The 41,060-nt window shown below is 70.5% G+C and carries 39 protein-coding genes; 17 read left to right on the top strand and 22 right to left on the bottom strand.

Going from position 1 to position 41,060, the window contains the following annotated elements; genetic code table 11:
- Positions 1-148 precede the first annotated feature (148 nt).
- The 5 genes from AB0395_RS38580 to AB0395_RS38560 all read right to left on the bottom strand — a co-directional run bounded on the left by AB0395_RS38580 (position 149) and on the right by AB0395_RS38560 (position 5,810).
- On the bottom strand, positions 149-886 hold the full coding sequence (locus AB0395_RS38580; RefSeq protein WP_366290061.1) for an ABC transporter ATP-binding protein: 738 nt from the start codon (positions 884-886) through the stop codon (positions 149-151).
- Positions 883-2,595, bottom strand: coding sequence for an ATP-binding cassette domain-containing protein (locus tag AB0395_RS38575; protein ID WP_366290059.1), 1,713 nt, complete (start codon positions 2,593-2,595; stop codon positions 883-885). The genes AB0395_RS38580 and AB0395_RS38575 overlap by 4 nt, the downstream gene beginning before the upstream one ends.
- Entirely contained in the window at positions 2,582-3,439 is an 858-nt protein-coding gene (locus AB0395_RS38570) for a branched-chain amino acid ABC transporter permease (protein ID WP_366290057.1), read from the bottom strand. Before AB0395_RS38570 ends, AB0395_RS38575 begins: the two co-directional genes overlap by 14 nt.
- Positions 3,432-4,637, bottom strand: coding sequence for an ABC transporter substrate-binding protein (locus tag AB0395_RS38565; RefSeq protein ID WP_366290055.1), 1,206 nt, complete (start codon positions 4,635-4,637; stop codon positions 3,432-3,434). Before AB0395_RS38565 ends, AB0395_RS38570 begins: the two co-directional genes overlap by 8 nt.
- Positions 4,638-5,207: 570 nt before the next feature.
- Positions 5,208-5,810 (bottom strand): DUF4396 domain-containing protein, encoded by a 603-nt coding sequence (locus tag AB0395_RS38560; RefSeq protein ID WP_366290052.1) that lies wholly within the window; start codon positions 5,808-5,810, stop codon positions 5,208-5,210.
- Between the two features lie 283 nt (positions 5,811-6,093).
- Between AB0395_RS38560 and AB0395_RS38555 the strand changes: the two genes are divergently transcribed.
- Entirely contained in the window at positions 6,094-6,462 is a 369-nt protein-coding gene (locus AB0395_RS38555) for a BlaI/MecI/CopY family transcriptional regulator (RefSeq protein ID WP_366290050.1), read from the top strand.
- Positions 6,459-7,418, top strand: a complete 960-nt coding sequence (locus tag AB0395_RS38550) for a M56 family metallopeptidase (RefSeq protein ID WP_366290048.1) — start codon at positions 6,459-6,461, stop codon at positions 7,416-7,418. Before AB0395_RS38555 ends, AB0395_RS38550 begins: the two co-directional genes overlap by 4 nt.
- 140 nt (positions 7,419-7,558) lie before the next feature.
- On the opposite strand, the gene AB0395_RS38545 is transcribed toward AB0395_RS38550, so the two are convergent.
- Positions 7,559-8,194, bottom strand: coding sequence for a DUF305 domain-containing protein (locus tag AB0395_RS38545; RefSeq protein ID WP_366290046.1), 636 nt, complete (start codon positions 8,192-8,194; stop codon positions 7,559-7,561).
- A gap of 605 nt (positions 8,195-8,799) precedes the next feature.
- Here AB0395_RS38545 and AB0395_RS38540 point away from each other — a divergent pair.
- Positions 8,800-9,804: a hypothetical protein gene (locus AB0395_RS38540; RefSeq protein WP_366290044.1), complete on the top strand. Its 1,005-nt coding sequence runs from the start codon at positions 8,800-8,802 to the stop codon at positions 9,802-9,804.
- On the opposite strand, the gene AB0395_RS38535 is transcribed toward AB0395_RS38540, so the two are convergent.
- The gene (locus AB0395_RS38535) at positions 9,801-10,400 is read right to left on the bottom strand and encodes a TetR/AcrR family transcriptional regulator (RefSeq protein WP_366290041.1); all 600 of its coding nucleotides are present in this window, start codon (positions 10,398-10,400) and stop codon (positions 9,801-9,803) included. The genes AB0395_RS38540 and AB0395_RS38535 overlap by 4 nt on opposite strands.
- Positions 10,401-10,520: 120 nt before the next feature.
- Here AB0395_RS38535 and AB0395_RS38530 point away from each other — a divergent pair, with 120 nt between their 5' ends.
- The 3 genes from AB0395_RS38530 to AB0395_RS38520 all read left to right on the top strand — a co-directional run bounded on the left by AB0395_RS38530 (position 10,521) and on the right by AB0395_RS38520 (position 15,999).
- Positions 10,521-11,246 (top strand): GDSL-type esterase/lipase family protein, encoded by a 726-nt coding sequence (locus tag AB0395_RS38530; protein ID WP_366290039.1) that lies wholly within the window; start codon positions 10,521-10,523, stop codon positions 11,244-11,246.
- Between the two features lie 180 nt (positions 11,247-11,426).
- Positions 11,427-15,404, top strand: coding sequence for a helix-turn-helix domain-containing protein (locus AB0395_RS38525; RefSeq protein WP_366290036.1), 3,978 nt, complete (start codon positions 11,427-11,429; stop codon positions 15,402-15,404).
- A gap of 124 nt (positions 15,405-15,528) precedes the next feature.
- Positions 15,529-15,999, top strand: coding sequence for a hypothetical protein (locus tag AB0395_RS38520; RefSeq protein ID WP_366290034.1), 471 nt, complete (start codon positions 15,529-15,531; stop codon positions 15,997-15,999).
- A 62-nt stretch (positions 16,000-16,061) separates the two neighbouring features.
- Here AB0395_RS38520 and AB0395_RS38515 read toward each other — a convergent pair whose 3' ends face one another.
- The 8 genes from AB0395_RS38515 to AB0395_RS38480 all read right to left on the bottom strand — a co-directional run bounded on the left by AB0395_RS38515 (position 16,062) and on the right by AB0395_RS38480 (position 24,309).
- Positions 16,062-17,510 carry an NADH-quinone oxidoreductase subunit N gene (locus AB0395_RS38515; RefSeq protein WP_366290031.1) on the bottom strand — a complete coding sequence of 483 codons (1,449 nt, stop codon included), beginning with the start codon at positions 17,508-17,510 and terminating at the stop codon, positions 16,062-16,064.
- A gap of 5 nt (positions 17,511-17,515) precedes the next feature.
- Positions 17,516-19,000 carry an NADH-quinone oxidoreductase subunit M gene (locus tag AB0395_RS38510; RefSeq protein WP_366290028.1) on the bottom strand — a complete coding sequence of 495 codons (1,485 nt, stop codon included), beginning with the start codon at positions 18,998-19,000 and terminating at the stop codon, positions 17,516-17,518.
- A 3-nt stretch (positions 19,001-19,003) separates the two neighbouring features.
- On the bottom strand, positions 19,004-20,872 hold the full coding sequence (locus AB0395_RS38505) for a proton-conducting transporter membrane subunit (RefSeq protein WP_366290026.1): 1,869 nt from the start codon (positions 20,870-20,872) through the stop codon (positions 19,004-19,006).
- Positions 20,869-21,174, bottom strand: a complete 306-nt coding sequence (locus AB0395_RS38500; RefSeq protein WP_366290024.1) for an NADH-quinone oxidoreductase subunit K — start codon at positions 21,172-21,174, stop codon at positions 20,869-20,871. The genes AB0395_RS38505 and AB0395_RS38500 overlap by 4 nt, the downstream gene beginning before the upstream one ends.
- Positions 21,175-21,708 carry an NADH-quinone oxidoreductase subunit J gene (locus AB0395_RS38495; protein ID WP_366290022.1) on the bottom strand — a complete coding sequence of 178 codons (534 nt, stop codon included), beginning with the start codon at positions 21,706-21,708 and terminating at the stop codon, positions 21,175-21,177.
- The gene (locus AB0395_RS38490) at positions 21,705-22,622 is read right to left on the bottom strand and encodes a complex I subunit 1 family protein (protein WP_366290019.1); all 918 of its coding nucleotides are present in this window, start codon (positions 22,620-22,622) and stop codon (positions 21,705-21,707) included. The genes AB0395_RS38495 and AB0395_RS38490 overlap by 4 nt, the downstream gene beginning before the upstream one ends.
- Positions 22,623-22,702: 80 nt before the next feature.
- Positions 22,703-23,971 (bottom strand): hypothetical protein, encoded by a 1,269-nt coding sequence (locus AB0395_RS38485; RefSeq protein WP_366290017.1) that lies wholly within the window; start codon positions 23,969-23,971, stop codon positions 22,703-22,705.
- Complete coding sequence (locus AB0395_RS38480) at positions 23,962-24,309, bottom strand: NADH-quinone oxidoreductase subunit A (RefSeq protein WP_366290015.1); 348 nt, start codon at positions 24,307-24,309, stop codon at positions 23,962-23,964. Before AB0395_RS38480 ends, AB0395_RS38485 begins: the two co-directional genes overlap by 10 nt.
- A gap of 540 nt (positions 24,310-24,849) precedes the next feature.
- Between AB0395_RS38480 and AB0395_RS38475 the strand changes: the two genes are divergently transcribed.
- Positions 24,850-26,121, top strand: a complete 1,272-nt coding sequence (locus AB0395_RS38475) for an extracellular solute-binding protein (RefSeq protein WP_366290013.1) — start codon at positions 24,850-24,852, stop codon at positions 26,119-26,121.
- A gap of 10 nt (positions 26,122-26,131) precedes the next feature.
- Here the strand turns inward: AB0395_RS38475 and AB0395_RS38470 are convergent, their stop codons facing one another.
- Entirely contained in the window at positions 26,132-26,308 is a 177-nt protein-coding gene (locus AB0395_RS38470; protein ID WP_366290010.1) for a hypothetical protein, read from the bottom strand.
- Here AB0395_RS38470 and AB0395_RS38465 point away from each other — a divergent pair.
- The 7 genes from AB0395_RS38465 to AB0395_RS38435 all read left to right on the top strand — a co-directional run bounded on the left by AB0395_RS38465 (position 26,307) and on the right by AB0395_RS38435 (position 33,725).
- Complete coding sequence (locus AB0395_RS38465; RefSeq protein WP_366290007.1) at positions 26,307-27,212, top strand: sugar ABC transporter permease; 906 nt, start codon at positions 26,307-26,309, stop codon at positions 27,210-27,212. The genes AB0395_RS38470 and AB0395_RS38465 overlap by 2 nt on opposite strands.
- Positions 27,209-28,090 carry a carbohydrate ABC transporter permease gene (locus tag AB0395_RS38460; protein ID WP_366290004.1) on the top strand — a complete coding sequence of 294 codons (882 nt, stop codon included), beginning with the start codon at positions 27,209-27,211 and terminating at the stop codon, positions 28,088-28,090. Before AB0395_RS38465 ends, AB0395_RS38460 begins: the two co-directional genes overlap by 4 nt.
- Positions 28,091-28,387: 297 nt before the next feature.
- A complete protein-coding gene (locus AB0395_RS38455; RefSeq protein ID WP_366290002.1) occupies positions 28,388-30,349 on the top strand; it encodes an amino acid transporter in 1,962 nt (653 codons plus the stop codon).
- A 152-nt stretch (positions 30,350-30,501) separates the two neighbouring features.
- On the top strand, positions 30,502-31,197 hold the full coding sequence (locus tag AB0395_RS38450; protein WP_366290000.1) for a hypothetical protein: 696 nt from the start codon (positions 30,502-30,504) through the stop codon (positions 31,195-31,197).
- 138 nt (positions 31,198-31,335) lie between these two features.
- Positions 31,336-32,268, top strand: a complete 933-nt coding sequence (locus tag AB0395_RS38445) for a Ppx/GppA phosphatase family protein (protein WP_366289997.1) — start codon at positions 31,336-31,338, stop codon at positions 32,266-32,268.
- 37 nt (positions 32,269-32,305) lie between these two features.
- The gene (locus AB0395_RS38440; RefSeq protein WP_366289994.1) at positions 32,306-33,118 is read left to right on the top strand and encodes a DUF1206 domain-containing protein; all 813 of its coding nucleotides are present in this window, start codon (positions 32,306-32,308) and stop codon (positions 33,116-33,118) included.
- Positions 33,119-33,284: 166 nt separating this feature from the next.
- A complete protein-coding gene (locus tag AB0395_RS38435) occupies positions 33,285-33,725 on the top strand; it encodes an ATP-binding protein (protein WP_366289991.1) in 441 nt (146 codons plus the stop codon).
- Positions 33,726-33,789: 64 nt separating this feature from the next.
- On the opposite strand, the gene AB0395_RS38430 is transcribed toward AB0395_RS38435, so the two are convergent.
- Both AB0395_RS38430 and AB0395_RS38425 read right to left on the bottom strand, forming a co-directional pair.
- Positions 33,790-35,067 carry a M20/M25/M40 family metallo-hydrolase gene (locus AB0395_RS38430; RefSeq protein WP_366289988.1) on the bottom strand — a complete coding sequence of 426 codons (1,278 nt, stop codon included), beginning with the start codon at positions 35,065-35,067 and terminating at the stop codon, positions 33,790-33,792.
- Between the two features lie 329 nt (positions 35,068-35,396).
- Positions 35,397-36,206: a DUF6082 family protein gene (locus AB0395_RS38425; protein ID WP_366289985.1), complete on the bottom strand. Its 810-nt coding sequence runs from the start codon at positions 36,204-36,206 to the stop codon at positions 35,397-35,399.
- Between the two features lie 311 nt (positions 36,207-36,517).
- Here AB0395_RS38425 and AB0395_RS38420 point away from each other — a divergent pair, with 311 nt between their 5' ends.
- Both AB0395_RS38420 and AB0395_RS38415 read left to right on the top strand, forming a co-directional pair.
- A complete protein-coding gene (locus tag AB0395_RS38420; protein WP_366289982.1) occupies positions 36,518-36,811 on the top strand; it encodes a hypothetical protein in 294 nt (97 codons plus the stop codon).
- Positions 36,812-37,096: 285 nt separating this feature from the next.
- Complete coding sequence (locus AB0395_RS38415) at positions 37,097-37,894, top strand: serine protease (RefSeq protein WP_366289979.1); 798 nt, start codon at positions 37,097-37,099, stop codon at positions 37,892-37,894.
- Between the two features lie 142 nt (positions 37,895-38,036).
- Here AB0395_RS38415 and AB0395_RS38410 read toward each other — a convergent pair whose 3' ends face one another.
- The 4 genes from AB0395_RS38410 to AB0395_RS38395 form a co-directional block, all read right to left on the bottom strand.
- Positions 38,037-38,930 (bottom strand): TIGR03620 family F420-dependent LLM class oxidoreductase, encoded by an 894-nt coding sequence (locus tag AB0395_RS38410; protein ID WP_366289976.1) that lies wholly within the window; start codon positions 38,928-38,930, stop codon positions 38,037-38,039.
- 100 nt (positions 38,931-39,030) lie between these two features.
- Entirely contained in the window at positions 39,031-39,363 is a 333-nt protein-coding gene (locus AB0395_RS38405) for a metalloregulator ArsR/SmtB family transcription factor (RefSeq protein ID WP_366289973.1), read from the bottom strand.
- 146 nt (positions 39,364-39,509) lie between these two features.
- Entirely contained in the window at positions 39,510-39,740 is a 231-nt protein-coding gene (locus tag AB0395_RS38400; protein WP_366289970.1) for a DUF397 domain-containing protein, read from the bottom strand.
- A complete protein-coding gene (locus AB0395_RS38395; protein ID WP_366289967.1) occupies positions 39,731-40,513 on the bottom strand; it encodes a helix-turn-helix transcriptional regulator in 783 nt (260 codons plus the stop codon). Before AB0395_RS38395 ends, AB0395_RS38400 begins: the two co-directional genes overlap by 10 nt.
- A 132-nt stretch (positions 40,514-40,645) precedes the next feature.
- On the opposite strand from AB0395_RS38395, the gene AB0395_RS38390 reads away from it, so the two are divergent.
- Positions 40,646-40,948, top strand: coding sequence for an ATP-binding protein (locus tag AB0395_RS38390; protein WP_366289964.1), 303 nt, complete (start codon positions 40,646-40,648; stop codon positions 40,946-40,948).
- Positions 40,949-41,060 lie beyond the last annotated feature (112 nt).

Here is a 41,060-nt window from a genome sequence, read left to right as displayed (position 1 = left end):
CGTCCCCTTGCCGGTGTCGACCACGATCGAGCCGTTCCCCAGCAGGCTGAGCGTCCCCGTCACATCGTCGTCGATCTGCGGGCGGTCGCGGGCGTCCGGGCACAGGCGGGGCTGGGACCTGTGCGCGGTCACCCGGATTCGGCGGTCCTCATTCGGCGGTCCTCTCTCCCGGGGCGGGCGCGGCGGGCGCGGCCTCCCCGAGGTAGGCCGCGTGCAGCCTTCCCGGGGTCGAGCGCAGCTCGGCCGCGGGCCCCGAATACGTCAGGGAACCGCTCGCGAGCACGTGCGCCGTGTCCGCGATCTTCAGAGCCAGCGTCGCGAACTGCTCGACGAGCAGCACGGCGACCCCCGACTCGGCCAGGTTCCGCACCACGGGCAGCAGCCGCTGGACGATCACCGGGGCGAGGCCGAGCGACATCTCGTCGATCAGCAGCGCCGACGGCCTGGCCGCCAGCGCCCTGGCGAGCACGAGCATCTGCTGCTCCCCTCCCGACAGGAGCGAGGCGGCGACGTCGAGCCTCTTGTGCAGCTCGGGGAACAGCTCGAGGGCCTGGTCGATCACGCCGGGGCCGCGCCGTACCACGAGGATGTTCTCCGCGACCGTCAGGTCGGGGAAGACCGTACGGCCCTGCTCGACGTGGGCGACTCCCGCCCTGGCACGGGCGACCCGGTCGAGACCGGTGAGCTTCGTGCCGTTGAGGGAGACGGTGCCGCTCGTGACGGGGATCACGCCGGAGATCGACTCCAGGAGCGTGGTTTTGCCCGCGCCGTTCGGCCCGAGCAGCGCGGTCACCTCACCGGCGGGCGCGCTGAGCGAGACCCCCCTGACGATCGGGGCGCCACCGCGCGCGACGGTCACCTCCTCCAGAACCAGCCTGGACGTCATGCCAGCGCCACCTCGTCTCCCAGATACGCACGGGCGACCTCGGGCCTGGCCAGCGTCGTCGCCGGAGGGCCGGCCGCGATCACCTCGCCGAAGTCCAGCACCACGACCTCGGCGCAGGCCCGCCGGACCATCTCCAGATCGTGCTCGATCAGCAGGACCGAGGCCCCGAACCGGCCGGGCACCTCCGTCAGGCGCTCGGCGAGCTCCATGGACTCGGCGTGGGCGAGACCCGCGGCGGGTTCGTCCAGGATGATCACCTTGGGCCGTGAGAGCAGCGCGCCCGCGACCTCGAGCAGCCGCCTGCTGCCCACGTCCAGCTCGCTGACGTGCCGGTTCAGCGCGCCCACGTTCAGGAAGTCGGCCATCTCCTCGAGCTCGGCCGCGCTCACCCGCCGGTGCGCGGAGAAGCGGAGGAACCCCGCCACGGTGAGCCCCGGCGGAACGCGGTCCTGCTGGAAGGTCCGGCGCAGGCCCGCCGCCGCCCTGCGATGGACGGGAAGGCCGTCGAGGCGCCGCCCGTCGAGCGTGACCGAGCCGGTCGCGCCGGGGATGAAACCGGTCACGGCGTCGGTGAACGTCGACTTGCCCGCGCCGTTCGGGCCGATCAGCCCCATCACGGTCCGCTCGGGGACGACCAGGTCGACCCCGGCGAGCGCGGTGATCCGCCCGTAGGCGACGGACAGTCCCTCGACCACCAGGACGGGATTTTCCCCCCGCACCGGTGTCACGGCGGCGGCCCGCCGCTCCTGGCGCTGTCTGCGCTCCTCGGGTACGGCCCTGCGGCGGCGGAACCGGCGCACCAGGTCCTCGCTCATGCTGAGCCCGGTCGACAGCGTCTGCACGGCGCCGACGGCGAACATCAGGCTGCCCCAGTCCTGCGGGATGCCGATGCTCTTGAAGATCTCCGGGACGAACACCATCAGGAGGCCTCCGGCGATCGCTCCGCCCGCGTACTCGCTGCCCGCCATGACGGCCACGACCAGTAGCACGAGGGAGTCGACGGTGTCGAAGTTCTGCGCGGTCACCACGCCGATCTGCCCGGCCAGCACGCCTCCCGCCACGCCGCCGAAGAAGGCGCTCAGCGCGAACGCGGCCAGCTTGGCGCGGGGCACGCTCATGCCCGCCGCGGCCGTGGCGCGCTCGGAGAAGCGCAGGGCCCGCCATGCCGTGCCGTACCGGGTGCGGCCGAGCAGCCGCATCGCGACCGCCCCGGCGACGAAGACCAGCGCGGCGAACACGAAGTAGGCGGTGTCGGTGGCGATGAACGAGGGCCTGAGCACCTGCTGGAAGGTGGTCGCGCCGGGGAAGCCCGCCGCCGCGATGATCACGTCGGCCGCCGCGGCGAAGCCCAGTGTCACCACCGCGAGGTGCACGCCGCGCAGCCGCAGCGCGGGCAGCCCGAGGAGCATGCCGAGGGGAACGGCGGCGATGCCGCCTACCAGCACCCAGACGACGAGTCCGCCCGGCGCCGCCAGGACGTTCAGCTCGCAGACGATCCAGGCGCCCAGTGCCATGAACGACATCTGGCAGAGCGAGATCATGCCCGCCCGGCCGGTGACGATGCCGAGCCCGCTCAGCGCGATCGCCGTCACCAGGGCGGTGGTGCCGAGGAAGAGCCAGTACTGCGGGACCACGGCGGCCAGCAGGGCGATCACGGCGAGTGCGCCGACGAGCTGTGCCGCGGGTCCGGTCGCCTCAACGCGCCGCATCCCACACCTCCCCACGCTGGGACCAGAGCAGGATCGCGAGGATCGCCACGAAGGGAACCACGTCGCGGAACTCCTGCAGCTGACTGACGTGCGCGAGCGCCCCCTGCAGGGCGCCGAGCGCGAGCCCGCCGACGGCGGTGCCGACCAGGCTCTTGAACCCTCCGACCAGGGCCGCGGCGCACGCCGGGATCACCATGAGGCCGAGGGAGAGCTGGTCGCTGTTCTGCTGCGGGGCGACCACCAGCAGGACGGCGGTTGCCAGCAGGCCGGTCACGGCCCACAGCCCGACGCCGAGGCGGCGGCTCGGAATGCCCATCAGCTCGGCCGTGGTCGGCCGCTGCGACAGCGCCCGCAGCCGCAGCCCGACGGCCGTCCTGGCCAGGAACACCGAAACGCCCGCGGTGATGAGCACCGCCGCGGCCACGCAGACCGCGGCCGCCTGGGTGATGGTGACGCCACCGACGACCGCCAGCGGGGCGCCCAGGAGGCCAGGGATCTGACGGGGGTCGGTGCCGAAGGCGAGGTACTCGGCGGCCAGCAGGCCGACGAGATAGGCGATGGCGATCGCGGAACGCTGGTCGGTCCCGGCCTCGGCGAACCACCGGCCCATCATGTAGCCGAGCCCCGCGGCGACCAGTGCCGCCCCGGCCAGGCCGACCAGGACCGCGAGCGCGTACGGCAGGCCGCCGTCAACCAGCACCGACATCGTGTAGACACCGACGACGCCGATCGCCGCCTGGGCCAGGTTGACCACCCGGCCCAGGCGATACATCAGAGTCAGGCACAGACCGAGGACGGCGTAGGCGCCGCCCGCGGTCAGGCCTGCGATGGCACCCTCAAGCATTGGGCAGCCGGATCCAGTCCGGGGTCATGACCTTCCAGGAACCGTTCTCCGGCTGGACGAACTTGGCCGCCCTGTTGGAGGCGTGCGCCTGGTCGGGGCCGAAGGTGTACGGCGTGCCCACCATGCCCGACTCGATGGGCGGGAGCGCCTTCAGCGCCGCGGTCACCGACTCGCGGGTGATGTCGCCCTTCATGCCCTTGAGCACGGTCACCAGGTTCGTCGCCGCCTGGTAGCCGCCCTCGGCGAACGAGGTGAGCGGCACGTTGCTCTTGGTCATGAGCTCCCGCCAGTCCTTCGTCGCCTCAGACGAGGCGTCCGAGTAGGGCTCGAACTCCGACAGGGCCACGACGTCCTTGCCCGCGTCGCCGAAGGCCTTGGACGCGGCGTCGGTGTAGGTCGAGGTGAGCACCAGCCACTTGATGCCGGTGATGCCCTGCGCCTTCGCGGCCTTCACCCAGCCGACCGACATGGGCTCGGTGCCGTTGAAGACGACGCCCTTACAGCCCGCGTCACGCGCCCGCAGGATGTAGGGGGTGTAGTCGGTGGTGTTGCCCGACAGGCTTCGGTCGTTGATGAGCAGCTGCTTGCCGGTGATCTTCGACCACTCGTCGACGGCGCCCTTGTACGCGTCGGACGTGCCGCCGAGGATCACGAAGAAGCCGCACAGCTTGTCTATCTTCAGCACCTCGGACGCGTGGTAGAGGGTGACGGTCGTGCCGAGGTAGGGGCCGGTGTTCACCGGCGAGATGGCGGGGGAGGTGAAGCAGCCGGGGTCGATGCCGGTGCCGGAGATCGAGGAGATGCCCGACTGGGCGTAGAAGGCACCGTTGACCTGGCAGTCCAGCAGGCTGGCACCACCGGCGAGCACGACGGCGCCCTTGTTCTGGATGAGGTCCCTCGAGGCCTGGGCCGCCGTGCTGGGGTCGCCCTTGTCGTCGACGCTGACGTAGGAGATCTTGCGGCCGTTGATCCCTCCCGAGGCGTTGACGCGATCGAAGACGGCCTTGGCGGCCTGGGACGCCTCGGGGAAGGCGGCGGGACCGCTCAGGGAGCTGATCGCCCCTACGACGATGGGGTCGGTCGCCGTGGCGCCCTTGGCGTCGCCGGAGGTCCCTGTGTCGCCCGAACCGCACGCGGCGGCGCTGACGGCCAGGAGCGCGACCGCTCCCGCCGCGAGGCCCTTGGAGATCATTCCCATGGGACGGTGCCTTTCATGAGGTCTGGGGGGTCTGGCGATCAACGGTGGCGGAGTGATCGGCCACCCGGGATCGTCGAGATGGTGGGCACGTCGTACAGCCCGGCTGTTCGCCCGGATCGGGATCTGGTCGTGGGCGTAAGGCGCCGGTCACCCCGTCTCGCCACGGGCTCTGCACAGGTCAGGGCAGGATCGGCTGCCGACGCCGTGGTGTCGAGCACCGGGAGATCAAGGGTGATGCGCATCGAGGACTCCTACAGCGAGGCATGCTCAATGTTTGGTCCCAAAACATATGGTGCTCACCCCCCGTGAACAAGTCACATCAATGTAAAGAGTGATGATTTATTTTGGGTCCGTACGATCTTGGGAGGGTGGACAGCTTCCCCGGGGCGTCGTTTCGATCTTCGTTTTCCCCGTGCGGCGGGCCCTTCGCGTGGCTCGCCGGGCCGCCCTTCCGGGCTCCGTGCCGCTTTTCCGGGCGCGAGGCCCGTCCTCGGACGAGGAGGGCCCGCGGCGCCGTCGAGGCGTCGCGGGCCCTGTGCGGCCCCTGGGGCGGGGCTTTCCGGTGAGGCGTCAGTGGTGGTAGGCGTGCACCACCGCGTGTCCCCGGCCCCGCCCGATGATCCACTTGTTGACGGGGGTGGTGACGAGGAACGCCGCCAGCAGGGAGAAGGCGAGGGCGCCCCAGAACAGGCCGCTGCCGAGTCCCGCGTCCATCGCGCCGGGAACCGCGACCATCACGGCGTTGTCGGTGATCTCCATGACGATGATCGAGGCGGTGTCCGCGGCGAGTGCGAGCCGTACGGCGTCGCGCCAGCCGACCCCGGCCCTGCGCAGCCCCGTCAGGGTGAGTGCGTAACCGAAGACGAAGGCCAGGGCGACCGACAGCACGAGGACGGGCGCATTCGACCAGCCGAGGGCGGTGCCGATCACCATGCCGAGCACCTCGCCGATCGCGCAGCCCGTGAGGCAGTGCAGGGTGGCGGACGCCGCCGTCCGCCAGGTCACCTTCCCCGTGTGGCCGGTGTGCGCGTGGTGGTCGTGCCCCTCGTGTTCCGCGTGCCCCTCGTGTCCCATATGTTCTGTGTGCCCCACGTGCCCCACGTGCCCCGTGTGGCCGGGCGTTCCGCCGCCCGCGTGCCCGTCGTGCTCCGTGTGCCGCATCGGCTCTGACATTGCAACCTCCTTGGCGTCGGCCGGTGACATTCGCCTACGTTATACCCCTGGGGGGTATAACGCAAAATCTGGGTTCTACTACCCGTGATCGGTGCGGGCCACGGGGCGGCGACGAGGGGGCGGCCGGGCGGTTGGGTGCCCCGGAGTCCCCCTCCCCGGCGGGTGGGCGGAGGGGGCGGGAAAGCGGGGGAGTCCGGCGGGGAGGGTGACGGAAGGGCGTGGCCGGTTGTCTACGACGCCGGGTAGCATCAAATGATCCGCAGGTAGATGGGAGTCTCACGCGATGCGTGGTCTGGGAGACCTGGAGTCCGCGATCATGGAGCGCCTGTGGTCGTACCGCAGGCCCGCGTCGGTCAGAGACGTGCTCGAGGACCTTCGCCGTGAGCGGGAGATCGCCTACACCACGGTCATGACCGTGATGGACAAGCTGCACACCAAGGGCCTGCTCCGCAGAAAGGCGGTCGGCAGGGCCTACGTCTACGAGACGGTCGCCAGCAAGGAAGCCCACACCGCCGAGCTCATGCGCAGCGCCCTCGCCTCCGGCGGCAACCAGGCGGCCACGCTGGTGCACTTCCTGGAGCGGCTGACCCCGGAGGAGGCGGCGGCGCTCGAGGCCGCGCTCAAGGTATACCCCCCCGGGGGTCGCGCGTGACGGCCGCCGCCGTCCTGGCGGCATACGCCATCGTCGCCACACTGGCGCCGTGGAGGCGGAGGGAGCCGCGGGCCCTGGCCGGATGGGCCGGGCGCGCCCCTCGCCTGGCGATCGCCGTGTGGCTGGCCGCGTGCGCCTCCGTCGTCGCCTCCGCGCTCCTCGCCGCGGTCGCCGTCGCGCTCCCGGCCCCCGCGGTCGGGCACCGGCTGGCGGAGCTCTTCGAGGTGTGCGCGATGCTTTTCTCCGAGGGGGGAGTCCCCGCGTCGCCGTTCGCCGGGGCGGCGCTGTCCTGCGCCGGGCTGGTCGTGGCCAGGGTTGTCTACTGCGGGGCGGCCGTGCTGATCGGAGCCGGGCGGGAGCGGCGGCGCCACGCCGGGATGCTCGACGTCCTGGGCCGCCACGACGGCGAGCTCGGCGCCATCGTGCTCGACCACGGGGAGGCGGTCGCCTACTGTCTGCCAGGGCGGCGCGGCAGGGCGGTCATCACCACGGGCGCGCTCGGATCCCTGGCCCCCGAGCAGGTGGCCGCCGTGCTGGCCCACGAGCGGGCGCACCTGCGCGGGCGTCACCACCTCGTGCTGGCCGCCGCCGAAGCCCTCTCCATGGCGTTCTTCCGCCTGCCGCTCTTCGCGAGGGCGAGGAGTGAGATCGCCCGCCTGGTCGAGCTCCTCGCCGACGACGTCGCCGCCCGCCGCCACCCGCGGGTCCACATCGCCGCCGCCCTGGTACGGCTTGCCACGGGGAACGCCCCCGCCTTCGCGCTCGGCGCGGGCGGCGAGACGGCACTCATCCGGGTCAGGCGCATGCTCAGCCCGGCCCCTCCCCTGGGACGCGGGGAACGCCTGGCCGGACTGGCGGCGCTGGGCGCCCTGCTCGCGGGTCCCGCGGCGGTGGTGGCGATCCCGGGCGTCGGCTCGTTCCTCGCCCACCACTGCCACACGATCTCGCTCTTCTAGCGCGGTGCCCGCGTGTCCCCGCCGGGCCACGGGCTTTTCCAGGACGCCAGTACGGCGAGCGGGGACGCGGACCTGACCGGCACCGGCGCGGATCCGGTGAACCTCGGTGGGCATCTCGCCGGGAGCGCCCGGCGAGCCGGTCAGGACCGGCCGAGCAGCTGCCGCATCCGCTCGATCTCGGCCCGCTGTGTGCGCTCGATGGTCTCGGCCAGCTGCCTGGCCTGGGGGTTGACGCCCTTGGTCAGCTCTGTCCCGGCCATCTCGACCGCCCCCTGGTGATGGGCGATCATCATCTCCAGGAACATCCGGTCGAACTCCTTGCCCTTCGCCTTCTCGAGCCTTGCCATGTCCGCCTCGGACATCATCCCCGGCATGCCGCTTCCCTCGTGCCCCTCGTGTCCCTCTCCGGGGGCCACGGGCCTGCCCCAGTCGGCCAGCCAGCCGGTCATGGTGGCGATCTCGGGGGCCTGGGCGGCCTCGATCTCCGCGGCCAGCTTCCTCACCCGGGGGTCGGAGGCCCGTGTCCCGGCGAGCCCGGCCATCTCCACGGCCTGCCGGTGGTGCGGGATCATCATCTGGGCGAACGCGATGTCGGCGGCGTTGAAGGACGCCGAGGGCCGCTCGCTCGCGCCGGTCGCGGTGGGCGCGTCGGTGGTGCCGGTGAGCGCCGACGTCGGGGCGCCGGTCTCCGCACAGGCGGTGAGCAGCGCGAGCGCGCACGCCGAGGCGGCGGCCGTCAGGGTGAGCCTGCGGCTGGTCGATCGGTTGGTGAACATGACTGGCTGGCCTCTTTCCGGTATGTGACGTCTGCTCGCCGCACCGTCCGCGGCGGACAGGGGTCCGCCGCCCGCCGGATGGCGGTTCGCGCGCAGAACCGGCGGACAGGCCGGGCGCGGAGCCGTTCATCGCCCTCCACCTGTCTCCGGCTCTCAGGTGCGACCATTCTACGACTGAGAATAGTAGCTATGGGGGAGGGGAGGCGGTAGGGCGAAATGTCCTCGTGTCGCGCGGGGGTGGGGGGCTGATGGCTTTGACCAGTGGCAATGCTGGCTCTACGACGGGTGTGACCGGGTGCTCGACCTTCTGGAGTGGTCGGAGCAGGGGAGAGCTGTTGCTTAGCGACGATTTCTCGTAGGAGGTGATGGCGCATTCGGGGTGGGTATCTGCCGGGAAAGCCGTCTGTGCGGGCAAACTTTGCCCGATTTGGCATGGTCGCCGCGTTCGGTGCACCATCTTCTACTATCGTCCATCGGACGGGAGGCGTCGCCGTCCGATGCCCTGCCGGTCGGTGTCCCATGCCTCGGGGAGGGGGCCAGAGAGCTCCTCCCCTGGCGAAAAGGCCGGCGAAAAGGCCGGTGAGAAGTCGGCGAGAAGGAGAGACGTGGCGGCTCTGTCCCGCGATGACCGGTGGCGGGGCACGCTCAGGGTCCTGGCCGCGTCCTTCACCGTCATGGTGATGTGCGCCGGAGGCGCGTCCGCGGGCCACGCCGCGCCAAAACCCACCGCCAAGCAGCTCCGCAAGGAACTGGCGCAGCTCCAGAAGCGGTCCGAGGCCATGATCGCCGAGTACTACGCGGGACGGGTCGCGCTGCAGAAGGCGGAGAAGGCCGAGAGGGCCGCCAAGGTCAGCCTGCAGCGGGCGCAGCAGGACTTCGAGCTGGCCGCGGAGGAGATCCGCCTGATGGCCACCCAGAGGTACCGCACCGGAGGCATCGGGACGCTCCCCGCACTGATGGGCGGCGCGGACCCGGCCACCATGCTGAACCACCTGGCCCTCACCCAGCAGATCGTGAACGAGCAGGACGCCAGGCTTCAGGGGTTCGCGGGGGTCCGTGACACCTACCGGGAGGCCCAGGCCTCGGCGGCGAAACGCGCCACCGAGCTCCGCGCGTCACTGAAGAAGCTCGACGGTCAGAAGAAGCAGAACCAGGAGCTGATCGCCAAGATCAAGGACAGGATCGACCGGATCTACCCGACCCCGGGACTCAGGAGGGCGGACGGCACGTGGGTTCCCCAGCTGCCGTCGGGGCCCGACAACATCACGCCCAGGATGCGCCTGGTCCGGCAGCTGGTCGCGCAGCGCTTCGGCGTGCGGTTCGGCATCGGCTGCTACCGCGCCGACGGCGGCATCGCGGGAGGCGGGGAGCATCCGCTCGGCCGGGCCTGTGACTTCATGATGAGCGGCGGCGGCTCCATGCCCACGGCGGACAACGTCAGGCTCGGCGACGAGATAGCCGCCTGGGCCCTCAAAAACAAGGACAGGCTCGGTGTCAAGTACGTGATCTGGCGCCAGCGCATCAACTCGGGCTCCGGCTGGCGCTTCATGTCGGACCGGGGCGGCGTCACCGCCAACCACTACGACCACGTCCACATCTCGATGTACTAGGCGCCCGGGGTGTCCGCGATCCCGTCGAGCAGGGTGCTGACCAGGCCCTCCACGTACGTCTCCGCCGACCGGTCCGGTGATGTGAGGGCGGAGAAGAACGCGTACTGCAGGCAGCCGCCGAAGAGCAGCGCCGCCGCCGCGTCGGGATCGACGCCCTGTTCCACACGGCCGAGTTCCCGTTCCGCGCGGAGATACCCCGCGAGCGGTACGTTGACCAGGTGGGGGCCGACGCCGTGCTCCCGCAGCCATTCGCGATGGCTCGTCAGCAGCTGCGGCTCGGAGAAGACCGAGGCGGCCCGCGGGAAGCTGTCCTCGTAGAAGTCGATGGCCGCCCGCGCCAGCTCCGTCAGGTTTCCGCGGACCGTGCCCCGCCCCGCCCGCTCGGCGAGCGCCGCGAGCCGCGCCGTGAAACTCCCGGCGGTGCGTTCGTGCAGGACTCCGAGGAACAGCTCTTCCTTGCTGCGGAAGTGCTTGTACAGCAGGCCCTCGGAGCAGCCCGCGGCGCGGGCGATCTCCTTGGTGGTCGTACGGGCCAGCCCGAGCTCGCGCATGACGTCCGCCGCCGCGTCGAGGATCCGGTCCCTGGTGCTCGCCACGCTGTGCTCCCGAAATTGACAGGCCTTGGATGCTTGACCATCATAACAGGTGAGTGAGCGCTCACCCACCTTGATGGTCATGTGATCCACGGAGGTGAGCCGACGAGAGATGGGGGCATCATGGCCACGTCACCGACCAGGGTCGTCTGCTTCGGCGACAGCATCACCCGAGGCCAGGTCAGCGCCGACTACGTGAAGATGCTGCGGAGCCGTGCCGAGGGGCGTCCGTTCACCTTCGCCAACGTGGGGGTGAACGGCGATCTCGCCTACAACGCGCTCCAGCGTCTCGACTCCGTGATCGAGCGGCGGCCCGACGTCGTGACCGTTCTTCTGGGCACCAACGACGCCAATGCGAGCCTTACCGAGAAGAACGTCCGCATGATGACGCGGATGAAGAAGCTCCCGGTACGGCCGACGATCGACTGGTACGAGGAGAACCTCACCACGATCGTGAGTCGGCTCACGAGGGAGACCACCGCCTCGGTCGGACTGCTCTCCCTTCCCGTGCTCGGGGAGGAGCTCGGCTCCGAATCCGTGCTGCGCTCGGCGCGCTACAGCGCCGTTGTGAAGAGGATCGCGGAGACCCACGGCGTCACGTATCTCCCGCTCAACGAGCGGCAGACCGCTCACCTGAAGGAGGGTGGCCACCGGCCGGGCATCCGGTTCCAGGACGGCAGGCCGTTGTCCGCCCGCGCCGCGATGCAGCACTTCATGCTGGGCCGCTCGTTCGACGCCATCTCCAGGAGCCGGGGCCTCGAGCTGACGACGGACATGATCCACCAGAACACCCGGGGGGCGACGATGATCGCGGAGCTCGTCGGGGACTTCCTCGGCATCGGCTCGTGAACGCCGGGGCCCCCGCCTTCTCCCGCCCGGCCGCAGGGAGCCGGGCCCGCGCGGAGCCGTACGGCTGTGCGGAGGCGTGCGGGTCGTGCGGAGGTGTGGGGGCGTGCGGGGAGCGGGGGTGTAACCATCGATGCCTCTCCGGCGACTTGCTGGTGCGGGGCGTTGATGGAGGAGGCCGGAGTGTCCGATCCCGTTTCAGCCGAGACCGGCTCGCCCGACCCCGCCAGGATCCGGAGCCGCCAGGACTTCGGCCGTGAGCTCTCGCTGCTGCGCGAGCAGGCGGGCCTGACGGTCAGGCAGGTGGCGGCCAAGGTCGGGACACGGAGCGCGCACAGCACCATCGGTGACTGGTTCGCGGGCCGAGGCCTTCCTGCGACGGCCTCGCGCGACCTGCTGGTACGGGTGTTGGAAGCGTGCGGGGCCGGTGACGCGGAGTCGGCCGGGCGGTGGCTGGAGGCCTGGCGCCGGGTACGGCAGGCGCCAGGGCGGCGGCCCCCCGGGCCCGCGCCGTACCGTGGCCTGGCCGGTTTCGGCGCGGAGGACTCCGGGTGGTTCTTCGGCCGCGAGGCGCTGACCAGGGAACTGGTCGCCAAGGTCGCCCGACTGAACGCCCAGGGGGGCGGCCTGCAGATGGTGGTCGGCACGTCCGGATCGGGGAAGTCCTCGCTGCTGCAGGCAGGGCTGGTCGCCGCGCTGCGCGCGGGCGTCGTGCCGGGCGCGCCGGGAGGCCCGGGAGGCCCGGGAGGCCCAGGAAGAACGGGCGCGGCGGCGGTCGCGGCCCGGGGCACGGCGCCTCCTCCGGTCTCCGGTGGGACGGCCTGGCAGGTGCTGTCGCTCAGCCCAGGAGCCCATCCCGCGGACGAACTCGGGGCCAGGCTCGCCGCCCTCACGGGGGAGTCCGCCGAGACGGTCGCCACCCGGCTGCGAGGGGAGCCAGGCCTGGCGGACGGGGACGCCCCGCGCGCCGGGGGGCCGCCCGCGCGCCTGGTCGTGGTGGTCGACCAGTTCGAGGAGCTGTTCACCGTCTGCGCAGAGGAGGAGGAACGGCGGCGCTACGTCGACGCGCTGTGCACCGCCGGTCGCGGCGCCGTCGTGGTGATCGGGATGCGGGCCGACTTCTACGCCCACGCGCTGCGCCACCCCCCGCTCGTCGCGGCGGTGCAGACGGGGCAGCTCGCGGTCGGGCCGATGAGCGAGGCGGAACTGCGCGAGGCGATCGCCGCCCCCGCGGCCAAGGCGCGGGTGGAGATCGAGGAGGGGCTCGTCGAACTGCTGCTACGTGAGATGTCCGGCTGGGACGGCAGGGCGGAGGGACACGCGCACGACGCGGGCGCGCTCCCGCTGCTGTCCCACGCCCTGTACGCCACCTGGAGACAGGGACAGGGCAGGAGGATGACGATCGCCGACTACCGGAGCATCGGCGGGATCGGCGACGCCGTCGCGGCCAGCGCCGACCTGGTCTACGACGGGCTCACCGCCGCGCAGCGCGAGACAGCCCGCCGCCTGTTCCTCACCCTGACCCACATCGGGGCCGACACCGCCGACACCCGGCGCCGCGTCGCCGTCACCGAACTGCTCACCCACGGGGGCGCGGAGACACCCCACGTGCTCGGCCGGTTCATCGAGCAGCGGCTGATCACCGCGGACACCGCGACCGTCGAGATCAGCCACGAGGCGCTGCTCGGCGCCTGGCCGCGGCTGCGGGCCTGGCTGGACACCGACCGCGAGGGACTGGTCATCGGCCGCAGGCTCGCCGAGGCCGCCGCCGTCTGGCGGGCGGAGCGGCGGGACCCGGCCGCCCTCTACCGGGGTGCCCGGCTGGCCGCGGCCAGGGAGTGGGCCGTGACGGCGGGGCCGTACACCGAGCCTGGGCTGCGGGAACAGGAGTTCCTCGACGCCTCGGCCCGGCAGGAACACGACGAGCGGCTCGCCCTCCGCCGCGGCGCGCGACGCCTGCGCAGGCTCACCGCGGGGCTGTCCCTACTGCTCCTGCTGGCCTGTGCGGGCGGCGTCGCCGCCGTCCTGAGCACGCTGGAGGCACGTGAGCAGCGCGACGCCGCGCTCTCCCGCAAAGTGGCCCAGGAGTCTGGCACGCTGCGGGTCTCCGACCCGGCGCTGGCCGCGCAGCTCGGCCTCGCCGCCTTCCGTCTCGCCCCGACCACCGAGGCGCGCGGCAACCTGCTCAGCACCTTCGGCACGCCCTACGCCATCCTGCTGAGGGGCCACACCGACTACGTCCACGACGTGGCCCTCAGCACGGACGGACGGCTCCTGGCCAGCGCGAGCGTCGACAGGACCGTGCGCCTGTGGGACCTGTCCGACCCCCACCGTCCCAAGGCGCGGGGGGTGCTGACCGGATACGGGAGCTTCGTCGGCGCCGTGGCCTTCAACCCCGGCGGACGGTTGCTGGCCACGGGAGGTGGGGACCGCACCATGCGCCTGTGGGACCTGTCCGACCCCCGAACGCCCGTGTTGCTGACGGCTCTGACCGGGTACGGGGATTTCGCCGGAGCGCTGGCCTTCACTCCCGACGGGCGGTTCCTGGCCACGGGAGGAGACGACCACACCGTGCGCCTGTGGGATCTGGCAGACCCCCGCGCGCCCAAGCCTGCGGCCACGATGACGGGGCACACGGCCAGCGTCGAGGGCCTGGCGATCAGCGGGCACACGCTGGTAAGCGCGAGCTTCGACCGGACGATTCGCCTGTGGGACATCACCGATCCCCGCCATCCCGCCCTCAGCGCGGTCGCGGCAGGCCACAAGGACGGGTTGCTGTCCGTGGAGTTCAGCCGTGATGGGCGCCGTCTGGTCACGACGTCCGCCGACCGGACCGCCGGGCTGTGGGACGTCACCGACCCCCGCAGGCCCCGCAGGGAGGGGACGCTGACCGGGAACGGCGGCCCGGTGTACTCCGCGGCGTTCGCTCCGGACGGCCGCACCGTGGCGACCGGCGGCGACGACGCGACCACCAGGCTGTGGGACGTCACCGACCCTCGGCACCCGCGCGAGCTGACCGTCCTCACCGGCCACCCGGGCTCGCCGATCGACACCAACGCCGTTTCCGCGGTGGTCTTCAGCCCCGACGGCCACACGCTGGCCACCGGCAGTTACGACCACACGATCCGGCTGTGGGATCTGCCCGGCCCCATCCTGATCCCCGGCACCCGCCCCGACCGGTTCACCTCCGACGGGCGCGTCCTGGTGGCTCAGGACCGGGGGACGGCCCGGTGGTGGGACGTCGGCGACCCGTTCCGTCCCGCGGGCCGGGTGCTGATCGCGGGCACGGGCGTGGTCGCGGCCGGCCAGGACGGCCGGCTCATGGCGACCGGCGGGCCCGGCTCGGCCGTCAGGCTCTGGCACCTGGCGGGCGCGGCCCCGGTGCACCTGGCCGACCTGGCCACGCCGGACGGCCCGGTGGACAGCGCGGTCTTCAGCCCCGACGGGCGTCTGCTGGCGACGGTCGGCCTCTACAGCCGGACGGTCCGGCTGTGGGACCTCACCGACCCCCGTGACCCGCGCGAGCTGCCCGCGCTCACCGGCCACACCGGCACGGTCAACACGATCGTCTTCGACCGCCGCCGTCCCCTGCTGGTCTCGGCGGGCTACGACCGTACGGCCCGCCTGTGGGATCTGTCCGACCCCCGGCATCCGGTGGCGGCGGCCGTACTGCGCGGGCACGGCAACGCGGTCTTCACCGCGGTCTTCAGCCCGGACGGCCGCACCCTGGCGACCGCGGGCCAGGACACCACGGTGCGGCTGTGGGACCTCGCCGACCTCGCCGACCTCGCGCGTCCCCGCCTCCTGTCCGTCCTGACCGGCCACACCACCTTCGTCGACGCCGCCGCCTTCAGCTCCGACGGGCGGATCCTGGCCACCGGGGGCGGCGAGGGCGCGGTGCGGCTCTGGGACGTCACGGCCCCGGGCCGTCCCGCCCTCTGGGCCGTGCTGACAACGAACACCGAGGCCGTCAGAGGGCTCGTCTTCGCCCCCGTGGGCCGTCTGCTGGCCTCCGGCGGCACCGACGGCTCGATCCGGCTCTGGGACGTCGATCCCGGCCATCTGGCGGCCCGGGTCTGCGCCCTGGCGTACCCGGCTCTCAGCCGCGCCGACTGGGACGGCTACTTCTCGGGTGTCGACTACCGGCCCCCGTGTCCCTGAGTGCCCTGTACGGCCTTGTACGGATATGCCGTTAGGGCTTTCCCGCCCGCCTGAACTGGCCGATCGTCGAATCGGCCGACCGCGTCCGCGGGAGGTGAAAGGCACGTGCGCAGATGGGAAAGCGATGGGAATCACACGTGTGACGGGGACGATGCTCGTCCTCGCGGGTCTGCTGGCGCCCGCCGTTCCGGCGTCCGCGGCCGACAGCCCGATTCAGGGCGCGCGGCTCAGCGGGCCGACCTACTACCGGGGACGGTGCACCCCCTCGGGACGGGCGCTGGACGCCTCGGGGCGGCCGGCCACGTGGTACTACCGGCTCACCGTCAGGGTCTACAGCGACACCCTGGGCCCGCGCCCGGTCGCGGTGCGCTACCAGTGGTGGGGCGCCGCCGCGAACGGCAGGGACCTCGGGCACAGCGACACCAGGCAGACGATCATGTTTCCGGGGGAGCCCGACCCCGGGCCCGTCACCATCAGGAGCACCACCTTCGCGGTCGCGCCCGTCTCGGTCGGCAGGACGATCAACGCCAGGGTGTTCTACCCGGGCGGGGTCTTCTACGCCAACCACCTCAACGTCTCGGTCAACTGTGTGTGACCCGCCCTCGGTGAGGTCCTCCGCGCCTGCGTGGTGACCAGGGCGCAACGCCGGGCACCGGGCTAGGGACCGCCGAGTGCGAGCGCCACGCCGCTGGCCAGGCCCAAAACGACCGAGGCCGTGGCCGTGGCGCAGGCGACCAGGGCCGCGGTCCGCGCCGTCTCCCTCGTGGCCGCGCCCTCCTGGCTCACCGTTTCCCGCCCCCTCCCCGCCGGCGCCGTCTCCGCGGGGAGGGACACCGACGGCCGAAACACCGGGACGATCCACCGCAGGTAGTAGAAAACGCTGGCGACGGTGTTCACCGCCGCGACCACGGCGAGCCAGGCGTAACCGCCGTCCCACGCGGCGGCGAAGGCCATCAGCTTGCCGAAGAAGACCGCGGTCGGCGGGGTGCCGACCAGCCCGAGCAGACAGACGGTCAGGGAGGCGGCCAGAGCGGGCGCGCGTCTGGCCAGACCGGTGTAGCCGTTCAGCGAGTCGCGCCCGGCGGCGACGACCACGGCGAAGGCCCCCAGGTTCGTGACGGCGTACGCGCCGAGATAGAACAGCAGCGCGGGCCGCGCGAGGCCGCCGCGTCCGGCGGCGACGACGGGCAGCAGGAGATACCCGGCCTGGCTGATCGTCGAGTACGCCAGCAGCCTGCGCACGTTGTCCTGGAAGAACGCGGCGAGGTTGCCCAGTGTCATCGTCGCGACGGAGACCAGGGCCAGCAGCAGCCGCCAGTCGGCCGCGGAGGCCGTGAAGAACCCCTCCGCCATGCGGAACAGCGCGGCGAACGCGCCGAGCTTGGGAACCGTCGTGACGAACGCCGCCACGGCCGCGGGAGCGCCCTGCGCCACGTCCGGCACCCAGAAGTGGCCCGGCACGCCTCCGGCCTTGAACAGCACCCCGGCCAGCAGCGTGACCAGGGCGCAGGCGACGGCGGCCGAGGGTACGGCCTGCAGCCGCCCGCCCAGTCCCGCGTACGCGGTGGTGCCCGCCAGGCCGTGCAGCAGCGTCACCCCGGCCAGTGTCAGGACACCGAGGAAAGCGCCCATCAGGTAGTACTTGAGCGCCGCCTCCGTGCCCGCCGCGTCCCCGGCCAGCCCGGCCAGCGCGTAGCCGGGAATGCTCGCCAGCAGGTAGGCCGCGACGAGGACCAGCAGGTCTCCCGCGCCTGCCAGCGCGATCGTGCCCAGGGCCGCCAGCACCAGCAGGACGTGCATCTCGGTCTCGCGCCCGTGCCCGCGCGCCCAGCCAGATGCCAGCGTCACCGCCAGCAGGGTCGAGAGCGCGACCGTGATCCGGGTGACGTGGGTCAGCGGGTCGAGGACGTAGGAGGCGAAAGCCGTTCCGCCGGGCCCCGCCGCCGCGGCCGAGGCGGCGACCAGGCCGCAGACCAGGCCGAGACCGCAGATCCACGCCACGGGCCGCCTGCGCTCCCGCGGCAGGAACGCGCCCGCGATCAGCCCCAGGACCGCTCCGCCGAGCAGGAACAGCTCAGGCAGCAGGTCCAGAGGATCGTCCCGCATGCCGTTCATCGGCTCACCAGCGAGACGATCGCGGCGGCGGCCGGTTCGACGAGGCCAAGCAGCCATCGTGGCGCGACGCCGATGGCCACCGACAGGGCGAGCAGTGGCGCGACCGCCGCCAGTTCCCCGGGCCGCAGGTCGCTGACGCGGGACGTCAGTTCTCCGGGGACGCCGAGGAAGGCCCTGTGCAGCATTCGCAGCAGCAGCGCGGCGGTGATGAGGATGCCGAGGACGGAGAGTACGCCCGCGACGGCGGCGCCGGGCACGCCGGTGCCGATGACCCCGGCGAGGATCTGGAACTCGGCGATGAACCCGGACAGCCCCGGCAGGCCGAGGGAGGCGAACGCCGCGATCACGGTGAGCCCGGCGAAGACCGGCGCGACCCCGGCGATCCCGCCGAACCTGCCGAGGTCGTAGCTGCGCGCGCGGTCCCACAGCACCCCGGTGAGCAAGAAGAGCGCCCCGGTGATCAACCCGTGGCTGACCATCTGGGTGACGGCTCCGCTGACGGCCAGCCGCCTCGCCTGGACGTCCCCCGAGGCCAGGCCCGCCGCGCCGAGCGCGAGCACGACGTAGCCCATGTGGTTGATCGAGGTGTAGGCGACCAGCCGCTTGACGTTCTCCTGGGCCAGGGCGACCAGCGCGCCGTACAGCACGCTGACCACGCCGACCACGACGAACACCCAGGCGGCGCGCTGCCAGGCGCCCGGCAGCATCGGCATCGCGATCCTGGCGAAGCCGTAGGTGCCCATCTTCAGCATGACGCCCGCCAGGACGGCGGATCCGGCGGCGGGCGCGTCGGTGTGCGCGGGAGGAAGCCAGGTGTGAAACGGGACCGTCGGCGTCTTGACCGCGAGCCCGCCGCCGACCGCGAGCAGCACGAGCCCGGCGGATCCGGGGGCGTCCGCGAAGGGCGGGTCCCGGGTCAGGTCGACCATGTCGAAGGTACGGGCGCCGCCGAGATAGAGCCCGATGAAGCCCAGCAGCAGCGCCAGTGAGCCGAGGAAGGTGTAGAGGAAGAACCGCAGCGCGGAGCGGGCCCGGTCGCCGTGGCCCCACCCGACGATCACGAAGTACATGCCGACGATCGACAGGTCGAAGAAGACGAAGAACAGCAGCAGGTCCAGCGCGGCGAACAGGCCGGTGCAGACGGTCTGCAGCGCGAGGAAGAGCGCGGCGTACGGCCGGGCCCGCCCAGTCTGCCGCAGTGAGTAGAGCGCGCACACCAGGAACAGCAGCGCGGTCATCGCGATCAGCGGCAGCGACAGGCCGTCGACCCCCACGTGGTATCCCGCGCCCAGGGACGGGATCCAGCGCGTCCGCGTCTCGTAGCCGATCCCGCCCCGGTACCCATGCCACATCACCGCCGTCAGCAGCAGGTCGGCGGCCGAGGCGGCGACCCACACCCCGATCGCCCCCCGATCCCCGAGCCGAGGTACGGCCAGCAGTCCGGCGGCGGCCAGCGGCAGGAAGATCACGACAGTGAGCACGTCTCACCTCACCAGCGCGACCACGACGGCCAGCAGGACGAGCCAGACCGCGGCCTGGGCGAAGTAGGTGTGCACCTGCCCCGTCTGCGGTCTTCTGGCCAGCCGGGCGAGCCGGGCGGCTCCCGTCCCGACGTCGCGCACGAGACCGTCGACCCCCGCCTCCGCCCGTCTTCTCACCAGCCCGGCCACCGCCGTCCCGGCCCTCGGGACACTTCTGACCACACCGTCGAGCACCTGGTCGTCGAAGCGCGCCAGCGACCGCGCCAGCGCCATGACCGGACGCCACACCAGGACGGTCGCGGCCCGTTCGAGCCCCAGCCAGTCACGCAGGAGAGGCGGGGCCTGCGGTGCGCGGCGGCGCGGCACGAGCGGCACGGCGACCGTGACGGCGACCGCGAGGAGCCCGGCCACGATCAGCCCGCCGCCGCCGGGACCGGGCTCCCCGTCCGCCCCGAGCAACCGCCGCCAGGCGTCGAAGACCGGCGGCAGCCCGACGGCGCCGAACACCGCCGCGACCAGGGCGAGCACCGGCAGCGGCAGTCGTTCGAGGCGGCGGAACCGCCCGGTGCCCGGCTGCTCGGAACCCTCGCGCGTCTCCGCGTCCGCTGGACGCCACACCGCGTCCACCGCCTTGGCGGCGTAGGCGGCGGCCAGCAGGGCGGCGGCCAGCGAGACGAGGTACAGCGCCGGTGACCGTTCCGCGACCACGGACAGAATCGACTCCTTCGTGACCCACAGCGACAGCGGCGGCACCCCGCCGAGAGCCAGGGCGCCGACCCCGAACGTCACCCCGACGAGCCGGTCGCGCCGGGCCGCGCCGTGCAGCTCCCGCAGATCCTTGGTGCCCAGCGCCGTCAGCCACGCGCCCGCGCACAGGAACAGCAGGCTCTTGACCGCGGCGTGCGCGACCAGGTGGGCGGTCCCGCCCGCCAGGGCGCCCGTGCCCGCCGCCAGGACCATGAAGCCGAGCTGGGCACAGGTCGAGGCGGCCAGCAACTGCTTCAGGTCACGCTGGGCGAGGGCGACCGCGCCGAGCAGCAGCGCCGTCAGTGCCCCCGCCCAGGCCACGACCTGGGCGGCCCAGCCCGTCGCGGCGAGCAGCGGCTGCACGCGGAGCAGCAGATAGGCCCCGGCGGCGACCATGGTGGCCGAGTGGAGCAGCGCCGAGACCGGGCTCGGTCCCGCCATGGCGTGTGACAGCCAGAACGACAGCGGCAGCTGGGCCGACTTGCCCAGTGCGGCGATGACGATCCCGGCGGCGACCAGGTCCCGCCACGGCCGCGCGCCCTCCGCGAGCCCGGCCAGCTCCAGTGACCCGGTCCCGGCGAGGGCGCAGCCCGCGGCGGCGTACAGACCGGTGTCCCCGGCGCGCGTCGTGACGAAGGCGATGCCCGCCGACCTCACCCTCGCGTCCTCACGCCACCGGAAGCCGATCAGCGCGTACGACATGGCGCCCATGACCTCCCAGCCCATCAGCAGCAGGGCCAGGTCGGTCGCGGTGACGGTGACCAGCATGGCGGCCGTGAACAGCAGCATCAGCCCGAAGAAGCGGGACCCGGCCCGCCGTACCTCCCCGGTGTCTCCCGCGGCGAAGACGAGTACGGCCAGCGCGACGGCGGAGACGGTGACGACCAGCACCGCGGACAGCCCGTCGACCGCCGCTCCCGCCCGCAGCCCGGCGAACAGCGCCGTCGTCGCGGCGGGCCGGGTCAGCGCGGCGAGCACCGCCAGGGCGAGGGTGACAGCCGCGACCGAGACGGCGACCACGGGCGCCGCCCCGTCGGTACGGCCGCCCGCCCGGACGCCCCGGAGCAGGAGCAGGACGCCGGTCACGCCGGGCAGGCCGGGAAGCAGCCACAGGAGAGCGCTCATCCTCGCAGGTCCCCGGCCTCGTCGGTCATGTCGATCTCGCGCGCCCTGAAGATGGCCGTCGTGACGGCGAACCCCATGGCCATCTCCAGCGCCATGACGGTCACCGCGACCAGCACCAGGACCTGGCCGTCCGCGACCGCGGGGGCCACGTGGTACCAGAGGGCCCCGGCCGCAGCGACCAGGCCGTTGATCATGAGTTCGAGGCCCATCATCAGCATGACGATCGACTGCTGGGACAGCACGCCGTAGAGGCCGACGGCGAACAGCGCGCAGGCGAGCAGCAGGAAGGCGTGAAGTCCCACTCAGCGGTCCTCCCCGGCGCGGCGTCGCGGGTCCGTCGACAGCACGACCGTGGAGACCATCGTGGCGAGGATGGCCACGCCGACGATCATCATCACGAGCATCTTCGGCCCCATGATCGACAGGCCGAGCGCGTGCGTCGGATCGGCGGGTGGCCGGCCCTCGCGGGCGGGCCAGCGGAGGAGGAACACCCCGGACGCGAGCAGGGCGAAGACGGTTCCCGCGATGAGCGCGGCCCAGCGGTTGTTGTGCACCATCCTCATGGGCACGAGCCCCGCGGGGTTCATCATGTACATGATCATGAAGACGGCCATGACGAGCATCTCCATGACCATCATGAGAATGACCACGAAGCCGAGATACTCCAGGTCGATCAGCAGGAGGGCCAGGCCGACGGCCACCAGCGACGCCAGCAGCGCGAACGTCGCCCGCGCCATCGAGTCGACGGCGAACACCGCGACGCCGCCCGCCACCGCGACCACGGCGAGCACCCAGAACGCGGCGGACGCCCAGAACGCGGCGGGCGGGGCCGTCACAACACCACGATCGCGACGACGAGCAGTTGGAGCAGCGCCGCGGGGATCAGCACCAGCCACGACAGCCACATGAAGCGGTCCATCCGCACCGTGGGCAGTCCGTACCCGATCCACACCAGCAGGGCGAGCACCGCGACCGTCTTGAGCGAGGTCCACAGCCACGGCGGCAGCACCGGCCCGGCCCCGCCGCCGAGGAAGAGAGGTACGGCCGCCGCCGCGACGACCGCCAGCAGCGTGTAGCGCCCCGCCTGGAAGACCAGCCGGTCGGGCCCGGACAGCTCGGCCCGCACACCCCCCGCGATGTCCGGGGCGACGGGGCCGTCCATCGGCCCCCAGAAGGCCATCGCCACGGCCGAGACGAGGTAGACCGCCAGGGCGACCGGCATCCACACGGCGAACCACAGCCCCCGCTGCGCCGCGACCACGTCGCCGACACGCAGGGAGCCCGCTCCCAGCGCCGCGGTGATCAGGGCGAACATGTGCGGGAGCTCGTACGCCACCCCCTGGGCCACGAACCGGTAGCCGCCGACCAGCGGATAGACCGAGTTGACGCCCCACCCCGTCAGCCAGAGCGCGCCCCAGGCACAGACCTCCATGGCGTTGAACCACACGACGCCCGCCGCCAGGTCGGCGACCGGCCTGTCCCCGAGCGGCAGCACGACACCCGCCAGCACCGCGACCAGGAGGAGACCGTAGACCCCGGTCCGTACCAGCAGGGTGTCGGCCAGGAGGGTACGCCGCCGCTGCTGGACCAGCAGCCGCGCCACCTCCCTGAACGGGTCTGCGGCACCCCCGCGCCGGGGACCTGCCACCAGGACCCCGTCGAGGACGGCCGCGCCCAGCGCCAGCGCGCCGAGCGCCCCGAGCAGGGCGACCGGTGTCCACGCCGCCGCCTCACGCATCGGGAACCTCACGGACGTCTCTCCCCGGCACCGAGTGGTTCCCGGGCGTCTCACGCGTGGAGAGCCCGGGGGTTCGTCTCCCCGGCACCGCCTCACCCATGGGAGGCCTCGCGGGCGGGCCGTACCTGGTCCAGGTCGGGGTCGAGGCCCGCGACGATCAGCCGCGCCACCGCCAGCTCCGTCCCGGTGACCAGCGCGGGAAGTACGGCCAGCAGCTCCTCGGACGGCCTTTCGTCCACGGGCCCCCGGGGCCCCTCGCTGTCGCCCAGCGGTGACCGGTCGCCCAGGTCCTCCAGCGCGGCGCCCGTCTCGTCGAGCCAGCGGTCCAGGCTGGCCGCCACATCGCCGGGCACGGGCACCGCCCGCCCAGGTGCGGGCCGAGCCGTTCCCAGGTCGCGCAGCATCCAGCCAAGCAGTCGTGAGCGCCGTACCCGGCGGGCGAACCCGGTGAAGTCCCGGGAGACCTCCGCGCCGGCCCGTCCCCGTGAAAGCCCCTCGTGAGGGCGTTCCCACAGGAGACGGTCACGCAGCCGCCGTGACTCCGCCGCCGCCCCCCGCCATCCCGCGACCGACAGCAGCCGCCCGAGGCTGTCCAGGTGTGAGGCCGCCCTGCGGCGGGCGGCCTCACCTCGTGGCACGTGCCGCCCTTCGAGCGCCGCCAGCCAGGGGGCGTCCCAGAAGCGTTCCTCGCCGAGCCCGGCCGCGACCTCGACCCGGGCTCGCTGGATCACGTCGCCTTGCAGGACCGTCTCCACGACGAGCCCCGCGGGCCAGTCGACGAGCACCGGCCCCAGCGGGACGTGCAGCCGGTCGAGGGCCAGACCGTCGCGATCCGGCCCTCTCCGGGCCATCGGCACCCCGCCCGGATCCCCCATGCGATGCCCATGCCCCCCGCTGTGCCCTTCGCCGTGCCCTTCGCCGTGCCCTTCGCTGTGTCCCTCGTCGTGTTCTCCGCCGTGCCCACCGTCCTGTCCCTCGCTGTCCGGGTGGGGGAGCGGGGCGGGGGCGTTCGCGCGCCCGGCCGCGTCGAGATGCTGTGACCTCGCGTCGGCCAGGCGGCCGACCGCGTCGTCCAGCGCGGTGGCCACCCGCCCGGGACGCGGGTCTCCGCGCAGCTCGACCAGCGCCCTGGGAACCGGAGTCTCGGTCCAGACCACCTGAACCGCCCTGGTCAGGGCGTCGGCGGGGGTGCCGCACACCACGAGCAGATCGGCACCCGCGGGGGAGCGGGCGTCGCGCCAGCCCCGCCGGGACAGCTCGGCCTCGGTGAGCAGCCGCAGGCGGGTCCCGTGCGGAGCGGTGACGACGATCGGACGGGGACGGGCGGCGGCGTGCCGGGTGAGCCAGGCGCTCAGGCCCATCGCAACGCCCCCTCCCGCCAGGCGTAGACGACCCCGGCCATCAGCAGCCCGAGGAAGGCGAACATCTCGACCACGGCGCTGACGCCGACCTCGGCGACGACCACGGCCCACGGGTACATGAAGACCATCTCCATGTCGAAGGCGAGAAACAGCAGCGTGACGGTGTACCACCGCACGTGGAAGCGGGACAGGGCATGTTCCCTCGGCCGCGCGCCCGACAGGAACGGCCCGGCCTCAAGCGTCCCCGGCGGCGCGAGAAGGAGTGAGGCCGTGTAGACGGCGAGCACTCCGGCGGTGAGTGCGCCCAGCAGACCGAGAACGACGGTCCAGGGTTCCATGGATCTCTCCCAACGAACTTACTAAGATCCGTAGTTCCCTGTGACGTACCGGCCAACCGTAACGGCTTTCGCCATCACTTCCACCTTTTGGACAGCGGGTGAGGCTGGTTCAAGGGACTGCCATCTCTCCTATTGAAGATAGTAAATATCGGCGTTTCCGGCTTGGCGGTCCCGCCGGGGATGCTCCCGGTGGCGTTGCCGGGCATTGCTCGTCATCTGCACATACTCTGCTCGTAGATGATTGATTTCCGCTGAAACGGTGCAGCAATCGGCGAACCTACAGACAATCGCCGAGCGGCGACCTGGTATGTACCAGCTGTGTGGATTGGCGTCGTGCGTTGCGAAACCGATACCAACCGGTATAGACCAGGCTGATTCAGCGACTTACTCTGGTCCGAACCACGGAAAGCCCGGAGCTTCGCGGCCCACAGGCCCCCAACGGCTCCCTTGTGAGAAAACCCATCCCGCCGGGCAACCCCCGGCGGCCCCCAGCTGGTACGGACCGGCTTCGATCGTCTGACAATCAAGGTGGTATTTCACGTGAACAAGAGGCTTGTCGGCGCGCTCACGCTCGGCCTGTCCGCCGCGCTGGTCATGACCGGCTGCGGCTCCACGCAGAACAACAACGCCGGTGGCGGCGACAAGGCCGCTGGGGGCGGCGACGTGACGCTGAAGCTGGTCGCCGCCGACTACGGTGACGGCCCCACCGCGGACAACAGTGGTGAGAAGTTCTGGAAGGGCGTCGTCGAGGGGTTCCAGACGGCCAACCCGGGCATCAAGGTCGACGTCCAGGTCATCAACTGGAACGACATCGACAAGCAGGTCGCCACCATGGTCCAGAACGGCCAGGTGCCCGACATCCTGCAGACCGGCGACTACTCCGGTTTCGTCAAGGACAACCTGCTGTACAAGACCGACGAGATCCTGTCGCCGAACACCTCGGCCGACCTGCTGCCGAAGTTCGCCGACTTCGGCAAGGTCGACGGCGTCGGTTACGGCATTCCGTTCGTCTCCTCCGCGCGCGCCCTGTTCTACAACAAGGACCTGTTCACCAAGGCCGGGATCACCGAGGCGCCCAAGACCTGGGACGAGGTCAAGGCGGCGGCGGAGAAGCTGAAGAAGTCCGGGGTCAGCCAGCCGTTCGGCCTCCCGCTGGGCAACGAGGAGGCCCAGGCCGAGTCGTTCCTGTGGTTCATGGGCAACGGCGGCGGCTACAAGGACTCCTCGGGCGCGTGGGCGGTCGACTCCGCGGCCAACGTCGAGGCGCTCCAGTACGTCAAGGGCCTGGTCGACGCCGGCCTCACCACCCCCAACCCCGGGACCAAGAACCGCAAGGACGTCTGGGCGGACTTCGCCGCGGGCAAGGTCGGCATGGTCAACGGCGGCCCCATGTCCATCCCGATCTTCGAGAAGGGCGGCCTGACCAACTTCGGCGTGGCCCCGATCGCGGGCAAGACCGGGCCGCTCGACACCACCCTCGGCGTCGAGGACTGGATCATGGCGTTCAACAAGAACGGCCACCAGGAGCAGATCAAGAAGTTCTTCGACTACTTCTACTCCAGCGACGCGGCTCAGAAGATCAGCGACACCTACAAGCTGCTCCCGGTGACGAAGTCGGGCATCGAGAAGCTGTCGTCCGACGAGAAGCTCAAGCCGTTCCTGGACGCGCTGCCGAACGCGACGTTCTACCCGTTCCAGGACCCCAAGTGGTCCGAGGTGAACACCCAGATCAAGCAGACCATCGGTGGCGCCGTCAGCGGTGACCCGAAGGCCGTTCTCGGTGCGATCCAGAAGGTCGCGACCGCCAGCTGACCCTCGGCCCTCAAGGACGGCGTGCCTCCCGGAACCGTCCGCCGTGCACCGGCTGCCTGCCTTCGCCGCGCAGCCGGTGCGCGCTCACTGTGCGCTCACCGTGCCGTTCACCGTGCCGTTCACCGTGCCGTTCACTGTGCGCCGGGAGCGCGCGCCGTACCGTCGTCCATCCGAAAGCAGGACTCATGCAGCAAACATCCGCGCGGGGCGGGGCGGTGCGCGCGCTCGCCCCGCTGGCCTGGGTCGGCCCCGCAGTGGTGCTGATCGGCGTGGTGGTCGTCTGGCCCGTCGTGGTGATGGTCCAGTCGTCCTTCCTGAAGATCAGCCGGTTCGGCGTCGTCCAGGGGGGCAACGGGACAGGCAACTACACCAAGCTGTTCGGGGAACCCGACTTCGGCGGGGTCATGGCCAGAAGCCTGGTGTGGGTGGTCGCGGTGGTCGCCCTGACCGTGCTCATCTCCCTGGCACTGGCCCAGCTGTTCAACCAGCGTTTCCCCGGCCGCCGCTTCGCCCGCTGGGCGCTGATCGCGCCGTGGGCCGCCTCGGTCCTGATGACGTCGATCATCTTCAAGTGGATGCTCGACCCGGAGGTCGGCCTGATCAACATGCTGAGGCGCGACCTGGGGCTGCTGGAGGCCCTCGGCGGCGCGGACGCCGACCCGCTCGGCAACGCGGCCAGCGCGATGCCGTGGCTCGTCTTCGTTGCGGTCTTCGTCTCGGTACCGTTCACCACCTACGCGCTTCTGGCGGGGCTGTCGGCGATCCCGGCCGACGTCTACGAGGCCGCCAAGATCGACGGAGCCTCCAAGCTCCGGACCTACTGGTCGATCACGCTGCCGCTGCTGCGGCCCGCGCTCATGGTCGCGGCGCTCATCAACGTGATGAACGTCTTCAACAGCTTCCCGATCATCTGGGCCATGACCCACGGGCAGCCCGGCTACTCGACGGCGACCTCGACCATCTTCATGTACATCCTCAAGGGCTCCGACATCGGTGAGTCGGCGGCCATGTCCGTCGTCAACTTCGGCATGGTGATCGTCCTGACGATCGTCTTCCTGAAGGTCAGCAAGTGGAGGACGGCACCCGCATGACCCTCACGCAGAACGCTCCCTCCGTGGCCCCGAAGACCACGAGCCCCGTCGTGGCGTCCCGCGCGCTCCCTTCGGTCAAGACCGTGGTCATCGCGGCGAGCGCCTACCTGATCGCCTTCGTCTTCCTCTTCCCCTACCTGGTGATGGTCCTCACCGCGCTCCGCCCCCAGAAGGAGCTGCGCCAGGCGACCTACCTGCCGGGGACGTTCGAGTGGTCGAACTTCGCGAACTTCTGGACCGGGGGGCTGGCCCAGAACCTGGGCGTCACCCTGCAGGTCGCCGCAGGGTCGACCGTGCTGGTGCTGCTGGTCGCGCTGCCCGCGGCCTACTACACCGCGCGTCACGACTTCCGGGGCCGTACCGCGTTCATGATCCTGGTGCTGATCACCCAGATGTTCCAGCCGACCGCGATGCTGGTCGGCATCTACCGCGAGTTCTACCAGTTCGGGCTCGTCGACTCGATCTGGTCGCTGATCCTGGTCAACGGCGGCTTCAACCTCGCCTTCGCGGTGTGGATCCTCAACGCGTACTTCTCCTCCATCCCGCGCGAGCTGGAGGAGGCCGCGTTCATCGACGGCAACGGCCGTTTCGGCGCGCTGTTCAGGGTCACGCTCCCGCTGGCGATGCCCGGCGTGGTGACCGCCCTGATCTTCACCTTCATCGCGGCGTGGAACGAGTTCGTGGTCGCTCTCACCCTGACCACCTCCCCGGGGAACCAGCCGCTCACGGTCGCCCTGAACTCCTTCATCGGCCAGTACCAGGTGGACTGGCAGAACCTGTTCGCGGGCTCGGTCATCGCCACCATCCCGGTCATCATCCTGTTCGCGCTGATCGAACGGAAGGTCGTCGGCGGTCTCACCGCCGGCTCCATCAAGTGATCTCCGCCGCGGTCCCGGCGGGCCGCGAGCGCCACCGGTGAGCGGGCGTCCCGGGTCCCCGGTGTGAGGCAAGTCCCGCGTGCCGGTCGGGGTCCGGCGCGCGGGCAGGTCCCGTCCGCGCAACCCGGGGACCAAAGGCCGACAAAACCAGGGCCCGACACGCAGGCACCCCCGCGTCGACTCCCGTTCCCGCGGGAAAGGTGTCCACACTGAAGACACCTGTTGACGCCGCAGATCTCCGGGACGCCGGAGCCGGGCACTCAACGGGGCCCGGCGGATGTCACGGGGGTGGCCGCGGTGGCGACGAGCCGGGGCGGGGCGGGGAACGCGACGGAGCCGGAAGGCGACCGCGGGCCGGGCAGGTTGTCCAGATGGCTGCTTGAGGGGGCCGCTCCCAGGAAGACCGCGCCCCCGGCCGCGCGCGCGGGCCATCCCTGGTGGCGCGTCATGTGCCTGACGGGGGTCGACTACTTCTCCACCCTGGGTTACCAGCCGGGAATCGCCTTCCTGGCGGCGGGCGCCCTGTCGCCGGTGGCCACACTGGTCCTGGTCGCGGTGACGTTGCTGGGCGCGCTGCCGGTCTATCGCCGCGTCGCCGAGGAGAGCCCGCACGGGCAGGGATCGATCGCCCTGCTGCAGCGGTACCTGCCCCGGTGGCGAGGCAAGCTCCTGGTGCTGGTCCTGCTCGGGTTCCTGGCGACCGACTTCATCATCACCATCACCCTGTCGGCCGCGGACGCGACCGCCCACGTCATCGAGAACCCCCTGGCCCCCCACTTCCTGAGAGGCCACAGGATCGGGGTGACGCTGTCGCTCATCCTCCTGCTCGGCGTCGTCTTCCTGCGCGGCTTCGGCGAGGCCATCGGCATCGCGGTCGGCCTGGTCGGCGTGTATCTGGCGCTCAACCTGGTCGTCCTGGCGACGGCGGTCCGGCACCTGCTCCTCGTACCCGGACACGTGGCCTCCTGGAAGGCCGTGCTGGCCGCGCAGTACTCCAGCCCGCTGGTCATGATCGCCATGGCGTTGCTCGTCTTTCCCAAACTCGCGCTGGGACTGTCGGGCTTCGAGACCGGCGTCGCCGTGATGCCCCTGGTCGAGGGCGCGCCCGGCGACGATCCCGAGCGTCCGGAGGGCCGGATCCGCAACACCCGGCGCCTGCTCACCGCCGCCGCGTCGATCATGAGCGTCCTGCTCATCGTCAGCAGCCTCACCACCACCCTGCTCATCCCTGCGAGGGAGTTCGAGCCGGGCGGCCCCGCCAACGGCCGCGCCCTGGCCTACCTCGCCCACGCCTACCTCGGCCCCGCCTTCGGCACCGCGTACGACCTCAGCACAATCGTGATCCTGTGGTTCGCGGGCGCGTCGGCCATGGCAGGCCTGCTGACGGTCGTCCCACGCTACCTGCCCCGGTACGGCATGGCGCCGCAGTGGGCCTCGGCGACGCGCCCCCTCGTCCTCGTCTTCACCGCGGTCGCGTTCGTCATCACGATCATCTTCAGGGCCGACGTCGACGCGCAGGGAGGCGCGTACGCCACGGGCGTCCTGGTCGTCATCCTCTCCGCCGCGCTCGCCGTCACCCTGTCCGCCCACCGCAGGGGCGACCGCCGGGCGGCGGCCAGGTTCGGTGTGATCACCCTGCTGTTCGTCTACACCACGGTCGCCAACGTCTTCGAGCGCCCGGAGGGAATCAAGATCGCCTCCTTCTTCATCGCGGCGATCATTGTCACGTCCTTCGTCTCGCGGGCCACCCGCTCTCTCGAACTCCGGGTGGACGCGGTGATCCTCGACCCACGGGCCCGCTCGTTCGTCGAAGAGGCCGCCGCGTCGGGACAGCTCCTCCTGATCGCCAGCAACCCCGACCCCCGAGATCACCTGGGCTACCGGGAGAAGGAACGGCGGGCGCGCGAACTGCACCATCTGCCCGGCGACATGCCGGTGCTCTTCCTGAAGGTGACGGTGACCGACGCCTCGGAGTTCAGCAGCACGCTCATGGTCAGGGGCGAGGAGCACGAGGGCCGTCGTGTCCTCGCCGTCCAGAGTCCCTCGGTCCCCAACGCGATCGCCGCCCTGCTGCTGTACGCGCGTGACCAGACGGGGCGCACTCCGCAGATCTTCTTCCACTGGGCCGAGGGCAACCCGGTGATCGCCATGCTCCGCTACCTCCTTCTCGGCGAAGGCGACGTCCCCCCGCTGACCCGCGAGATCCTCAGGCAGGCCGAACCCAGGGCGGGCCACCGGCCGCGGGTCCACGTCGGCTGAAAACCGGGCAGGGAAAGGCGCAGTGATGATCGGCACGTCCGTCGTGGGGTAGCAGGTCGTTGGGGGCGGGAGGACGGCCCCGCGAGCCCGCCGTGCACGCGGGCCGTACCGTGCCGCCCGCGACGGCGCGTGAACGAGCGGAGGTCGCGGTCATGAAGCAGCGAGCCGAGAGACAGGGGCACCCGGGGGAGCCGAGGCTTCCTGCGGCGTGCGCGGTCGTGGTCGCCTGCGCGCTGTACGCGGCGTTGCCCAGCAAGCTCATCGTCGGCCCCCGGTTCGTGGTGCCCGTGCTCGAGATGCTGCTGTTCGTTCCCCTGGTGGCGGTCAACCCGCGACGCATGGTCAGGCAGAACCGGCTGCTGCGGCGGATGTCCATCGCGCTCGTGCTCGTCATCGCGGTGACCAACACGGTGGCGCTGGTCCTGGTCCTCCACGGGCTGTTCACCGGGCAGGCGGGCGAGGGCAAACAGCTGCTGCTGGCCGCGGGCCAGGTGTGGCTCACCAACATCATCATCTTCGGGCTGGCCTTCTGGGAGCTCGACCGGGGCGGGCCCGTCCACCGCACTCAGGCGCGGGGGAGGGACCTGCCCGTGGCGGACTTCCGCTTCCCCCAGGACGAGGACCACGACGCCATCGCCGAGGTCGCCGCGCGCTCGTCGTGGAAGTCGGGCTGGACACCCGGCTTCGTCGACTACCTGTACGTCTCGATCACGAACTCCTCCGCCTTCAGCCCAACCGACACCATGCCGCTGTCGGTCCGGGCCAAGCTCCTCATGGCCACGGAGTCGGTTTCGGCGCTCGTGCTGTCGGTTCTCGTCATCTCCCGCGGGGTCAGCCTGTTGAAGTGACGGCTCGTCCGGTGTGGTGCGGAGTGTCTTGTCCCTTTCATGAGACTTGTGTTTTGTTCACCATTTGTTCAGGAGAGCGTTCCCGTGGAGTTTTGGGCATCGGATCTACGGGATGTGGAAGGGTAGTAACTTCGACGCATGCGACTGGGTGTTCTAGACATTGGTTCCAATACGGTTCATCTGCTGGTGATGGACGCGCACCGGGGCGCTCGGCCGCTGCCCGCGTACTCCCACAAGGTGGAGCTGAGGCTCGCCGAGCACATGGACGACGGCGACCGCCTCTCCGAGGAGGGGGCGGCGCGGCTGCGCGAGCACGTCGAGGAGGCCCTGCGCCTCGCCGAGGACAAGGGTGTCGAGGACCTCATGGCGTTCGCGACCTCGGCGGTCAGGGAGGCGGTCAACGGCGAGGAGGTGCTCGGCAGGCTCAACGCGGAAACCGACGTGGACATCCAGGTGCTCTCGGGGCAGGACGAGGCGAGGCTGACGTTCCTGGCCGTGCGGCGCTGGTTCGGGTGGTCGTCGGGACGGCTGCTGGTGCTGGACATCGGCGGAGGATCCCTGGAGATCGCCTCGGGCATCGACGAGCAGCCGGACGTGGCGGTCTCGCTGCCGCTCGGGGCGGGCAGGCTCACCCGCGACTGCTTCACCGCCGACCCGCCTCCCGCGCAGGAGGTCCGGGCGCTGCGCAGGCACGTGCGGGCGGAGATCGCCCGCATGGTCGGCGACGTGGCCAGGTACGGCCGGGCGGACCACGCGGTCGCGACGTCCAAGACGTTCAGGCAGCTCGCGAGGATAACCGGGGCGGCTCCCTCGAACGAGGGGAACGCGATCCGCCGGGTGCTCAGGCACGCCGACCTGGTCGAGTGGACCGACAGGCTGGCCAGGATGGATGTGAGCGAGCGGGCGGAGCTGCCCGGCGTTTCCGAGGGGCGGGCGCCGCAGTTGCCCGCGGGGGCGATCGTCGCGGACGCCACGATGGACCTGTTCGGCGTCGGGGAGCTGGAAGTGTGCCCGTGGGCGCTGCGGGAGGGCGTCATCCTGCGCAGACTGGACTCGATGCCCGAAAGGTAAGGTTTACCGACTCTTTGATCGGTAAGAGCGCTTTGACATGAACAGCGCTCAGGTGGAAGGCGCCGCGCGCAGAGCGGCGAACAGTCGGACCCTGGAGAGACTGGCCCGTCTCGGGCTCGCCTGTCGTGGCGTCCTCTACGGGCTTATCGGCTTCCTGGCCCTGCAGATCGCGTTCGGCGGCGGGAGCGGGGGCAAGGAGGCCGACAAGACCGGCGCGATCGAAACGGTGGCCGAGCAGCCGTTCGGCACCGTGCTGCTCTGGCTGATGGTTGTCGGCTTCGCCGCCCTCACCCTCTGGCAGCTCTCCGAGGCGGTCCTCGGCCGTGGCGAGGTCAAGGACCGGGTCGAGGCGGGCGCGCGCACGGTCGTCTACGCGCTGGTCGTGGCGACGCTGCTGAGCCTGCTGCTGCGCGGTGACGCGGGCAGTTCGACCGACGAGAACTCCAGGGACCTCACCGCCAGGGCGATGGACCTGCCCGGCGGCCAGTTCCTGGTCGGCCTGGCCGGGCTCGGGGTGATCGCTCTGGGCGCCTACTGGATCCACAGCGGGTGGAGGAAAAGGTTCCTTGAGGACCTGCGCACCGGTGAGATGCCCCAGCGGGCGCGGCAGCTCGCCGAGAAGCTGGGCATGGCCGGATACCTCGCCCGCGGCGTGATCGCGGTGGCCGCCGGGATCTTCGTCGTCCAGGCCGCGATCACCTACGACCCCGACAAGGCTCGGGGTATCGACTCGACGCTGCGCGCGCTGGCCGGGACGCCGGTCGGACCGTGGCTTCTCGGGGTGGTCGCGGTAGGCCTGCTGCTGTTCGCCGCGTACTGTTTCTTCCAGGCGCGCTGGCATCGGCTGTGACAGGCCGAGCCGTACGGGGCTGATGGTGCGGCCACGCAGCTCGCGGCCATTTTGGCAAGCCCGACCTATCTATCTGGTAAGCCATCCCATTCATACTTTTTCGAGACATCTCCCTTCCCGAGCCCCGCGTCCTTCCAAGGGCGCGAACAGCATCGGGAGGGGCCATATGGACTCGTCGGAGTACGACGGCGGCGAACGGGTTCTCCACCTGGAGGGGTCTCCCGACCAGGTGGCGAGGGCCAGACGGCTGATCTCGACGGCTCTGGGCAGAGACCACCCCCTCCACGACGACTGCGTGCTGCTCACCAGTGAGATCGCCACCAACGCGGTGATCCACTCCCGGTCGGGGGACGGTGGCATGTTCACCGTCACCGTGACCTACTCGGCGGGCGGGGTGCGGGTCTCCGTCCAGGACGAGGGCTCCTCCGAGGCCCCCTGCGTGTGCCACACCCCCGCCGACGCCACGGGGGGCCGCGGCCTGCCGCTGCTCGAGGCGCTGGCGCACAGCTGGGGTTTCGTGCGGGAGGCGGGGACCAACCGGGTCTGGTTCGAGCTGATCCTCGAACCGGCCGGGGTGTCCAGGGGCAGGCTGGCCACCGTCAGATGAACCGTCAGATGAACAGCCAGGTGAACGGCCGGACGGATGGCCGGGCGAACCCGTGGGCGGACCCTCAGGCGCCGGGGGAGACCAGGAGCCTGTCGAGCACGCGCACGCCGAACTCCAGGCCCTCGACGGGGACACGCTCGTCGACCCCGTGGAACATGCCGAAGTAGTCCAGGTCGGGGGTGAGCCGCAGCGGCGCGAAGCCGTAGCCCCTGATGCCGAGCCCGGCGAAGGACTTGGCGTCCGTGCCGCCCGACATCACGTACGGCACCGGCCGCGCGCCCTCGTCCTCGGCGACGATCGCCGCGCAGAGCCGCCCGAAGAAGGGCGAGTCCAGCGGCGCGGAGGGCGCGTCCTCGATGTTGACGAACTCGCGGGTGATCTTCGGCCCGAGCAGGCGGTCGACCGTCTCCAGGAACTCCTCCCGATGGCCGGGCAGGAACCGGCCGTCCACGTGGGCGGTCGCGGTGCCGGGGATCACGTTGACCTTGTAACCCGCCTGGAGCATCGTCGGATTGGCCGAGTTGCGGATCTGCGCCGCGAACAGGGCGCCCGCCCGGCCGAGCCGCTCGGCCTCCTGCTCCAGGCGGTCGCGGTCGATGCGCTCGCCCAGGATGTCCTCCAGGCTCGTGATCAGGGCGGCCACGCCGGGCGTCAGCCGTACCGGCCAGCGGTGCGCGGCGAGCCTGGACAGGGCGTGGCACAGCTCGGCGACCGCGTTGTCGGCGGGAGGGCGGGAACCGTGGCCCGCGACGCCGTGGGCGGTGAGCCTCATCCACGCGGTGCCGCGCTCGCCGACCGCGATCGGATAGACGCGTGCTCCCGGCACCTCGACGCTGTAGCCGCCCGACTCGCTGATCGCCTCGGTGCAGCCGTCGAACAACTCCCTGTGCCGCCGCACCGCGTGCCGCGCGCCGTACTCGCCGGTGGCCTCCTCGTCGGCGAGGAAGGCCAGCACCACGTCCCGGGCGGGCCGCACGCCGCGCCTGGCCCAGTCGCGGACCAGGGCGAGCGTCATGGACAGCGTCCCCTTCATGTCGACCGCGCCCCTGCCCCAGACACAGCCGCCGGTGATCTCCCCGGAGAACGGGTGGACCCGCCAGTCGGCCGGTTCCGCGGGGACCACGTCCAGGTGGCCGTGGATCAGCAGGGCCTCGGGTGAGTCTCCGGGGATCCTGGCGACGACGCTGGTGCGGCGTTTCGCCGACTCGAAGACCACGGGCTCGACGCCCGCTTCGGCCAGCAGCCCGGCCACGTACTCGGCCGCGGGCCGCTCGCCGGAGCCCGGATTGGTGGTGTCGAACCTGATCAGGTCCGAGCAGATCGACGAGACCTCGTCACCCATGGAAGAACGCCCCCCGAAGACGATTGATCACCGATGCATACCCGACCGGGATCGAGTACGGCACCGCGACACGCCGGAGAGGAGGCGGGACGTCGGACGAGCACGCGGCGAACCCGGACACCCCCGTGCGGCCCCGGGCGGAAACGGCCGTCCCATGAGCCGGGACACGGAGAAAGCGTCGGTGCGGGATCCACGCAGAAGCCCGGAGCCTGTCGTCTGGGTTCACAACGGTCACGGTCGCCCTCCGCGTGCTCGTTCGGTCGCCGGAGAAGACAGGAGATCCGGTAAGGCGGGCCGCAACGACGGAAACCGCCGGGGTGGCGGCGCGGTCACCTCCTGCCGATCCGGTGAATTATCACACCTCCGACCGCGACGGCCGCCACCCCTGCGATCACAGCCAGCCCTCCCTTCTTAAGACCGGGCTCCCGGGGCGGGCGGGGCGAATATCCGGGCCCGGACACGCTCGCCCCCTGAACGTTGACGACGGGAGGCGCCGACGACTTCATGTACTCTTCGTCGATCATTCTGCGAAGCTCATATATCTTCCTGCCCTCACTTTTGGCGTAGCTCAATCGCATCTCACGATTCTCGGCCCAGAAGTCCCGTGCGATCTGACTGGTGAAAAAATCGTTCGCCACGGCACCCCGAATCGCCTCCAGCGAGCCGTACCCCATGCTGTAGTTGGACTCCCAGAAAGAGATGATCATGTTGATGTATGTATTTTTCCTGTTTCGGTCACCGTCGCGTTTCGAAGGATTTCCCCAGCACTCCATGAGCCGGTCGTCCTGAAGGGCCCACCCGAGCAGATCGTTGTGCATCTGACGGAACGACTGGATGCGGTTGACCCTGCTGTCTCTGGCCTGATAGGCGAGAGATGTGGTGACTCCGATCAACGCAAGGCCTGATATGAGGGCGGAGACCGCCCCGTAGGTCTCGCCGACACTGGACAGAACCGGCCAGTCCACGCCGATTAGTCTTTCGATCTCTTCCATGGCCAGGGGGGAGATCAGGATACTGAGTGCGAAGACGGCCCCTGTGGTAAGCAGAATCGCCCAAACGGAAATGCCGGATCCAAGCCCTCTGCGGAGGCTGGCCAGTCGAATTCTGGACTTCCCGCCGGCGGCCATGAAATCTCCCATCGGTCATGATAATTAGTGCGCCGTTCCTCTGTTCGGAATGTTTATCACCAATTCTCTGTGGAATCCAGTAAATATTTCATCTTGGGGCCGAGGGGTCGGGAGTGAGACGGCCCGCGGCCCCGATCAGCCGGCTGTCCCCTGCCTGCCGCGCTGAGAACACCGGAAAGACGGGGACGGCAGAAGTCCAGGTTCCAGGAGAACTCCGGCGGACCGCTGGGGGACATCGCGGCGCGCTTCCACCTCAGACGGGAAGGGCGGCGCGTGATCGCCCTCGGCCTGACCGGTGTCCCGTCGGCACAGGCCGACTCCGGATGAACGACATCTTCTGTCAGGACGGCAAGGGCGTGGAGGAAGGCGACCCATTCGGCGTCGTCGAAGAACAGCGCCGGATCCGCATCGCCGGGCTGGTGGCGGCTGTCGTCGAGCCGTTCGAGGAACTGTCGAAGACCGAGCGGGGACGCATGCTGTGCCACCTGCTGGCCCGTACGGCGCTGCCCGCGGGGCGGGTCCCGAACGTCTCGCCGTGGTTCGGCGGCGCCCCGTTCGAGGTCATGCTGGGGCGCGCGGCGGGCCTGACCGCGCCCTCTCCTCGGGACAACTCCTGACCGGCCTGGCCGAGACGGGCGTCCTGGTCGCGGGGTAGCCGATCGACGGCTCTTACGCCGGGGCGCCCCGCGCGGCTGTTCGGCCGTGGCGGCGGGAGGAGTGATCGATTCACGTGCTGTTGGCCGAGACGATACCGATTGGATGATCACTCGCCACAAAGATGATCAAAGAATTGACATCGAGTGATCTTCGTTGTGAAGACCTCCGGGCTCGGACCGATCGGTGTGCGCCGCGCGCTCGTTCGATCCGTTCTCGCCACTACTCGGCACAAAAGGAGTGACAGCATGCGCCGATTACAGTCGATCATGACCATCTTGGGTGTGGCGCTCGTCCTTGCCCTGACCGGTGCTCCGTCGGCACAGGCCGACCCCGGCCCATCGAACACTGAAGGCACCGTATCCCCCGCCATCATCGGAGGGGTGGAGGCGACGCGTGCCTACTCGTTCATGGTTTCGATCCAGGACGCGGAGACGCATTTCTGCGGCGGCAGCCTCATCTCGCCGTCGTGGGTCGTCACCGCGTTGCACTGCGTCGTCAACCACACCCCCGAAGAGCTCAAACTGCGGATCGGCTCTCTGCGCTGGCAGACCGGCGGGCAGGAACGGGGAGTCGACCAGATCGTCCTGTACCCGGGTGGCGCACCGGAGGCGCATGATCTGGCGCTGCTCAAGCTCGACCAGGTGGTGTTCAACGCACCGGTCCGGATCGGCACCCGCCCGGCCGAGGGAGGCCCGACCAGGCTCATCGGCTGGGGATGCACGGTCCCGTGGCAGTCGTTCTGCAACCCGCCCGACGTGCTCCAGCGACTCGACTCGGCGGTCCGGCCCGCGAGCGCCTGCGACAACCCCGGCAACCCGATCGACCCGGCCACCGAGATCTGCACCGGCAACCCGGACACCCAGGCGGGACCCTGCCGCGGTGACTCCGGCGGGCCGCTGCTGGTGCCGAGTTTCGGCACCTGGCGGCTGATCGGCGCGTTCAGCCGGATGAACGACATCTTCTGCCGGGACGGCAAGGGCGTCTACACCGACGTGGCCGCCCACCGCACCTGGATCGAGAGCGTCACAGGCCTGCTGCCCTGATGCCGTGACCACATACCTTCACCGGGTCAGTGCTGTTCTCGGTACGGCGAGCGCCGGCATGGGCGTGTCCGTCACCCCCGAACGGCGCACGACCCGGTGAAGGTTCCCGGTCATGGCACTGAGGCCTGTCCGACGGTTCGATTCAGGTGGTGACGTGCTGGGGCGACAGCGCGCCGGCGAGTTCACGCCAGTAGGGCATCGCCGTCTGGCCTGGCTCGACTCCGATCACCTGCACGGCGACGTGGTCGGCGCCGGCCGTGATGTGGGTGTGGAGTTTGCCGACGATGGTGTCCAGGTCGCCCCAGAACACCAGGTCGTCGACGAGGCGGTCGCTGCCGCCGCCGCCGATCTCCTCCTCCGTGTAGCCCAGCCGCCGGAACTTCGCCACGTTGTACGGAGTGTTCAGATAGGGATTCAGGTGCTCGCGCGCGATGGCGCGGGCCTTGCCGGGGTCGGACTCGAACAGCACCGGATGTTCGACGGCCAGGAACGCGTCCGGGCCAAGGATGTCCCGTGCCTGGGCGGTGTGCGCCACATTGACGTGGTAGGTCTGGGCGCCTGCGGTGCGGTCGCGAGCCAGTTCGAGCATCTTGGGCCCGTAGGCGGCCAAGATGCGACGCACCGCGGCCTTGGGTGCGGGATTGACCGTCTCGAGCTGGTCCATCTCGTCCAGGTAGGTGCGCATGGCCGTCAATGGGGTGATCCCGGGGTGTGGTTCTCCGCCGAATCCCAGCCCGAGCACGTGTCGATCGGGATAGGCGTCGGCCAGCAGCAGGGCGGCGCCGTAGGTCCATCTGGCCCCGCGCGACCAGATCTGCGCGATGCCGTTGACGATGTGCATCCGCTCGGTGGAAGACAGCAGATAACCGGCGTGCGTGAGCGCCTCACGCCCGAGAAGTTCGGGTATCCAGAACGCCCGCCACCCCTGCTCCTCCAGTTCCTGGATCGACTCGCGCATCTGCGCGGCCGGCTGGTACTCGAAGTCGAAGGTGTAGATCCCGAACGTCCCCAGGCCGATGCCGTCTATGCCGCCCATGAAACTTCTCCTCACGTCTACCGACAATCAGACATATAGAAATATCGTAAAATCACGATATGACACAAGTTGGAAGCGTCGTGGCTGATCACCGCCAGCTCTACAGCGTGAGCCCGAGCGTGGCGACAAACTGAGCGATGCGCTGCTCATCGCGCTTGTAGTGAGTCCACTTGCCCACACGTGTGGCCCGCACCAAACCTGCCCGCTGCAGTTCGGCCAGGTAGGCCGACACGGTCGACTGCGCCAGCCCCACCTTGGCCTGGATGTGGGTCACGCACACCCCCACCTCCACCGGGTCGGCGATCGCCCCCTCCAGTGCGAAGTGACGCTCCGGCTCCCGCAACCACGACAGCAGCCGCAACCGCGTCGGGTTCGCCAGCGCCCGCAACGCCTCGAACAGCTCAGAGTCGGTCATGAGTGGAGGCTCTCCCATAGATGCGATCGTAGGTGGTCATCGACGGATCGAAGTAATCCGATGTGAGGTCTATGTGAGCCGGCTCCGGCGACCGTGGCGGCGAGAAGATCCATGAAACAGGCCCTGGATCCCTCGTGGTGGGATCCAGGGCCTGAAGGGTGCCGTCAGTGATCGAACTCGTGGGCTTTGACGCCGTTGAGGAAGGCGGCCCATTCACTGTCGTTGAAGAAGAGCACGGGGCCGTGGGGATCCTTGCTGTCGCGGAGGGCGAGGGTGGCGTCCTGCTTGTGGGCGGGGCGCTGGACGGGGTGCTCCAACTCGGCGACCTCGACGCAGTCACCGCCGTTGTTCCCGCTGAGGCTGGACTTCCGCCATTTCAGGTTGCTCAGGTCCATCGCTCTTCCGCCGTTCTCTTGATGAGGTCTATGGACATGCTCTGCGGCAGTGCCTCCGTGCGAATGGCCTCGAACAGCCGCACGGCCTTCGTAACCTCCGCTGGGTCGCCGGTCGTCAGGCCGCGAATCGCCGTTTCGAAATATGCCATGTCCGTTCCGCTCTCCGAGGTGGCGATGGCGAATCCGGCCAGGAGTCCGAAACGGACGACGGACATCGGCACCACCTGAATGCTAATCATGGAGTCGGCCACCGACACTAGCTTTTGCAGCTGGTCGTGCATGACCTTTTTGCCGCCGACAGGACGGTGCAGGACCGCCTCGTCGATGAGGCAGCGCAGCGTCGGGGATGGAGGGTCCTCGCGGGTGAGAACGCCCTGTCGCTGCATCCTCGCTGTTACGGCCTGCTCGTCGTCGCCCAGCAGGGCGCGGGCATAGTCCTCGCTCTGGAGCAGGCCGGGGACGACCAGGGGCTGGTAGGTGCGCAAGGCCACGGCGGCCTGCTCCTTCTCGTGCCAGGTGCCGAACCACGAGGGGAACACCTGGCCTTTCCTCCAGTCGAGCAGTCGAAGGAGTAGGCCGCCCGTGTCGAGGGCGGTGTCGGCGGCGCGGGCGAAGTCGGGGCTCGCGGGGAGCTGACCTGTCTCCACGCCGCTCACCAGGCTCTCGCTGAAGTGGACCCTCGCCGCGAACTGCGCCTGGGTGAGCCCGGCGATCCGCCGGTGGTGGCGCAGCTCCCTGCCCCATATGGCCTGTGGCGCGTTTGGATCTCCCATCTTGCCCTCTCCTGCCGGAATTCAATGCGGGGGGACCGGCCGCCAAATTCCCTCGTGGTAGCCGTTTGCCTACTTAGCGTAGCGGCTCCACGGCATTCTGGCACGGGGACGGAGTGAAAAAAGGAGCGGCCCATGGCAATCGACACCGACCTGAAGACGGCGCTCACGGTGAGGCAACTCCTCGCCACGGAGAATCCGATTTCCGTACTGGGCGAGAAAACGATTCCGTACAAACCGGAATGCGTCGCGAGCACCCGCAGATTCGTGCGGGACATCGCCTGCGACTGGGGAGTTCCCGGGGAAATCCGAGAGGTCGCGGAATTGCTGACCTCGGAATTGGTCACGAACGCGATCGTGCACGGCCGGGGTTACCGTGACGAGCTCACCGTCCACGTCGCCGTGCACCGCGAGGACAGGATCATCAGACTTCCTTGAGTGTGGAGACCCCTGCCTTCAGGCAGGGGAGGAAACACGGCATATCACCACGAAATCGAACACAAGTTCGATTTTTGGCGAGTCGTGTGGTAGAAGGTGGGGCATGGCGCGG

The sequence above is a fragment of the Streptosporangium sp. NPDC051023 genome (assembly GCF_040689595.1).
In the GTDB taxonomy this organism is placed as follows: domain Bacteria; phylum Actinomycetota; class Actinomycetes; order Streptosporangiales; family Streptosporangiaceae; genus Streptosporangium.
The sequence above is the reverse complement of the archived record's forward strand: the minus strand, read 5'-3'. Positions and strand labels throughout refer to the sequence as shown.

Coding starts and splice junctions, on each gene's coding strand:
- AB0395_RS38450 (WP_366290000.1), top strand. CDS start 30,502: ATGAAGCAGCGAGCCGAGAGACAGGGGCACCCGGGGGAGCCGAGGCTT.
- AB0395_RS38405 (WP_366289973.1), bottom strand. CDS start 39,363: ATGGGAGAGCCTCCACTCATGACCGACTCTGAGCTGTTCGAGGCGTTG.
- AB0395_RS38400 (WP_366289970.1), bottom strand. CDS start 39,740: ATGGACCTGAGCAACCTGAAATGGCGGAAGTCCAGCCTCAGCGGGAAC.
- AB0395_RS38395 (WP_366289967.1), bottom strand. CDS start 40,513: ATGGGAGATCCAAACGCGCCACAGGCCATATGGGGCAGGGAGCTGCGC.
- AB0395_RS38515 (WP_366290031.1), bottom strand. CDS start 17,510: ATGCGGGACGATCCTCTGGACCTGCTGCCTGAGCTGTTCCTGCTCGGC.
- AB0395_RS38425 (WP_366289985.1), bottom strand. CDS start 36,206: ATGGGAGATTTCATGGCCGCCGGCGGGAAGTCCAGAATTCGACTGGCC.
- AB0395_RS38390 (WP_366289964.1), top strand. CDS start 40,646: ATGGCAATCGACACCGACCTGAAGACGGCGCTCACGGTGAGGCAACTC.
- AB0395_RS38545 (WP_366290046.1), bottom strand. CDS start 8,194: ATGTTCACCAACCGATCGACCAGCCGCAGGCTCACCCTGACGGCCGCC.
- AB0395_RS38465 (WP_366290007.1), top strand. CDS start 26,307: ATGCAGCAAACATCCGCGCGGGGCGGGGCGGTGCGCGCGCTCGCCCCG.
- AB0395_RS38570 (WP_366290057.1), bottom strand. CDS start 3,439: ATGCTTGAGGGTGCCATCGCAGGCCTGACCGCGGGCGGCGCCTACGCC.
- AB0395_RS38470 (WP_366290010.1), bottom strand. CDS start 26,308: ATGAGTCCTGCTTTCGGATGGACGACGGTACGGCGCGCGCTCCCGGCG.
- AB0395_RS38440 (WP_366289994.1), top strand. CDS start 32,306: ATGAACAGCGCTCAGGTGGAAGGCGCCGCGCGCAGAGCGGCGAACAGT.
- AB0395_RS38485 (WP_366290017.1), bottom strand. CDS start 23,971: ATGGGCCTGAGCGCCTGGCTCACCCGGCACGCCGCCGCCCGTCCCCGT.
- AB0395_RS38480 (WP_366290015.1), bottom strand. CDS start 24,309: ATGGAACCCTGGACCGTCGTTCTCGGTCTGCTGGGCGCACTCACCGCC.
- AB0395_RS38420 (WP_366289982.1), top strand. CDS start 36,518: ATGAACGACATCTTCTGTCAGGACGGCAAGGGCGTGGAGGAAGGCGAC.
- AB0395_RS38560 (WP_366290052.1), bottom strand. CDS start 5,810: ATGTCAGAGCCGATGCGGCACACGGAGCACGACGGGCACGCGGGCGGC.
- AB0395_RS38565 (WP_366290055.1), bottom strand. CDS start 4,637: ATGGGAATGATCTCCAAGGGCCTCGCGGCGGGAGCGGTCGCGCTCCTG.
- AB0395_RS38575 (WP_366290059.1), bottom strand. CDS start 2,595: ATGCGGCGCGTTGAGGCGACCGGACCCGCGGCACAGCTCGTCGGCGCA.
- AB0395_RS38430 (WP_366289988.1), bottom strand. CDS start 35,067: ATGGGTGACGAGGTCTCGTCGATCTGCTCGGACCTGATCAGGTTCGAC.
- AB0395_RS38555 (WP_366290050.1), top strand. CDS start 6,094: ATGCGTGGTCTGGGAGACCTGGAGTCCGCGATCATGGAGCGCCTGTGG.
- AB0395_RS38580 (WP_366290061.1), bottom strand. CDS start 886: ATGACGTCCAGGCTGGTTCTGGAGGAGGTGACCGTCGCGCGCGGTGGC.
- AB0395_RS38505 (WP_366290026.1), bottom strand. CDS start 20,872: ATGAGCGCTCTCCTGTGGCTGCTTCCCGGCCTGCCCGGCGTGACCGGC.
- AB0395_RS38415 (WP_366289979.1), top strand. CDS start 37,097: ATGCGCCGATTACAGTCGATCATGACCATCTTGGGTGTGGCGCTCGTC.
- AB0395_RS38410 (WP_366289976.1), bottom strand. CDS start 38,930: ATGGGCGGCATAGACGGCATCGGCCTGGGGACGTTCGGGATCTACACC.
- AB0395_RS38530 (WP_366290039.1), top strand. CDS start 10,521: ATGGCCACGTCACCGACCAGGGTCGTCTGCTTCGGCGACAGCATCACC.
- AB0395_RS38460 (WP_366290004.1), top strand. CDS start 27,209: ATGACCCTCACGCAGAACGCTCCCTCCGTGGCCCCGAAGACCACGAGC.
- AB0395_RS38445 (WP_366289997.1), top strand. CDS start 31,336: ATGCGACTGGGTGTTCTAGACATTGGTTCCAATACGGTTCATCTGCTG.
- AB0395_RS38520 (WP_366290034.1), top strand. CDS start 15,529: ATGGGAATCACACGTGTGACGGGGACGATGCTCGTCCTCGCGGGTCTG.
- AB0395_RS38435 (WP_366289991.1), top strand. CDS start 33,285: ATGGACTCGTCGGAGTACGACGGCGGCGAACGGGTTCTCCACCTGGAG.